The 57,083-nt window shown below is 45.9% G+C and carries 44 protein-coding genes and 1 other RNA gene; 21 read left to right on the forward strand and 24 right to left on the reverse strand.

What is annotated here, in order from left to right; genetic code table 11:
• Positions 1–87: 87 nt before the first annotated feature.
• Complete coding sequence (locus ACX0G9_RS24795) at positions 88–1,251, reverse strand: sigma-54-dependent transcriptional regulator (RefSeq protein ID WP_459067662.1); 1,164 nt, start codon at positions 1,249–1,251, stop codon at positions 88–90.
• Between the two features lie 127 nt (positions 1,252–1,378).
• Here ACX0G9_RS24795 and ACX0G9_RS24800 point away from each other — a divergent pair, with 127 nt between their 5' ends.
• From ACX0G9_RS24800 to ACX0G9_RS24810, 3 genes are all read left to right on the forward strand, one after another.
• Complete coding sequence (locus tag ACX0G9_RS24800) at positions 1,379–1,513, forward strand: hypothetical protein (protein ID WP_459067663.1); 135 nt, start codon at positions 1,379–1,381, stop codon at positions 1,511–1,513.
• Between the two features lie 92 nt (positions 1,514–1,605).
• Complete coding sequence (locus ACX0G9_RS24805; RefSeq protein ID WP_459067704.1) at positions 1,606–2,280, forward strand: DUF4846 domain-containing protein; 675 nt, start codon at positions 1,606–1,608, stop codon at positions 2,278–2,280.
• Between the two features lie 114 nt (positions 2,281–2,394).
• Positions 2,395–2,532, forward strand: coding sequence for a hypothetical protein (locus ACX0G9_RS24810; protein ID WP_459067664.1), 138 nt, complete (start codon positions 2,395–2,397; stop codon positions 2,530–2,532).
• Positions 2,533–2,831: 299 nt separating this feature from the next.
• On the opposite strand, the gene ACX0G9_RS24815 is transcribed toward ACX0G9_RS24810, so the two are convergent.
• The gene (locus ACX0G9_RS24815; protein ID WP_459067665.1) at positions 2,832–3,818 is read right to left on the reverse strand and encodes a pyruvate dehydrogenase complex E1 component subunit beta; all 987 of its coding nucleotides are present in this window, start codon (positions 3,816–3,818) and stop codon (positions 2,832–2,834) included.
• A 242-nt stretch (positions 3,819–4,060) separates the two neighbouring features.
• On the opposite strand from ACX0G9_RS24815, the gene ACX0G9_RS24820 reads away from it, so the two are divergent.
• Positions 4,061–4,495 (forward strand): SRPBCC family protein, encoded by a 435-nt coding sequence (locus tag ACX0G9_RS24820; protein WP_459067666.1) that lies wholly within the window; start codon positions 4,061–4,063, stop codon positions 4,493–4,495.
• A 49-nt stretch (positions 4,496–4,544) separates the two neighbouring features.
• Positions 4,545–5,003, forward strand: a complete 459-nt coding sequence (locus ACX0G9_RS24825; protein ID WP_459067667.1) for a DinB family protein — start codon at positions 4,545–4,547, stop codon at positions 5,001–5,003.
• A 93-nt stretch (positions 5,004–5,096) separates the two neighbouring features.
• Here the strand turns inward: ACX0G9_RS24825 and ACX0G9_RS24830 are convergent, their stop codons facing one another.
• The 7 genes from ACX0G9_RS24830 to ACX0G9_RS24860 form a co-directional block, all read right to left on the reverse strand.
• Complete coding sequence (locus ACX0G9_RS24830) at positions 5,097–7,598, reverse strand: DUF5686 and carboxypeptidase-like regulatory domain-containing protein (protein WP_459067668.1); 2,502 nt, start codon at positions 7,596–7,598, stop codon at positions 5,097–5,099.
• Between the two features lie 169 nt (positions 7,599–7,767).
• Positions 7,768–8,793, reverse strand: a complete 1,026-nt coding sequence (locus tag ACX0G9_RS24835) for an SAM hydrolase/SAM-dependent halogenase family protein (RefSeq protein ID WP_459067669.1) — start codon at positions 8,791–8,793, stop codon at positions 7,768–7,770.
• 117 nt (positions 8,794–8,910) lie between these two features.
• Positions 8,911–9,141, reverse strand: coding sequence for an exodeoxyribonuclease VII small subunit (gene xseB / locus ACX0G9_RS24840; RefSeq protein WP_459067670.1), 231 nt, complete (start codon positions 9,139–9,141; stop codon positions 8,911–8,913).
• Positions 9,134–10,492: an exodeoxyribonuclease VII large subunit gene (xseA, locus tag ACX0G9_RS24845; protein ID WP_459067671.1), complete on the reverse strand. Its 1,359-nt coding sequence runs from the start codon at positions 10,490–10,492 to the stop codon at positions 9,134–9,136. Before xseA ends, xseB begins: the two co-directional genes overlap by 8 nt.
• A gap of 77 nt (positions 10,493–10,569) precedes the next feature.
• Positions 10,570–12,015 (reverse strand): two-component system sensor histidine kinase NtrB, encoded by a 1,446-nt coding sequence (locus tag ACX0G9_RS24850; RefSeq protein WP_459067672.1) that lies wholly within the window; start codon positions 12,013–12,015, stop codon positions 10,570–10,572.
• Positions 12,016–12,050: 35 nt separating this feature from the next.
• Positions 12,051–13,319 carry a response regulator gene (locus ACX0G9_RS24855; protein WP_459067673.1) on the reverse strand — a complete coding sequence of 423 codons (1,269 nt, stop codon included), beginning with the start codon at positions 13,317–13,319 and terminating at the stop codon, positions 12,051–12,053.
• Positions 13,320–13,335: 16 nt separating this feature from the next.
• Positions 13,336–19,266, reverse strand: coding sequence for a HAMP domain-containing protein (locus tag ACX0G9_RS24860; RefSeq protein WP_459067674.1), 5,931 nt, complete (start codon positions 19,264–19,266; stop codon positions 13,336–13,338).
• A gap of 265 nt (positions 19,267–19,531) precedes the next feature.
• Here ACX0G9_RS24860 and ACX0G9_RS24865 point away from each other — a divergent pair, with 265 nt between their 5' ends.
• From ACX0G9_RS24865 to ACX0G9_RS24875, 3 genes are all read left to right on the forward strand, one after another.
• A complete protein-coding gene (locus ACX0G9_RS24865) occupies positions 19,532–19,942 on the forward strand; it encodes a response regulator (protein WP_459067675.1) in 411 nt (136 codons plus the stop codon).
• A gap of 414 nt (positions 19,943–20,356) precedes the next feature.
• Positions 20,357–21,403: a sensor histidine kinase gene (locus ACX0G9_RS24870; RefSeq protein WP_459067676.1), complete on the forward strand. Its 1,047-nt coding sequence runs from the start codon at positions 20,357–20,359 to the stop codon at positions 21,401–21,403.
• A 29-nt stretch (positions 21,404–21,432) separates the two neighbouring features.
• Complete coding sequence (locus ACX0G9_RS24875) at positions 21,433–22,158, forward strand: LytR/AlgR family response regulator transcription factor (RefSeq protein WP_459067677.1); 726 nt, start codon at positions 21,433–21,435, stop codon at positions 22,156–22,158.
• A gap of 13 nt (positions 22,159–22,171) precedes the next feature.
• Here the strand turns inward: ACX0G9_RS24875 and ACX0G9_RS24880 are convergent, their stop codons facing one another.
• Positions 22,172–22,702: a GNAT family N-acetyltransferase gene (locus ACX0G9_RS24880; protein ID WP_459067678.1), complete on the reverse strand. Its 531-nt coding sequence runs from the start codon at positions 22,700–22,702 to the stop codon at positions 22,172–22,174.
• A gap of 45 nt (positions 22,703–22,747) precedes the next feature.
• Positions 22,748–23,656 carry a prohibitin family protein gene (locus ACX0G9_RS24885; protein WP_459067679.1) on the reverse strand — a complete coding sequence of 303 codons (909 nt, stop codon included), beginning with the start codon at positions 23,654–23,656 and terminating at the stop codon, positions 22,748–22,750.
• 189 nt (positions 23,657–23,845) lie between these two features.
• Here ACX0G9_RS24885 and ACX0G9_RS24890 point away from each other — a divergent pair, with 189 nt between their 5' ends.
• Positions 23,846–24,211 (forward strand): SnoaL-like domain-containing protein, encoded by a 366-nt coding sequence (locus ACX0G9_RS24890; RefSeq protein ID WP_459067680.1) that lies wholly within the window; start codon positions 23,846–23,848, stop codon positions 24,209–24,211.
• Positions 24,212–24,229: 18 nt separating this feature from the next.
• On the opposite strand, the gene ACX0G9_RS24895 is transcribed toward ACX0G9_RS24890, so the two are convergent.
• The 4 genes from ACX0G9_RS24895 to ACX0G9_RS24910 all read right to left on the reverse strand — a co-directional run bounded on the left by ACX0G9_RS24895 (position 24,230) and on the right by ACX0G9_RS24910 (position 30,962).
• Positions 24,230–27,277, reverse strand: coding sequence for an efflux RND transporter permease subunit (locus ACX0G9_RS24895; RefSeq protein ID WP_459067681.1), 3,048 nt, complete (start codon positions 27,275–27,277; stop codon positions 24,230–24,232).
• On the reverse strand, positions 27,277–28,314 hold the full coding sequence (locus ACX0G9_RS24900; RefSeq protein WP_459067682.1) for an efflux RND transporter periplasmic adaptor subunit: 1,038 nt from the start codon (positions 28,312–28,314) through the stop codon (positions 27,277–27,279). The genes ACX0G9_RS24895 and ACX0G9_RS24900 overlap by 1 nt, the downstream gene beginning before the upstream one ends.
• Entirely contained in the window at positions 28,311–29,567 is a 1,257-nt protein-coding gene (locus ACX0G9_RS24905; RefSeq protein ID WP_459067683.1) for a TolC family protein, read from the reverse strand. Before ACX0G9_RS24905 ends, ACX0G9_RS24900 begins: the two co-directional genes overlap by 4 nt.
• A gap of 129 nt (positions 29,568–29,696) precedes the next feature.
• Positions 29,697–30,962, reverse strand: coding sequence for a sensor histidine kinase (locus tag ACX0G9_RS24910; protein WP_459067705.1), 1,266 nt, complete (start codon positions 30,960–30,962; stop codon positions 29,697–29,699).
• A gap of 99 nt (positions 30,963–31,061) precedes the next feature.
• Here ACX0G9_RS24910 and ACX0G9_RS24915 point away from each other — a divergent pair, with 99 nt between their 5' ends.
• From ACX0G9_RS24915 to ACX0G9_RS24930, 4 genes are all read left to right on the forward strand, one after another.
• The gene (locus ACX0G9_RS24915; RefSeq protein WP_459067684.1) at positions 31,062–32,951 is read left to right on the forward strand and encodes a 7TM diverse intracellular signaling domain-containing protein; all 1,890 of its coding nucleotides are present in this window, start codon (positions 31,062–31,064) and stop codon (positions 32,949–32,951) included.
• A gap of 377 nt (positions 32,952–33,328) precedes the next feature.
• A complete protein-coding gene (locus tag ACX0G9_RS24920) occupies positions 33,329–35,224 on the forward strand; it encodes a glycoside hydrolase family 2 protein (protein ID WP_459067685.1) in 1,896 nt (631 codons plus the stop codon).
• Positions 35,225–35,253: 29 nt separating this feature from the next.
• Entirely contained in the window at positions 35,254–38,385 is a 3,132-nt protein-coding gene (locus ACX0G9_RS24925; protein WP_459067686.1) for a SusC/RagA family TonB-linked outer membrane protein, read from the forward strand.
• A gap of 18 nt (positions 38,386–38,403) precedes the next feature.
• Positions 38,404–40,086: a RagB/SusD family nutrient uptake outer membrane protein gene (locus ACX0G9_RS24930; protein ID WP_459067687.1), complete on the forward strand. Its 1,683-nt coding sequence runs from the start codon at positions 38,404–38,406 to the stop codon at positions 40,084–40,086.
• Positions 40,087–40,426: 340 nt separating this feature from the next.
• Here ACX0G9_RS24930 and ACX0G9_RS24935 read toward each other — a convergent pair whose 3' ends face one another.
• Positions 40,427–41,101, reverse strand: coding sequence for a response regulator transcription factor (locus ACX0G9_RS24935; protein ID WP_459067688.1), 675 nt, complete (start codon positions 41,099–41,101; stop codon positions 40,427–40,429).
• A 222-nt stretch (positions 41,102–41,323) separates the two neighbouring features.
• Between ACX0G9_RS24935 and ACX0G9_RS24940 the strand changes: the two genes are divergently transcribed.
• The 4 genes from ACX0G9_RS24940 (at position 41,324) to ACX0G9_RS24955 (ending at position 44,197) form a co-directional block, all read left to right on the forward strand.
• The gene (locus ACX0G9_RS24940) at positions 41,324–41,902 is read left to right on the forward strand and encodes a YceD family protein (protein WP_459067689.1); all 579 of its coding nucleotides are present in this window, start codon (positions 41,324–41,326) and stop codon (positions 41,900–41,902) included.
• Between the two features lie 72 nt (positions 41,903–41,974).
• Complete coding sequence (rpmF, locus tag ACX0G9_RS24945; protein ID WP_459067690.1) at positions 41,975–42,166, forward strand: 50S ribosomal protein L32; 192 nt, start codon at positions 41,975–41,977, stop codon at positions 42,164–42,166.
• 40 nt (positions 42,167–42,206) lie between these two features.
• Positions 42,207–43,148, forward strand: coding sequence for a phosphate acyltransferase PlsX (plsX, locus tag ACX0G9_RS24950; RefSeq protein WP_459067691.1), 942 nt, complete (start codon positions 42,207–42,209; stop codon positions 43,146–43,148).
• The gene (locus ACX0G9_RS24955; protein ID WP_459067692.1) at positions 43,145–44,197 is read left to right on the forward strand and encodes a CPBP family intramembrane glutamic endopeptidase; all 1,053 of its coding nucleotides are present in this window, start codon (positions 43,145–43,147) and stop codon (positions 44,195–44,197) included. Before plsX ends, ACX0G9_RS24955 begins: the two co-directional genes overlap by 4 nt.
• A gap of 3 nt (positions 44,198–44,200) precedes the next feature.
• Here ACX0G9_RS24955 and rnpB read toward each other — a convergent pair.
• Positions 44,201–44,640, reverse strand: an RNA gene (gene rnpB / locus ACX0G9_RS24960) — RNase P RNA component class A.
• A gap of 28 nt (positions 44,641–44,668) precedes the next feature.
• On the opposite strand from rnpB, the gene ACX0G9_RS24965 reads away from it, so the two are divergent.
• The 3 genes from ACX0G9_RS24965 to ACX0G9_RS24975 all read left to right on the forward strand — a co-directional run bounded on the left by ACX0G9_RS24965 (position 44,669) and on the right by ACX0G9_RS24975 (position 48,159).
• A complete protein-coding gene (locus ACX0G9_RS24965; RefSeq protein ID WP_459067693.1) occupies positions 44,669–45,694 on the forward strand; it encodes an FAD:protein FMN transferase in 1,026 nt (341 codons plus the stop codon).
• A gap of 130 nt (positions 45,695–45,824) precedes the next feature.
• A complete protein-coding gene (locus tag ACX0G9_RS24970; RefSeq protein WP_459067694.1) occupies positions 45,825–46,802 on the forward strand; it encodes a formylglycine-generating enzyme family protein in 978 nt (325 codons plus the stop codon).
• A gap of 28 nt (positions 46,803–46,830) precedes the next feature.
• Positions 46,831–48,159 carry a Gfo/Idh/MocA family protein gene (locus ACX0G9_RS24975; RefSeq protein WP_459067695.1) on the forward strand — a complete coding sequence of 443 codons (1,329 nt, stop codon included), beginning with the start codon at positions 46,831–46,833 and terminating at the stop codon, positions 48,157–48,159.
• Positions 48,160–48,238: 79 nt separating this feature from the next.
• Here ACX0G9_RS24975 and ACX0G9_RS24980 read toward each other — a convergent pair whose 3' ends face one another.
• The 7 genes from ACX0G9_RS24980 to ACX0G9_RS25010 form a co-directional block, all read right to left on the reverse strand.
• Entirely contained in the window at positions 48,239–49,162 is a 924-nt protein-coding gene (locus tag ACX0G9_RS24980; protein WP_459067696.1) for a hydroxypyruvate isomerase family protein, read from the reverse strand.
• A 166-nt stretch (positions 49,163–49,328) separates the two neighbouring features.
• Entirely contained in the window at positions 49,329–50,369 is a 1,041-nt protein-coding gene (locus ACX0G9_RS24985) for a Smr/MutS family protein (RefSeq protein ID WP_459067697.1), read from the reverse strand.
• Positions 50,370–50,477: 108 nt separating this feature from the next.
• Positions 50,478–52,190, reverse strand: coding sequence for an amino acid permease (locus ACX0G9_RS24990; RefSeq protein WP_459067698.1), 1,713 nt, complete (start codon positions 52,188–52,190; stop codon positions 50,478–50,480).
• 202 nt (positions 52,191–52,392) lie between these two features.
• Positions 52,393–53,292, reverse strand: coding sequence for a hypothetical protein (locus tag ACX0G9_RS24995; protein ID WP_459067699.1), 900 nt, complete (start codon positions 53,290–53,292; stop codon positions 52,393–52,395).
• 62 nt (positions 53,293–53,354) lie between these two features.
• Positions 53,355–53,933: a hypothetical protein gene (locus ACX0G9_RS25000; RefSeq protein WP_459067700.1), complete on the reverse strand. Its 579-nt coding sequence runs from the start codon at positions 53,931–53,933 to the stop codon at positions 53,355–53,357.
• Between the two features lie 281 nt (positions 53,934–54,214).
• Positions 54,215–54,967, reverse strand: coding sequence for a tetratricopeptide repeat protein (locus tag ACX0G9_RS25005; protein ID WP_459067701.1), 753 nt, complete (start codon positions 54,965–54,967; stop codon positions 54,215–54,217).
• Between the two features lie 142 nt (positions 54,968–55,109).
• Complete coding sequence (locus ACX0G9_RS25010) at positions 55,110–55,667, reverse strand: RNA polymerase sigma factor (RefSeq protein WP_459067702.1); 558 nt, start codon at positions 55,665–55,667, stop codon at positions 55,110–55,112.
• Positions 55,668–55,783: 116 nt separating this feature from the next.
• Between ACX0G9_RS25010 and ACX0G9_RS25015 the strand changes: the two genes are divergently transcribed.
• Complete coding sequence (locus ACX0G9_RS25015) at positions 55,784–56,860, forward strand: hypothetical protein (protein WP_459067703.1); 1,077 nt, start codon at positions 55,784–55,786, stop codon at positions 56,858–56,860.
• Positions 56,861–57,083: the final 223 nt, after the last annotated feature.

Below are 57,083 nucleotides of genomic sequence, written 5' to 3' on the forward strand. Positions count from 1 at the left end.
TTTATACTTTACCATACTCTTTTTGGAAGAAAAAGGTACGGCATTTATACGACATTACAAAATAGACTAGACACTAGGGGTTTATTCTTATTTCTTTGGGAGCACATAACTTTCTACATCATCCTTACGAATCGTCTTCCCGGATAAGATGATAAGCCGCTCCACCACATTGCGCAATTCCCGGATATTTCCGGTCCAGTTATGTTTTTGAAGAGCCTGTATTGCCTCTTCTTCTATTGCCTTTTTGGATATTCCATAATCCGCGCAGACATCGGAAAGAAATTTATCCACCAGTAAAGGAATATCGTCATTCCTTTCATTAAGGGAAGGGACATGGATAATGATCACACTTAGCCGGTGATAAAGATCGAGTCTGAAGTTCTTTTCATCTACCTCCTTCAGGAGATCTTTATTGGTGGCAGCGATTACCCGTACATCAACGCTGATGTCCCTGTCGCCCCCTACACGGGTTATCTTCCCTTCCTGCAAGGCACGAAGCACCTTGGCCTGGGCCGAAAGGCTCATATCTCCGATTTCATCCAGGAATAAGGTTCCCCCGTTGGCCTGTTCAAATTTGCCGATCCGTTGTTTGACCGCCGAGGTAAAGGATCCCTTTTCATGTCCGAAAAGCTCGCTTTCGATTAGTTCGCTCGGAATAGCCGCACAGTTAACTTCGACCAGTGCCCCGGCAGCACGGTTGCTTTTTTCATGCACCCAGCGGGCAACCAATTCCTTGCCAACGCCGTTCTCCCCGGTCACCAGAATGCGGGCTTCCGTAGGAGCCACTTTATCGATAGTTTCTTTAATCTTTTGTATGGGTGTGGAAGAGCCTACAATTTCCTGGACCTTGCTAACCCTCCGTTTCAAAACCTTAGTTTCTGCGACCAGCGTTGTCTTATCCATCGCATTACGGATAGTAATCAGCAAACGGTTAAGATCAGGAGGTTTGGAAATATAATCGTATGCACCTTTTTTCACGGCTTCTACAGCCGTTTCGATAGTACCATGGCCCGAAATCATAATAATGGGAATATCCGGGTTGGCCTCTTTGGCTTTTTCCAGGAATTCGATCCCATCCATTTTTGGCATTTTGATATCACAGAGCACTACATCATATTCCTTTTCTTTTACCTTCTTTAAGCCCTCCTCCCCGTCTCCGGCCTCGTCGATTTTGTAGCCTTCGTAAGACAGGATTTCACTCAATGTTTTCCGGATAGCTTTTTCATCGTCTATGATCAATATGTTCGACATGTGCTTTAACAATCTTTTTTATGGAAAAATAACAGATAGGATTCCCAGGGATTCAGCTTCAAATTTAATGATATGCATCGGAACATCAGCTCTCTAACCCTTAAAGGCAGCATAATAATTTGCCTTTTTGGCTGCTCCTGTAATCAACAGGCCCAAACACCTGTTCGGCAACCTGGCCCGGTCGGAATTCGCATTACCCCTGAAAGCCGGAAAAATGGAATACCAGGAAATTCCCGGGACCACCAGGGTAGCCTGGAGGTAAATCCTTTCCCTTCTGTTGGCTCGATCCCCTTACCGGCCGGATATACCAGAGTAGCCGTTGAAAATAATAGTTTTGGCTAGTGGTTACGAACGATCACCCTGAAAAATGACAAAAGGGTTTATTTGTACGACGGATCCCTGAAACAAAACCAGGATGCCCAATTTGCTGTGCTGGATGTTTCGGTAGGCCATACTGATCTGCAGCAATGTGCAGATGCCGTAATGCGTCTCAGGGCTGAATTTCTTTACACCCGAAAGGAATATAAGGATATAGACTTTTTAACGTCTCAGGGAATCCGCCTCAATTTCAGGCACTGGATGGAGGGAGAAAGGTTCAAAATAAAAGACGGCCGGTTGATACCTTACCAGGTTCCCGGCAAGGAGCAGGCGTCATCCGAATATCCCTGTTTTTCTTCCTTTCTTCAAACCGTTTTTTCATACTGCGGGACGCTTTCGCTTGAAAAACAACTGCCTTCTGTCGTCCCTTTCACAAATATCCGGATCGGAGATGTACTGATACGGGGAGGATCCCCTGGCCATGCCATGCTGGTAATTGATATGGCCGAAGATAGGCAGGGTCGGAAAATCTACCTTCTTGCTCAAAGCTATATGCCTGCGCAGGATATACATATCGTTAAAAATGAATATAATAAGGAGATCAGCCCTTGGTATATGGCTACCGATCAGACGAGCATTTATACACCCGAATGGATCTTTTATCCGAATCAACTTCGTACCTGGCCTGAACCGGACAAAAGGCAGGAATAATTCGTATAAATCCTACGTAAAAGTTCCTTGCCGGAGTAATCATCCTGTATTACTTTAGAGTATCCAAATCAAATGAAAAACTGAACTTTTAATAATCCACTAAAATAATCCCTTATGAAGACTGAACTTGAACTTCAGGCCCCCCCTACCGGCAAAATGCTTTTCAAACTGACTATTCTTGGTTGTGTATTAATGGGCAGCGTATATGGCTTCCTCGTGTTATTCAATACAGCCCTGGCCGCTTTGAAATAACAACCGTTGTAAATTTTCAGCCAGTCTGACCGAATCCCGGAGTCTTAAACAGATCCCGGGATTTTTTTTGTGCCCGGGGCTCCCCCATATAAAAGTGTCGCCCCGGGCACAAAAAATCTGAGGCGTCGCGACAAAGGGGGGTACCCCCTTTGTAATTCCCCTGGTGAAGATTTTCCGCTGGTGAAGATTTCTGAGACCGAAGTCCTGTCGCCCCGGGCACAAAAAAAACCCGTTCCGGCATCCGGAACGGGGGACAATTATTCTACTATCATTCCCAAAAAGGGAAATGATTCTTTATTTTACTTTTTCATGTACATCACTTCCTTTACCAGTTTTACTGTTCTGGTAATGTCCGGGATGGCCAGGGCCGCCAGATTAGGAGCATAGTGCATAGGAGCATCAGCAGAGGTGATCCGGCGGATAGGCGCGTCAAGATAATCGAACCCTTCCTTTTGGATACGGTAAGAGATCTCTGAAGATATGGAAGCAAAAGGCCATTGTTCTTCCACGATAACCAGGCGGTTGGTTTTTTTAACACTTTCCAGGATAGTCATCCAATCCAGGGGCCTGATCGTCCTGAGATCGACAACTTCGGCGCTAACTCCTTCCTTTTCCAATTCAGCAGCAGCACCGAGGGCTACTTTCATCATTTTATTGAAAGAAACGATAGTTACATCGGTCCCTTTCCTTTTTACGTCGGCCTTACCTAATTCAATATAGTATTCCTCATCAGGCACTTCACTTTTATCCCCATAAGTGGTTTCCCCTTCCATGAAAATGACGGGGTCTTCTTCATACCGGATCGCTTGTTTCAACAATCCCTTGGCATCATAGCCATTACTGGGAGAAACTACTTTAATACCGGGTATATTGGCATAATAGCTTTCAAAGGCTGTAGAGTGCTGCGCACCTAATTGTCCGGCCGAACCATTAGGTCCCCGGAAAACTATCGGGCAACTGAGTTGACCACCGCTCATGGCCAACATTTTGGAGGCCGTATTTAAGATTTGATCCAGGGCCAGTACCGCAAAGTTAAAGGTCATAAATTCTACTACCGGACGAAGTCCATGCTGAGCAGCCCCTACCGCAACTGCCGCAAAACCTAATTCAGAGATTGGCGTATCAATCACCCGTTTGGGACCAAATTCATCCAGCATTCCCTGGCTGACCTTATAGGCGCCGTTGTATTCTGCCACTTCTTCACCCATTAAAAAAACACGGTCATCGCGACGCATTTCTTCATTCATGGCTTCGCGCAGAGCCTCCCGAAAAGCGATTTGTCTCATTCGTAGTTTATTTGCCGTACCTCAGGGATCCCGATTAAAACTTCCCCTTGGTCCGAAATCAATTAATGACTGTCCTTTGGACAATGGACATGTGGTCCATTTGGTTGTTTGAGTCGCAAAATTATTGGTTGTCAGGGACATTATCAAATCCGGTTAGGTATGCTCCCATATATTATATATCCGCCATCTGAAGGCAATTTTATAACTTTAGTTGACCTTTATTCCAAATTAACCCATTACCCATGCCTAATATCTTACACAGGATACTTATTAAAGCTAAACCGGATAAAGTATTCCGGACCTTCTCCACGATGGATGGCCTCCAGCAATGGTGGACAAAAACCGCCAGTTCCGAAGGCGTCATCCAACCAGGAACGATACTTCTTTTCCGTTTTGGAACCGATGGCACAGAAATGCGGATTACTCACCTGATCCCGGGCAAGCGGGTGGAATGGCAATGCGTCGGAGGCCCGGATGATTGGATCGGTACCCGGTTATTTTTTGATGTTGAACCCCACGGAGACAAAACCATTCTCCATTTCGGGCAAAGGGGCTGGAGGGAAGAGAATGACTTTTTTATGCATTGCAATTCGGTATGGGGATATTTTATGCTGAGTTTAAAAAGCCTTGTGGAAACAGGAAAAGGGACACCTTATCCGGAAGCCATAGAAATTTAATCCTTATCTGGGGTATGCAAATTTTTCTCATACAGGAAAACCGCTTTACATGCAAGCTACCATCAACCACTTGAAACAGATCATCTCCAATTATTCCCGAAGGCTAAAAACACTTCCCGAAGGAGTATATTCCTCCAAACCACATCAGCAGAACTGGAGTAAAAAAGAGATCCTGGGTCACCTTATCGATTCTGCCCAAAATAATATCCGCCGGTTTGTAGTAGCACAATACGAAAACTCACCTACCATATCCTACGATCAGGATAAATGGGTGGAAATTTCCAATTACCAACACGCTCCCATTCAGGACCTGGTAACTTTATGGGTCCTTCTTAACAAACATATCTGCAGAATTTGGGCGCATATGTCACCTGAAGCAGCACAACGGATCTGTCACACCCCTGGCCCCGAAACACGTTCCATCGAATGGCTGGCGGCGGATTATTGTGCACATTTGTTACATCACCTTCACCAGATCCTTGATCTGGATCCGATTACTTATCCTTAGGCTGATGGTTAGCCGGTATTTGAGGGTCAGGCGGTATCTGATAGTTAGCCGGTAGCTGATAGTTGGCCAGTAGCTGATGGTTTTGCCGGCATTTTAGAATTGAAAATGAAAACTTCCGAATACACCAAAGGGCGCAGTAGAATTTTTGATATTGGGTATGGCTTTCTGAGGTGGGGCAAATCGCCAGACAAGATCCACCCGGAAATATTTGAATAGGTTGTCGATCCCTGTCCCTGCTTCCACATATCCATTGCCATTTAAAGACCGGAACCGATAGTTGGCGAAATCCTGCAAATTGATAACCTTATTTTCTTTTGATAGGGTTCCCCAAACAGCCTTGACGTTCCAGAATTGGCGCATATTCGTCTTGCGCATAAAAGGAAGCAGGTTCAATAGCTTTTTTTCAAAATTGTGCTCCAGTTCAAACCCTGCATAACGATCGCTAATATATTCAAACCGGTTCATCAGGTTGAATGAATTTTTACTGTAATAATAGATCTCATTGCCTGGATGGATTTCCAGCAACATAAAGGGCAATGGATCGCCAAAGATTTCCCCGCCATATACCCGGTAGTTTATTTTCCCCCACCTGGGAATCCTGAATTCCTGGGCGACCGACATATTGACTTTGTGATATTGATAGTTACTTTCCCATAGGTTCGGCAGGCCCATATAAAAACCAGCTTCCAGAACTGGGTAACTTCCATTCAACCGAAAATCCTTCCGGCGCGTACGGATTACTTTCTCACCCGGTGCATAACGGAGTTTGAGTCCCAATTCACTATTCAGGATAGCATTATCCTGGTTATTGGAGATCATTTTTTTAGGAGGTAGCGGATTGAAGGTTTCATAATTGGTCCTCGAGTAAGAAACCTGTGCTGAAAATTTATTTATCCATTCTTTTTTTACAGCAATCCTTATTTCATCTTCCAGCAGGAATTTCTGACGGATCCCTGGCCTGCGTATTAACTGGCTGAACATATTATCAGTAGTCATATCCTCCCCATTGTTCCGCGCCCGGCCATTGTTAAGATCATGCGTATAAGAAATATGGGTGCTATAACCACTTTTGAGGCCGAATTTATAATCCACTTCCGCTTTACCCTTTAAAGCCTTGTCACCGAATCCATAAGCCAGGTAGCCATGCAGCCAGATCAGCTCATTGAATTTTTTCGTGGTGGCCAGGTCAAATCGTATCCGGAATTTTTCCAGTTGATTGCCACTGATCCATTTAAACCAGGGCCCTATCTCGACCATCCCCAATTGTTTTCTGCCATCCACAATGAACTGGGCCGTGTTAACGTATTTCTTAAAAAGCGGCATACTTTTCAACGTGTCGATCATCTTATATACATGTGCCTCATTGACCGTTAATGGCTCAGCCCGGTGCGCCTGCCAATAACCCGAATCCTGCACGAGAGCGCTATCCCTGATAACCACCTTCTCTCCCTGGCTGTTTTTTTGCAGGGTATCTTCAATGGATGGCTCGTTGATCCGTACCTTGTTGTACAGGCTTGTTTTCCTGGCAATAAACGACAAATGATCTTTTTTGAAAAAGGATAATTCCGTTACGAATTTATCTTTGGAAAATACCCAAACGCTATCATTTTGCCTAGCAAACTCCTGTACGATACTCAGCCGGTTTACGTAGTTTATATTGGCTGTTGCAGAAATGTTGAGCGAGATCTTTTTAATAGCCCAGGTCTGTTGATGGACCCAGCAATCGCCGGAAAAAGTATTTTCACCTTCCCTTTGGGGAGAAAAATAAAGATGCAGATAACGTTGACCGGAAATATATTGGGTATCCAGTCCTTTATAATTATAATAGCGATCCCCTACAGCACTTAAAGGGCTGATAAACTCCTTTCCGAACAAGGTCATATAGTTTTCGTAAGGATTTATCCGCTGGCTAAGACCGCCCATAAACTGCAAAATCGATTCATTTTTAATTCCGTTGGCCTGCATGGCCTTGATTTCCTCCCTTTCCCGGAATGGATGTTGGGAAAAATAACAATCTGAGATGGATTCGGTTATAAAAACAGGTAAAAAGGGGCTGTCTTCCGAGAGGCTGTCGATATTGTCCAATATAAATCCAAAGGGTCTGAGTAATTTGAATTTTTCAAATTTTTGGCGGTTGATATTGTCAATATCTATCTCCAGTTTATTATATAACTCATATGCATAACTCTCTGCTTTATACGGATTATTTACTTTCTTATTGGCTACGATCTTCCGCCACCAGAAAAGTCCTTTGTTATATTTTGACCGCACGATGACCTCGCCTGGATTTTTGGCATTTTCAAGGAATACCGTTAAGGATAAACTATCCCTTGAAACGGGTATGGGAATCACCTGCGTCTCAAATCCCACCGAGCTTACCAGTAGACTATCCTTCCCCGGTTGATTCGCAATGATCCGGAAATTACCTGCGCTATCGGATACCATACCGAAGCCACCCTTTTTCCAGGAAATACTGGCAAAAGAGACCTTTTCCTTGGTAAACCGGTTTATAACCGTACCCCTGATAACTAGGTGCTGGCCATAAGTAATTCTTCCAAAACAAAGGATAAGAATAAACAAGGCAAAAATGCGCATATAAGGTCTTCCACAAGAAGACCTTATAGGGGGAAAAGGGTTGGTGTTTTTAGGACGCATCTGATCTGTAAAGATATCTTTTGGATCAATAACGTTGCGTTAACGGGGAATTAATTATTTTATTTGTATGGAACCAGCATTAAGGGGCTTATTGGTAAAGAACTGGCATTCAGGGGCGGGATCCCTTTGTTACTTCCACACTCCATTCATTTCCGCTCCCTATATGCCAGGCTTCGGCAAAATTCCCTTCGTTCAGGGCAAAGGATAACTGTAATAAACTGTTGAGATAGCTTAATGGCTTGCCTTTGGCCACTGCGCCAAAAGTCTGGCTGTAGGGTAAATCACCCTGGTATACTTTCTTTTTGTTGTGTAAGATTACGATATGAAGATTGTCTCCATATTGAGGATTTATCTGTTTCAGCAATTCTCCGTCTATATTGGTCCAGACATTCCCAAATTGAATATCCAGAATGGAGATGGTACCTTTTATCAGGTTTCCTTCCCATATGGCTTTCTGATAAGGTATGTTTACTACCTGTTTGGGTAATTCCGGGCCTACCTGTTCATAAGTGATCGCACCGGAAGCAAGCCTCGCTCCTGTATAAGCATATACGTCACGACCGTGAAAAGTATATGATTTTTGGGAGTCCTTCCTCCGGTTCACGGCTTCATCTATTTCCCTCACCCCTGCAATCCCAAGGGATTCTGCAATAAGGGTGAGTGTACCGTTGTCGGGAGTAACGATAAACTGACCGGTATTGGTTTTTAACACCACCGATTTCCTGCTTGTGCCCACTCCCGGATCTACCACCGAAACGAATACGGTACCGGCAGGCCAATAAGGTACGGTTTGCAGCAAACGATAAGCGGCTTCCCAAATATTATAAGCCGGTATTTCATGTGTCAGATCATATAATTTTAAATCGGGGGATACACCCATCGCCACTCCTTTCATAGCCGAGACCGCACCGTCTTTGAGACCGAAATCCGACTGAAAGACAAGTATCCTGTTCTGGGCAAATGAACCAGCGGTCAGCATTAGACTCAGGATCAATCCTGCCAAAACCGGACCTATACGTTTTCGCATACTTTTTCCCATACTTTTTTCCATGCTTGTTTCCATGCTTGTTTCCATGCTTGTTTCCATGCTTGTTTCCATGCTTGTTCCTATGCCTTTTCTCCTGCTTTTTCTCATGATCCGTATTTTTTTACCAGGGGGCGTTGATGTATTCCTGCAGCAGGCAATCCCGAAGCAGAAGATAAATATAAGAAAAATCCCTGGGCACTTCTGCTCAATTCTGCTCACTTCTTGTCACTCTTCATCCTGGCCCTCAATGGCTCCTTCGGTAGATTCCAGCTCTTTTAACACCTTATTTATATCACCTTCGGTTGCAGAAAGCTTATTCTTACAGATTTTAATTAATAAAGCCGCACGTTTCACTTTCTCGGATAACAAGTCCACGGATATTTCTCCATTTTCGATTTCCGACACAATGGCCTGAAGTTCTTCAAACGCCTCGGTATAATTTGGCTTGTTACTCATATTGTTGTTTTTGGTTGCCTTCCTCCTGCTCAGGGGTCCCGCTCAGTATGCTGACCAGGCTCCCCCCCGAAAAGACCGTTTTAAGAAGATCTCCTTCCCGGAGGTCAGCTGCGTCCTTAATAAGCCTGCTGTCTTTAAACGTAATGGTATACCCTCTTTTTAAAACCTTTTCCGGATTCAGCAGATCAATCGTCTTTTCCATATGGAAGAGCTCCCTGTTCTCTCTTGTAAAAAAATAGGCCGTCTGGTCGGCCATTTTCATTTTAAGCTGCACAACTACCTGCCTGTACTCATTGATCAGATTAAAGGATGCATGGCTTAATGACCTGGCCATTTCCCTGATTTGATGCCCCCGGTTTATCAGCATGGAGCCTGTCACTGACCTGAAATAACGAACACTGTGCACCAGTTGTTTTTTTTCTTCCTTCAGGATTCTTCGGGATCTGTCCGTAACTAATTCCTTTGCCTGCTGAACCGGAACGGAGAAATCATGGAATTTTTGCAACAGATAATCGGCTAAAGCAGTTGGTGTAATTGCATTTTTAAAAGCGATCATTTCCGCTACGGTCTCATTAGTAGAATGTCCTATTCCTGTAATTACCGGAATAGGAAATAATGCCATCTCCTTAGCCAGTCCATAATCATTGTAACAGGTCAATCCCACTTCCCCTCCCCCACCACGAATAACCGCCACCGCATCAAAATGATGGATCACTTTTTTAATCCGACGCAGTTGATGGATGATGGATCCTGCAGATCTTTCCCCCTGCAGAATAGCAGGGAATAACATATGGAAAAAAGTATACTCCCATTTATTCCCTGTCAGAATATTCATAAAATCCGAATAGCCTTTACTGGTTTCTACGGAAATGATGGCGATCCTTTTGGGAAGCAGGGGCATTTTCAACAGGCGGTTGGCATCATAAATGCCTTCATTTTTCATCTTATCGATGGTTTCCTGCTTCTCCCTTTCCAATTCCCCTAATGAGTAACTGGGATCGATATCCATTATCCTCAATCGAAGACCATATACAGGATCGTAGGCTATCTTTGCATAAAAAAGAATATTAATCCCGTTCTTCAGAGGCTCCTTGAGGGTCTTTAAAAACAGGTCATTTATTCTCCGGAAATCATCTTTCCAAAGATTGGCGCTGATCTCTGCAATTATTTTACCGTCCTTTTTTTCCAGGAGTTCGGGAAAACAATGACCTGAAGGAGGATGAGGATTGAGCTTATTCATTTCGGCCTTTATCCAATAGGCATCCTTATACCTTTCGGAAAGGGTTTTTTGAATACTCCTGGTTACTTCCAATAGGGAGAATATCGTTCTATCGTTAATTTTTTCAGCCATTTTTTCTTTTAATCCTGCACGCAGTTATCAACTATTCCGCCTGGAAGGGGTCAACTATTCCTCCTGGAAGGGATCAACTATTCCGCCTGGCCGAAGGCCAATATAAAACTTGTTCCTTCTCCATCCTGGGAATTTACATCGATGGAAGCACGGTGGGATTGCAGGATATTCCAGGTCGCAGCCAGGCCCAAACCAAATCCATTGGTCTTGGACGTAAAATAGGGTTCGAATATCCGGGAAAGGTTCTCTTCCGGGATCCCCGCTCCATTATCAGTAATAAACAACTTATAATAGGGTAATTCTTCCTTTACAGCAATCGTTATCTTTCCCGATTCTTTGGGAACCGCTTCAATGGCATTTATTATGATATTCAGAAAGGCTATCTTCATTTTTTCGATATCCGCCATCACATAAGCCGGGCCTTCCGGATATTGCAACTCCAATTTTATTCCTTTCAGGGAGATCCTGTCAGATGCCGCTTCCAGGGTTCTGTCTATAAGTGCCTGCAAGGTTGTTCTCTGCAGTGAAATCTCCGCAGGCCTGGACAGATCCAGTAATTCAGAAATTAGCCCGTCGATCCGTCCACAATTACGGGCGATAATGTCCAGGTAGATATTTGCATCTTCTCCGATGGCTTCCGGTTTGAGCTGTTCAACGGATAAGTTGATATTCGTCAGGGGATTTCTGACCTCATGTGCCAATGTTCTGAGTAAAGTAGCTGTCGACCTTAATTTCTCGATCTGAAAGGTGGCTCTTTCGATTCTTTTGAGACTGGTAATATCATGAATTATTCCCTGAATAAATGTCTCCCCATTGGATTGGACCTGCCGGGACATGGATAGGATGCAATTCTTTTTTTCTTTATTCCGCGTGAATAACTCTACTTCCTCATCTTCTATTTCTCCCTGTTTCAACAATTTTTCCGCGATAAGGGCAACCGCATCTTTACGCGCAAACAAATTTAAAAGACTCATTTTTCCCAATTCCAGTCTGCTGTATTTAAATAGTTCGCAGGTTGCATTATTGGCATCCAGGAAAACCAGTTTGTCATCAGCCAGAAAAACGGCGTCTTTGGATCGTTCAAAGATATTCCTGAATTTGCGTTCATTTGTTTTTAGCGCACGTATATAATTGCTTCTTTCCAGGGAATAACGGATGCATCGTTCCAGTTTCTCGGTGTTGATCTCTGATTTAACCAGGTAATCCACTGCGCCCATAGTCATAGCCTGGATATCCAATTCTCTTCTGCCCGTTCCCGTCAGCAATACCAAGGGCTCTTCGCAACCCAGATTCATGGCATCTCTTAATAAATCCAGGCCTGTCCTTTCTCCCAACAGGTAATCCACGAAATAAAGATCATAACGGGCATGACTGATATGATCCAGCGCCTCTTCATATTTAAAACACCAGTCGATATGGAACTCTTTTTCAGGAATATCCTTAATACAGGACCGGATGATCAAAAAATCATCCTCATCGTCCTCTATGATCAATATACGCGTTGGTTGCGTGGCAGAAAGCATATTCGCTGTGTTATAGGTTATTGATTTTCTCAGGGTTATTGATTTTCTTCCGCTTTTTGATTTTCTTCCGCTTTTAAAGGTAAGGAAACAATAAATACCGCCCCTTCACCCGGTCTTCCTCTTGCCGATATAAATCCCCTATGTTTTTCTACGATCCTTTTACAAAGCGCAAGACCGATCCCAGTCCCTTCGTATTCTGCATTACTATGAAGTCTGCGGAACATATCAAACAACTGTCCGGCATATTTCTGGTCAAATCCGATGCCATTATCCTCTATATAAATCCTGCAATATTTGGCTTCCGGCTCTTTACCCTGCTGTGGGTCGCTGGTGCTGCTGATTTCGGCCCGGATACGTATGACCGGAGTTCTTCCTTTTTGGCTGTATTTTAACGAATTTCCGATCAGGTTGGAAAACAGAGGGCCCATCAATACTCCATTTACCCATAATACCGGTATTTTTTCTATGACAACCTCAGCCTGTTTCTCCCTGATTAGCCCATCCATTTCGGAAAGGATTTCCTCCAACAATTCATCCATGTTCACTTCTTCAAAACTGTCCTTTTCGCTGGATATCTTGGAAAATTTCAGGATATCATTGATCAGGTCCTGCATCCGTTTGGAAACCTGTTGTATACGTGACAGATATAATTGACCATCTTTGTCCAGGCCTTCCTGGTGGTTCAGTAAAAGCCGGTCACTAAACATTCTGATCTTGCGCAAAGGAGCCTGCAAATCATGGGAAGCCATAAACGCAAACAGATCCAGATCCTTATTGGCCGTTTCCAAACGGGCAATGTTTTCCAGTAATTGATGATTCAGCTCCGTAATTTTTTCCTCAAATGCCTTTCGCTCCTGGATTTCCTTTTCCAGGCTTTTATTGATGGCCACCAGTTTCTGCTCCTGCGCCAGCAAACGATGATTTTTCCGGTAAAGATCTACGAAAACGGCAACTTTTGCCCGCAGCAAGTCAGGATTTACGGGTTTATAAATATAGTCGACGGCTCCGGCCTTATACCCTTTAAAGATATTCTCTTCTCCATAATGGTTGGCCGTAATAAAAATTATGGGGATATGTCTCAGCCTTTCCCGTTCATAGATCAGGGAAGCCGTCTCAAATCCATTTAGATTGGGCATCTGCACATCCATCAGTATGAGGGCAAAATCCAGATCCGAAAGCAATATTTTTAAGACCTCCCTGCCGGAACTGGCTTTGACAATGCGGTAACCATCCGGCTCCAGCACGCTTTCCATCGAAAGCAGGTTATCGTCACGATCATCAACCAGTAAGATTTTTGGGTCCATGAACTTGTTTAAAATTTTATTTATAGAACCAGACCCGCATTAATGACAGCAACTGGTCGATTTTTAAAGGCTTTGTGATATAATCGGAAGCCCCCGCCTCGATACATTTCTGCCGGTCACCCTTCATGGCTTTGGCCGTTACCGCGATGATCGGTAAGGTACTGTTTTTATGCTCCCGTCTGATCTTTTGGGTAGTCTCATACCCATCCATTTCCGGCATCATGATATCCATTAATATCATATCGATCCGCTGTTTGTCATCGTTGATGATATTGATGGCATCCTTTCCGCTTTCCGCCGTAATCACGTTCATATTATATCGTTCAAAAACCGTAGTCAGGGCAAAAAGATTACGGACATCGTCATCCACACAAAGTATGTTCTTTCCGGTCAGGATATCGTCTTTCATCCGGATATTTTCAATAACCTTCCTTTTCTCCGGAGCCAGTTCTTTGTGGTTGATATGCAATTGTAATACCGTCTCTTCCAACAGGTGTTCCAGGGAGTTCACTCCTTTCAGCAGGATGGTATTGGAGCTTTGGTTTAAATGAAGCAGCTCTTTTTTATCAAAGTCTTTTGCAGAATATACGATTACCGGTGTCAGTTTTTTCTTGTTTTCGCTAACCCGTTTAACCAGCTCGATCCCGGATATATCCGGAAGGGTATAATCCAGGATGATGCAATCGAATTCTTTTAAATTGGTTTCCTGAAGAGCCTTTTTACCGGTAGCCGCAATGGTGACTTCCACATTATCACTTCGTAGCATCCGGGTGATCTGGGAAGAGTCCATTTCATTGTCTTCCACTACCAGTATTTTCAGGGCTTCCTTTTTGTCAAAGGAAAGGATATCTGTAAAAAGCTCGTCGAGAGCCTCTGTCGCCAAAGGTTTGAGCAGAAAGCTGCGGGCGCCCCGTTTAAGGGCCAGCGCCCTGTTCTCTTCACCGGAGATAAGATGGATCGGGATATGCCGGTAATTGAGATCGTTCCTGAGCAGGTCCAGGACTTTCCATCCACTGGTATCGGGTAACCGTACGTCCAGGGTGATAGCAATGGGGGTGAACCGGTTGATAAAATCGAATACTTCGATGTAATTGGTGGCTACGATGGCCTTCATCCCATGTAGATGCGCCTTTTCTATGATGATCTTCCCAAAACGAAGATCATCCTCCACCACTAATACTATTTTATCATTAAGCTGAATGGAAGCACGGTCATCCCCTGCATCGTTGATCATTTCGCTGACAATAGTCAAAGAAGAAGAATCTATCCCCTCGTTGGTTACCCGTAGGGAATTCAATAAGGTATCGATCTCTCCGCTGTCCTCGCTCAATTGCAATTGCCGGTAAGAATGCAGACTACCGGTTGTTTCCCTGGACAGGTTGCCGCTGACATAATCCATTGGCAGGAATAAAGTAAAGGTACTTCCCAGGGAAGGAGAACTTTCCAGTTCGATAGTTCCGCCCAATAATTCCGCCAATCCACGGCTGATGGACAATCCAAGACCGGTACCTCCGTATTTGCGGCTGGTGGATCCTTCCGCCTGCTGAAAGGCTTCGAAGATGATGTTTTGTTTTTCCTGGGGTATTCCGATCCCTGTATCGCTAATGGCAAACGCGGCCACTCTTCCTGCACGGTCAAGTGTGGAATTAGTTCCTTGTTTCCAGTTTTTGTCCGCTTCATAGATCCTGAGTTTCACCTCTCCTTTCTCTGTGAACTTAAAGGAATTGGACAACAGGTTCTTCAGGATCTGATTAAGACGCTGCAAGTCTGTTTCCAGCGTTTGAGGAAGACTGGGATCCGTTTCGATGGTAAAACGAAGATGCCTGGCCTCCGAAATGGGTTTGAAGGTGGTTTCCACAAAAGAGGCAATCTCCCCGAAACGGACCGGAGAAAAGTTGGTGGTGATAAAGCCTGACTCGATTTTGGAAAGATCCAGAATATCATTGATCAGCTGGATCAGGTCATCTCCGCAGGAATGAATGGTCTTGGCATACCGGATCTGTTTGTCGGAAAGATTACCTTCCGCATTTTCATACAACTGCTGGGCAAGAATGAGGAGGCTATTCAAAGGCGTCCTTAGTTCATGGGACATATTGGCTAAAAATTCCGATTTGTATTTAGAGGTAAGCGTCAGCTGCTCGGCTTTTTCTTCCAGCGATTTCCTGGCTTCCTCCACTTCCTTGTTCTTTGCCTCTACCTCGTTCTTCTGTTTGACCAGTAAAAGAGCTTTATCCTGGAGTTCATCATTGGTCCTTCGCAGTTCTTCCTGCTGGATTTTCAGCTCACCGGCCAGGGATTGGGACTGGGCCAGTAATTCTTCCGTCCGGGTATTGGCCTCGATAGTATTCAGTACGATCCCCAGGCTTTCCGTCAGCTGGCTGAGAAAATCCAGATGTGTTTCGCTGAAGGCATCCAGGGAGGCCAGTTCGATAACGGCTTTTACCTTGTTCTCGAATAATACGGGAAGGATGATAAGATTGGCAGGCTTGGCTCTTCCCAAACCGGAACTGATCTTTATATAATTGGAAGGGACATTGGAGAGGATGATCCGCTCCTTTTCAAAGGCTACCTGCCCAACCAATCCTTCTCCAATGGAAAATTGGGTAGGAATATTTTTTTCCGACCGGTATCCGTAGGCCGAGAAAAGATTCAGTTTTACATGTTGGGTTTCCTCATCCTGGTTCAGGATATAAAAAGCTCCATAATGGGCCGTAACAACCTGGGCGAGTTCGGAAAGGATACGCTGCGTCACCGTCCTGAGATCTTTCTGTCCCTGAAGCATCTGCGTAAATTTGGCCAGGTTGGATTTCAGCCAGTCCTGTTCCTGGTTACGCAAGGTTGTTTCCTTCAAATTGGCGATCATCTGATTGATGGTATCCTTCAGCGCTTCCACTTCTCCTTTGGCCTCCACCCGGATGGTCCGGGTAAGATCCCCCTTCGTTACGGCGGAAGCTACTTCAGAGATAGATCGCACCTGGGTGGTGAGGTTTTGTGCCAGCTGATTCACATTCTCTGTAAGGTTCTTCCAAATTCCTGAAGCGCCCGGAACGCTGGCCTGACCGCCCAGTCTTCCTTCCACCCCTACCTCTCGGGCCACGGTGGTCACCTGGTCTGCAAACAAGGCAAGCGTATCGATCATTTCATTAATGGTATCCGTCAATTGGGCCACCTCGCCCCTTGACACAATGGATAATTTTTGTTTGAGGTTCCCTGTTGCCACTGCCGTTACCACCTTGGCGATTCCTCTTACCTGGTTGGTCAGGTTGGAGGCCATCATGTTCACACTATCCGTAAGATCTTTCCAGGTTCCGGCCACTCCCCGGACTTCGGCTTGCCCGCCTAATTTTCCTTCGGTGCCCACTTCTCTCGCCACACGGGTAACTTCGAAGGCAAAGGAGTTCAATTGCTCCACCATCGTATTGATCGTATTCTTCAGATCGAGGATCTCGCCTTTAACATCGATCGCCACTGTTTTGGAAAGATCACCGCTGGCTACGGCCTTGGTCACTTCTGCTATATTACGCACCTGTGCCGTCAGATTACCCGTCATTTGGTTCACCGAGTCGGTAAGATCCTTCCAGGTACCGGCTACCCCCGGTACAAAGGCCTGTCCCCCTAATTTTCCATCCGTACCCACTTCACGCGCCACACGGGTTACTTCAGAGGCAAAGGCCCGTAATTGATCCACCATCGTATTAAGGGTTTCTTTCAACTGAAGGATTTCCCCTCTAACGTCCACAGTGATCTTTTTGGACATGTCCCCGTTTGCCACCGCGATGGCGACTTCGGCGATATTTCGCACCTGAGCGGTCAGGTTACCCGCCATCTGGTTAACAGAATCTGTTAAATCTTTCCAGGTACCGGCCACTCCGGGTACGAAGGCCTGTCCTCCCAATTTGCCCTCTGTCCCTACTTCACGGGCCACACGCGTGACTTCAGAAGCAAATCCCCGTAACCGGTCTACCAGCGTATTGATCGTATTCTTTAATTCCAGGATCTCTCCCTGTACGTCAACGGTGATCTTCCTCGACAGGTCACCGTTAGCCACTGCAGTGGTTACTTCCGCAATATTGCGCACCTGCGAGGTCAGGTTACTGGCCATTTTATTAACAGAATCCGAAAGATCTTTCCAGGTCCCTCCTACGCCCGGGACGTCTGCCTGGCCTCCCAATTTTCCTTCCGATCCCACTTCGCGGGCCACACGCGTCACTTCCGATCCAAAGGAGTTCAACTGATCCACCATCGTATTGATCGTATTCTTTAATTCCAGGATCTCCCCTTTTACATCCACGGTAATTTTCCTGGACAAATCTCCTTTGGCAACCGCTGTTGTTACCTCGGCAATATTGCGCACCTGACCGGTCAGGTTACTGGCCATCCCGTTCACCGAATCCGTCAGGTCTTTCCAGACTCCTCCTACCCCTTCAACAGCAGCCTGCCCTCCCAGCTTACCTTCAGAACCCACCTCCCGGGCTACCCTTGTCACTTCAGATGCAAATCCCCTAAGCTGGTCAACCATCGTATTGATCGTATTCTTTAACTCCAGGATCTCTCCTTTTACATCCACATCGATCTTACGGGACAAATCGCCCGTTGCCACCGCTGTTGTCACTTCGGCGATATTTCGTACCTGCGAGGTCAGGTTGCTGGCCATCTTATTGACGGAATCCGTCAGATCTTTCCAGGTACCGCCTACACCGGGTACATCGGCCTGCCCTCCCAGTTTTCCTTCCGAGCCCACCTCACGGGCTACCCTCGTTACCTCCGAGGAGAAAGAGTTCAACTGATCCACCATCGTATTGATCGTATTCTTTAACTCCAGGATCTCTCCTTTTACATCCACGGTGATCTTTCGGGAAAGATCACCTTTGGCCACTGCTGTCGTCACCTCCGCAATATTACGCACCTGTCCGGTCAGGTTACTGGCCATCCCGTTCACCGAGTCCGTGAGATCTTTCCAGGTTCCCCCTACTCCTTTTACATGCGCCTGTCCGCCCAACCTTCCTTCCGTTCCTACCTCGAGGGCCACCCTGGTTACTTCTGAGGAGAAAGAGTTGAGCTGATCTACCATCGTATTGATCGTATTCTTCAATTCGAGGATCTCTCCTTTTACGTCCACCGTGATCTTTTTGGACAGATCCCCTTTGGCTACGGCGGTTGTTACTTCCGCAATATTGCGGACCTGGGCGGTCAGATTGCTCCCCATTCTGTTCACACTATCGGTAAGGTCTTTCCAAACCCCCGCTACCCCTTTTACTTTAGCCTGGCCACCGAGTTTCCCTTCCGATCCTACTTCCAGGGCCACGCGGGTAACTTCCATGGAAAACAGATTAAGCTGTTTGACCATGTCGTTAACCTCTTTGGCGATCCGGGAAAATTCTCCCTGCAAGGTATGACCGCCAATCTCCAGGGGCATTTCCTGGGAAAGGTTTCCTTTTGCCACCGAGCTGATCACATGCGCGATCTCGATGGTCGGATGAACAAGATCGGAGATCAGGGTATTAAGCGAATCTACGCCCATGCTCCACGAACCTTTGGCATTGGGAACCTCGATACGCTGGGTAAGTTTACCTTGTTTACCAATCGTATTGCCCGCTTTGGTAAACTGTTTCATCATTTCTTCGTTTAAAGAAATGATCTCATTGAGCGTATCAAATACCTTTCCCGTTATCCCTACTTCATCGACAGGCATGCGGACGGAAAAGTTCCCGTTTCGTACTTCCAGTAATACCCTGAGCAGCTCTTTATTATTCAACAGAGTTTCCTGTTGTATTGAATCCGGATAGCCCTTTGCATCCAATACCCTTTTTGTTCCCGGAATTTTTTCTGTTTCGGGAGATGGTTTCCCTTTCCGTTTATTTGCCTTTCCCCCTTCTGCCTCTTTTTCCTTCGCCACATTTCCGGTTCGCTTAACCATCCCATTTTTAACAACTTTAATAGCTCCCATAGTAACTAGTTAATTTTAACTATTTTATTAATCAGTTTGACCTGGCTGGCAACAATAATATATGGATAATACCTGGATCACCCCAAAACGAAACACAATTGGCAAGGTTATAGCATAGTATGTTATTCGGAAAATCACCTGTTTTGCGGGCTTTCTGAATAATGATGGCATTAAGGTATTATTTTTCGGCATTAAATTAATATTTTTAAAGTCCTTAAAGAAACAACAGCCTGGTTTTATTATCGTTTTGCTTAATCTTCCTTTTATGAAAAGTCCTACTCAGCACCTTATTTACATTGTTGACGATGATCCGGATGACCGGCAGATCATCCTGGATGCTTTTTTAGAGAACAGCCCCCAGATTGATTATGTCTTCATCGAGAATGCAGAAACCTTGCTGGAAACATTGTATTCCGAAGATTCCGAGCATCCGGCCCTGATCTTATTGGATTTGAACATGCCAGGCATGTTAGGGCTTCAGGCGCTCAAAGAAATCCGAAGTAACAAAAAATTCGGACAGATCCCGGTTGTCGTCCTTACTACGTCTATGCTTGACCAGGATCGTAGAACATCCTACGAATTAGGTGCCAGTTGTTTTATCAGGAAGCCGGATTCCTTCAGCGAACTGGTGGACATCACGAAATCCATAGTAAAACTCTGGCTTCATGAAAATTAAATTTTTCTGAGGCGATCCTTTAGCAAACCGGAAAATTTTAACAAAAACAAAAAGTGTGGAATTTTTTCTACACTTTTTGTTTAACATATATCCTCTCATACTATCCGCCAAGCACTCCAATTCAGCCTGCTGATCATCCAGCCGTTGATCATCACTTTATAATTTTTTTATATTTAAAGTTTGTTTTTTTCCGCTTCTCTTGTCCATTCACCCTTCTCTTGTCCATTCACCCTTCGGGAAATGCTATAGGTCAAAGAAATTTTCCTATAGCCAACCCTTGCTATAATTTTAGCCAGTATTAGTTTTGGGTTTCCCTTAGGGATTTCCTGTGGGTGTCCCATGCAAATATCCCATCCTTTGGAGGGTGAAGCCTGAAAGAATCATATATCGTAACTTTCACCAACAAGGAAGAAAATGAAACAATTCTGGAAATATTTTTTCCCGCCTATATACGGAACGATTGTATACTTCACAATCCGGCTGCTTTTGGATTCTGTAACGGGGATGAAGTTCTGGCACCGCGATTGGAAACTCACCACTTCGGAATTGTCGGTTAGCATGCTGGTCAGTTATCTTTTTGTGTACGTTTTTGGAAGGTTGTTCCGTCATTTTGATCAGCGATGGACGCGGGATTTCAGTTATAACCGGCTGGCCAAAGAGCTGGGCATGGTGTTCATCGTCAATTTCATCTTCCAGAATTCGCTGCTGACCCCGTTTGTCGCGCTGACGGATGATGGCCTGCAATGGTATGACCTGGTAGATATCAATACAATCCCCTTATTATATGCACTTATCTATTATGGTCTTGTTCGCAGCGCTACTTTTTTAAAGGCTTATGTCGCCGAAAAGATCCAATTGGAGAAGATCACCAATGACAAATTGCAGACAGAATTGAAGTTCCTCAAGGCTCAGTATCATCCCCATTTTTTGTTCAACGCCCTCAATACTATTTATTTTCAGATGGATGAGGATGTAGCGGAAGCAAAAAAAAGCGTGGAAAAGTTTTCCGAATTACTGCGCTATCAGTTATATGACCAGCAGCAGACCGTTCCCGTAAGCCAGGAGGTTCGTTATTTACAAAATTTTATCCAACTGCAGGAAATACGCTCTTCAGAAAAACTGCAATTATCCGTTCATTTTGACGATAAACTGAATGGGCAACAGGTTTATCCTTTGCTCCTGCTTCCACTCGTTGAAAACGCTTTTAAATATGTCGGAGGAGATTACTGGATAAATATCCAGGCGATACTCGAAGGTCCCGATCTTCGGTTTTCGGTTACCAATGCTATTCCCAGGGAAGTGCATTCTACAAGACCGGGAGGGATCGGCCTGGAAAACCTGCAAAGACGATTACAATTATTGTACCCCGAAAAGCATACCTTTTGTATTAAAAAGACAGAAGACAAATTTGAAGCGGAGCTGTGGTTACTGGGTCTGAAACACGTAACGATGGCCGGATAAATGAACATGGACTATTTAAATTTCTCCCAATGAGCGAAAAGACGCCTTCCCGGATCAAATGTGTCATCACCGATGACGAGCCCTTTGCCCGCAAAGGTTTACAAGGATATGTCGAACAGATCGATTTCCTGGATCTTATAGGTGTTTGTGAGAACGCCCTTGAACTTAATTCCCTTTTAAAAAAGGAAAAGGTCGATCTGTTATTCCTGGATATCGAAATGCCGTACGTGACAGGCATCGATTTCCTTAAAAATATTTCTAATCCTCCCAGGGTCATTTTTACTACGGCTTATGAGAAATACGCGGTTCAGGGGTTCGATCTGGAAGTCCTGGATTATTTATTGAAACCGATCTCCTTTGAACGATTCCTGAAGGCTGCCAATAAGGCCTTCGATTTTTTCAAGCTCCAGCAGGTTCCGGAAAGAAGCCAGGATCATATTTTTGTAAAAGCGGAGAATAAGCTGGAGAAGATCCAGTTTGCAGATATCCTTTTTATAGAAGCGCTCGAAAATTATGTGGCCATTTATACACAGGATAAAAAAATCATCACCCACCTGACCCTCCGGATGCTGCAGGAAAAATTGCCCGTCAGTTCCTTTCTTCAACCCCATAAATCTTACCTGGCAGCGATTGATAAGATTAATTCCATCGAAGGGAATATTTTGCACATCCTCCAATACCAGGTTCCTATCAGTAAATACCAAAAAGAAGAGGTGATGGAAAAGATCGTGAACAGGAATCTGTTGAAAAGATAGTATTGGACAGGAGCTACACTTTCCTTTTCATCCACCAGTCCGTTTGAGGATCATGGCCTACCAGAAAGATATGTTCTCCGAAATGCTCAAATCCCCATTTTGTATAAAAGGTGATGGCTCTTTGGTTTTTTTCCCAAACGCCTAACCAAACCCATTCTTTCCCTTTTGTTCTGGCCGTATCCAGGCATGCCTGCATGAGCGCCTTGCCAACTCCTTTGCCGATGGCATGGTGTTCGGAATAGATCTGTACGATTTCGATCGCCCGGGCATCTTCCAGACCGGAAGGAGGAGTCGTTTCCCGAAGAGAGGCAAAGCCAACCAATTCCTCCCCCCAATAAGCCAGCAGAAAGGTACGACCCGCCGATCCCACCTCCGCCATTTGGCGTTCCCGGGGGAATTGTACGTTTAGAAAAATATCCATATTCTCCCTGGTATTCTGTGCGGCAAAACTGTCGAAAAATGTTCTCCGGCTAATATCCGCAATGATCTCCGCATCTTTTTTTTCCGCTATCCTGATCAGAATGGTTGGTTCCTTGTTTTCCATTTGAGCCTGGTTAAAACAGTTACTGGTTAAAACGGTTAAAGGCTATTATTGGCCCTTTGCATCCAGAATGACCGGTGTGCCTGCCTTGCCCATGATGATCACTTTGGCATTGGGTGATTTGGCAACTTCCAGCTGGGCTTTGATACTCTCGTATTGTAATTGCCGGTCCGTCAGGCTTTCACTGATGATATGCTGATAATCGGCGATGCCCTGAGCCTCTACCCTTTTTCGTTCAGCCTCCTGTTTTTCCTTTTGCAGAACGAATTGCATTTTCTGAGCATCCTGCTCGGCAGAGATTTTTTGTTCGATGCTGGTTTTTACGGCCTGAGGAAGGGTAATATTACGGATTAACAATTGCTCCAGCAATAACCCTCTGTGCAAAAAATCGGTTTCGATGCTCTTAAAGATCCGTGCCTGAAATTCATCCCGCTTGGTGGAGTAAAGAGAGACCGCATCGTAGTATACTGCATTGTCCCTGATTTTCGTCCTGGTAAGGGGACGCACGATCTTATCGGTATAATCGATACCCGTCTCGCGGAGAATATTGGGCGCATCGGCAGGAATAACCTTATAGAGTACCGTAAGATCGATAACTACTTCCAGCCCATCGGCACTCAATACCCGGATGGCATCGTCGCCTTCTTTCGTGCCTTCATTATGGACGGCACTCATCGTATAGTTTTGTGTCTTGATATCCAGGCGCTTTATATCTACCAACGGGCTGACCACATGCAGGCCGCTGGAAAGGGTATTGCTTTGTACATTCCCGAACAGAACCTGGATGCCGACTTCCCCGGTGCCGATCTGAACAAAACAAGCGGTCACCAAACCAAGGACCAACAGGACTAAACCTCCGATCCGGAGATACAATGCATAAGGGGACAAAGAAGATTCACGGCGGCTTACCAGAAGGCCGGTGATGAAAAAAAGCAAGCCAAAGATTAGCAGGGTCATAAAGATTTTATTTAAAATGGATTATCCGGGTAAAAGGTATGAACAATTGCCCTTAAAATCAATAATCTGATTTTTCACCTGTAAACGAACCTCCAACCTGAGATTGTCGCATTTTTACAAGTGTTTGACCGGTGCTTACGGTAATTTTGAAAACCCGCTACAATTGGGCAGGATGAAAAAACTATAGTTATGGAAGTAATGGAAACAGAACTTATTGCAGAAAAACTGATAGATCTTTGCAGAAAAGGACAATTCCTGCAGGCTCAACATGAATTTTACGATACGAATATCGTGAGCATCGACCCCGACGGATCCCGTACCATTGGCGCTGCCAGTATGCATGCCAAAGAACAAAGGTTCCTGCATCATCTGGAAAGGATTTATAGTATATGTTATACCAAACCGATGATTGCGGGCAATTTTTTTACCACCGTTCTGAGCATGGAGATCGAAACAAAAAAAGGAGGATACCTGGAGTTTTCGGAAATATGCGTTTACCAGGTAGCCGGGGGCAAGATCGTTTTTGAACAATTTTTCCGGGATTTATCAGCTTAGAGAAACAGCGGGGATACATCAGCCTAGAGAAACAGCGCTTTCCTTTTTCCTGTATAACAATCGCAACAGGGAGGGAAGTACGATGAGTAGTAAGGGTAAGGCCATGATAAACCCTCCGATAACGGCAATGGCGAGGGGCTGATGTAACCGCGCACCGGTTCCGACCCCAAGGGCCAAAGGAAGCAGGGCAATAATAGCCCCCAGGGCAGTCATCAGTTTGGGACGCAGCCGGGTCGATATGGCATAGATGACCGCCTCGTCCACTGTTTTGGTGAGCAGGGAATCCCTGAATTGTAAATACGTAAAGATGGCATTCTCGCCAATGATACCCACGATCATGATCAGCCCGGTATAGCTGCCTACGTTTAAGGGAGTCTGTGTGAGGTATAATGCCAGGTAACTGCCGGATATACCCAGAACGGCAACCAGCAGGATCACGAGGGCAATTTTAAATTCCCGGTATAAAAACAGGATGACGCCAAAGACGAGTAAACTGGCGGTGATCAGGATCGTCAGTAATTCCCCGAAGGATTGCTGCTGACTGGCATAAGCTCCTCCATATTCAATATGGTATCCCAGCGGTAATACTACTTTTGTCCCTATCTCCTTTTGGATATCCCTGATTACACTTCCCAGATCTCTGTTGTCGAGGCGGGAGGTGACGACTCCCATAGCCTGCAGATTTTCCCGTTGTACTTCGGCATCTCCGGCCTTAACCGTGACCGAAGCCAGATCGCTGATGGGTTTGAGTTTGCCATTCGGCAAAAAGACGGGCAGCTTCTGCATTCCTTCCACACTCAGCGACCGGCTGCCGGGATAGACCATACGGATATTCGTCAATTGTTCTTTCTCAGGCAAGGTTCCGACTATATTTCCCTCCAGGGAGGTTTGAATCTGAAACTGCAGATTGGCAGGCGTCAGACCGAACTGGGCCAGGTGGATAAAGTCGGGCTCCACGCTGAGCGAGGGCCCCGCAATGACAATTCCATTAAAAACATCGGCGGTTCCCTTTACCGAAGAGGTAGCCTCAGCGACCTGTTTGGAAAGCCGGTGAAGGGTGGCCGCATCGTCACCAAAAATCTTGATCTCCACCGGTTGCACCGCTGTCATCAGGTCTCCCAGCATATCGGTGATAATTTGCCCGAAATCAATCCGCAAACCCGGCTGCGTAGCCTCGACCTGTTTGCGGATATCGCCGATCACTTCCTCAGTAGTTTTTGTCCGGTCCTTTTTTAACTGTATCAGGTAATCGCCTCTGTTAGGTTCGGTAATGAAGAAGCCCATTTCCGTTCCTGTACGCCTCGAGTACGCTTCTACTTCAGGCACTTTTACGATGATTTTTTCCACTTCCCGCAACATCCGGTCGGTCTCTTCCAGGGATGTTCCGGGAGGAGAATTATAATCTAAAACCACACTGCCTTCGTCCATTTCCGGAAGAAAGCCGGTTTGCAGTTTAGGCAGGATAAACCAGATCATTCCGGCCAGGAGAGCCATAAAAACAAGGCTGATAACAGGCCGGCGGATAAAAAAGGCGACCCATCGTTGATTTTTGACATTGTGGGGTTTTTCTGCAACGGTATTTTTTGATGATTTTCTTTTTTTTGTCAACAGGAGGTAAATTACGGGCAAGCCTAACCAGGTGACAAAAAAGGAGCAGACCAGCGTTATGATCATCGTATTGGTCAATACCTTAAAATAAGCTCCAGCCACTCCGCTCATCAGGACAAAAGGCACAAAGATGACGATGGTGCTGATGGAAGAACCCAGCATGGCGGGAAAAAGATAGCCAATCGCTTTTTTCAATAGACTGGTGGTAGGTTCTCCCGGATGCTCCTCATGCGTCCGGTGGATCTGCTCCACAACTACAATTGCGTCATCTATGATCAGACCGATGGCTGCTGCGATAGCGCCAAGGGTCATGATATTGAAGGTATACCCGATAGCATATAAGACCAAAAGGGTCAGACATAAGGTGACCGGTATGGTGATCAGAATGGTTGCACTTGCCTTAAAGGACCGGAGGAAAAGGACAGCCACTATAATAGCCAGGGCAAGACCTATCCAAAGACTGTCGGTAACGCTTTTGACGGAGGAATTGACAAAATCTGCCTGGATATAATAGGGAGCGATGCGCACGCCCTTGGGTAGTATTGATCTGAGACTGTTCACCTTATTTTCCATAGCCTTGGAAAGGTCGACCAGGTTGGAATTGGGTTGTTTGATAACGGCGATCAGTATCGCCTCTTTGCTATTGGCATTGATACGGGTATATTCCACCGCTTCCTTCACCTCGACCCGGGCGATATCTTTCAGCAGGATGACTCTTTTTCCGGTATTCCGGATCACCATATTCCCAATTTCTTCCTTATTGTGTACGGTCGCATCGGTGACGGTCAGATAGAGATACCGGTAATCGGATAAATAGCCATTCGATCTGACAAACCCCGTTTGAGCAATGGCTGTAGAAAGCATGTCCGGGGTGATGGAAAGGGTACTCATCTTCTGCGCGTCCAGGGAGAGCCAGTACTCTTTTGTTTTACCACCGATCACCCGGATCTCCGAAACGCCGCTAACCTGGGAAAGAAAGGGTTTGATGGTATAATTGGCCAGCATCTTTAAATCGATGGGGCTTTGATTGGGGTTCTCCAGGGTATACCCTATCACCGGAATGATCGAAGGATTCATTTTCTCCACCGTGATCTGGGTTTCCGGAGGCAGGATGTTCCTGATCTCATTGATCTTTGACTCTATCCGTTGCTGGCTGAGATCGATATTGGCATTCCAGTCCATGAAAGCGGATATCTCACAACTGCCCCGGCTGGTGGTACTTCGGACATATTGAAGATCGGGCACCTGTTTGATGGCATTTTCCAGCGGCCTGGTGACGGTGACCATCATTTTATTTACCGGCTGCAAACCGGCATCGGCAATGATCTTTATCTTGGGAAAGGTTACATCCGGAAAAAGAGATGTCCGTAATTTACTATAAGCAAACATTCCCCCCAGGATGATCATCACCAGGGTTACGGTCAACGGATTTTTATAGGCAACAAAAAAGTTTTTCACTATAAAGCCCCCTCTATTTTTACTTTGGCCGTATCCGGCAATCCATAATTACCGGTCAGCAATATCCGGTCGGAGGATAAAAAGACGGGAGACAATATTTCTACTCTGCCCCGGGTTTCCATGCCTTTTTTTATGTTGGTTTTTACAGCGGTGGTGCTATCGGTCATCTTCATCACCCAAAAGTTACTTTCTGTTTCATCGGTCAGGATCGCCGCCTTCGGCAGGGATTGCGTCTTTTCCCGGACCACCTTGAGAATCCTGACTTTGGCCACCAGATTCTCCGGTATTGCCTGGGTTGTATTGACCCGGATCATCACGTTTTGTGTTTGGGAAACCGAATCGACCGTTGGCATCACCGCGCCCAGTGCCCCCTTCAACTTTTGCCCGTCCGGCAGGGTCAGTTCCACTTCTTTTTTATTCAGGACATAGGGTCTTAATTCGTAAGGAAGATCCAGCAGGAAAACAAAGCTGTTCCGGTCACTGATGACGGCCAGTTGTTCTCCATCCTGTACATAGTCGCCCGACTGGTGATTAAGCTGGGTTATATAACCATGCTGGCCCGCCAGGATCCGGTTAAGCCCGGAGAATTTCAGGGTGGAATCCAACAGCGTGATGGAATTGCCGATACTTTGCGCCTCCTTGGTCTTCAGGGTGAATAAAGCCTGCCCGGCATCAACATATTTACCGGGGTATACATTCGCTGTTTGCAGATATCCATTGGCATTGGCCTTTACATAACTTTTTTGAAGAAAGGCAGACACGGCATTTAATTCGATGGAGTCGCTCAGCGATTCCTGGCTGACCGTCGTAACCGTGACTGGGGTAGCCCCTGAGGAGGCTTCGGATGCGGCTTCGGTTTCCGATCCTTTGGAGCCGGCAGCCGGTCCGGAAGAATTTCCGGATCCCTGTCCGCAGGAAGACAAAACGGCAATAAACGATCCAAGGATCAACCGGTTTTTAAAAAGGATGGGAAGCCCCTTTAAAAGGCTGGTCAACTTTATCCGGCATTTGAAATATATAGAGCGGTCTTCGTTCATCTGTTCCAATAGTTAAGTTGATTGATGATCTGCAAACGGGTGATCTTGTTCTGGGTAAGCAGGTTTTTTGCGTTCAGATAATTGTTAAGGGCCAATATATAATCCGCTATCCGGGCATCCCCCGTTCCCATCAGTTTACCATTTATGGTGATCAGGGTTTCGGCATATTTTACCTGTTCGTTGATCATGCCGATCAGTCCTTCGGTTGCCTGTAATTGTTGGGACAACTGGGCGATCTGCTGATGATACTGGCGGTTAAAAAAGTCTTTATACCCGGTGCGGGTCCGTTCGGCCACGTCCAGTTTGCCGTATTGCAGTTTGCGCTGATGGCCATCATAAATGGGAACGACCAGAGACACACCCAAACTAACTCCAAAATTCTTGTAGGCCTGATAGGCCAGGGTCGAGGAATAACCGCCATCTGCAAATAGATTGACCTTTGGTTTATAACCGAAATCGATCAGGGACCTGCTATTCCGTAGCTTGAGGCTATCAATCTGGTACTGGCGAAAGAATACCGAACCCTTGATCTCCGGTAAGGATGATAATTGAACGGATGGCTCCCCGAGCACAGCTGCCGAAGTATCGGTTATTCCGCTCAGATAGTTCAGGGTGCCAAAATCATTCTGATATTGGATCTGCCATTGCCCGACCGATAAGGCCAGTTGTTTGAGCGTAACCAGGAAGGCAAGGTAGTCGGTCTGACGGTAAACATTTTTTTCCGTGAGATCTTTCAACAAGGTCTCTTCTTTTTTTAATAAGCCGTATACCTCGCGGTTGAAGGTCAGTTGCTGCAAATCTCCATAAGCGGTAATGTATTGGGTCGTCACCGTTTTTTTAAGCTCCTGCTCCGTGATTTTAGCCGCATTGGTAATCCCAGAATTTTGCAGTTGTATCGTTTCGAACTGCGCATCAAGACGTTTTCTTCCCACCAGGGCTTGATTAATCCCGACCAGGGTGCTGAAGTTCCCTCCGTTACTGATGGCATTGTCATATCCCCATCCCTTGATAGATGGCGCATAGGTATTCATGCTGGTGCCGGTTACCTGGGGACGGTAGCCCGCACGAATGATCTGGCTGTCTGCCCGGTTTGTTTCCACCTGTCCCTGATAATCTTTTAAAAGGGGGCTATTCTGCAAGGCGGTTTGCAGATAAGTATCCAGGGTGGCCTGGGGAAAAACCGAAAAGGCCCGTATACAGATTATGGATAAAAGAAGGTATTTATATAGCTGTTTATTTTTATGTTTGAACATTTGCGGATTTTTACGGATTCATTCCCTGTTCTTCCGGATTAGGGAACAGCCGTATATTAAGGAACAAAACTATTTCCCTATTTTGGTGAAATTCTGAAGAAGGAAATCAGGCAAAGCGGAGGTTTATTATCAGGGAAAATGTATGGTGATGGTATGAAAACCGTTCGGGTAGGCATAAGAAAGGGTAAAACCATAGTTATCACAGATCTGTTTGACAATGGCCAGCCCCAGGCCTGTTCCCTGAGAATGGGCACCCTTGGTAAACCTGTCAAATAAAGAATCGGCATCGAGTTGAAGGTCCGGGCCGGTATTGCCGATCTGTAATTTGTCTTCTTCCAGCAGGATTTCCAGGCGCCCTCCTTCCAGATTATGCCGGATGGCATTACCCAGCAAATTGTTCAGCAGGATATCGGCCAGATAGGTATTCATCTGCGGACAGACCTTATTCATATGGGTATGAACGGTTATTTTCCGGTTCCCGATCAGGTCTTCCAGTTGACTCAATTTCGACTCAATCAGGAGACAAAGGTCTACCTGATCGGAATGCGTGAATTGATTGTTCTCGATCTTGGTCAATAAAAGCAAGGATTGATTGAGCTTACTCAAACGTCCAACGGCATCGTACATGGCCTGTAACTGACGAAGATGTTTTTCAGACAGGCCGGGATCCTGGATCATCAGATCCAGTTTGGAATTGATAATAGCAAGCGGCGTTTGCATCTCATGTGAGGCATTGTCCGCAAAATTCTTCAGGATCTCGTAATCTTTGAGGATCTTTTGGGTCATTTGTTCCACGGCCCGGTCCAGGTTCTTAAATTCCTCGATATCGGTGTCCTGTCCCGCAGGCGGATGGCGACTGGACAGATTAAATTGCCGGATCCCTTCCAGCGTATGGTAAAAGGGCTGCCAGATTCGCCGGAGCAATAACCGGTTCCCCAAAAACAGGGTTCCCAGCAAAAGCAGGATCATTCCGGCCGTAACCAGCATGATCAATTCCAGGAGATCTTCTGTTTCCGTTTCGGATTCGCCTACAGAAACGGTATATAGGTGCCCGCCGGCTGTTACGGAAAATAATAACTGGCGAAAAGGACGATCTTCATGATGACGGCGATCAGGATGTTTTTTGTCCGGGTAGCTGGTATGGATGAATTTACGTTGGACAGGAGCCGTGGCTGGCGCAAAACGGATCTGTTGGTCCCTGTAATTGGCCGGCGCAGGCATCTGGTCTTTCGTCCTTACAAAATCGAGGATTTCCTCTTCTTCGATCTTCAGTGTATTATCCAATTGATTGATCAGTACCGAACGGATGATCAGGTAATAACCTATGCTGCCAACCAACAACGCTAAAATGCTGGCGATGATGTTGACGCGGCCATATTTTGTAAAAAGTTTCAGGAGATATACTTATATTTCAAGGGATAAATCTATGAATCGTTCCTGACTTTAACCAAAATGCCTGTTTTGCCGATGCCTTTCCGGAGAAAATACCTTCTTTTGACGTTTGTCCTCTTATTTTTATTTCACTGCTTTTCTTATGCTCAAAAAGCCGTCAACCTGGACAACCGTTACAATCAACATATTTTTTCCTATAATGAGATTGACTATTTTGAAGACCCGGATGGCAGATTTACGATCGACAGCATAAGCAGCCCCCATTTTACCGGATTTCAACAAGAGCGGGTCTTTATCCCCAAAAATTATCATGCCGCCAGTACCTATTGGTACCGTATAAAAATACGGAATGATCAGCCGGTAACCAGTTCGAATGGGGAACCTGCCCAAAAAAGCTGGGTATTGGAATTTTATGATAATACGATCGATCATATTTCTTTTTATGCTCCGGACGGAAAAAACGGCTTTTCGGTATCTCATTACGGAGCAGGCCAGCCTTTTGCCCAAAGATGGTTCCAGCATAAAAACGTGGCGATTCCTTTAAAGGACCAAACTTCCGGCGAACTGGTCTATTATTTCTCTATCCGATCCCAGCAACCTTCCAATATCATGGTGGTCTTAAAACCGGTCAACTGGTTTATTCAGTATGGGTTGAAAGAATATCTCTTCTCCGGCATTTTCTATGGCATGATCCTGATTTTCTGCCTGTATAACATGGTCATGTTCTTTGCCTTCCGCCAAAAACAATATCTGTACTACATCATGTATAATCTTAGTATAGGTATTTTTGAAATGAGTTCCAATGGGTTCGCCTTCCAGTATCTTTGGCCCAATGCCCCAGCCTGGAATGAAATAGCCTTTGGGGTGGCCCTGTATTCGGCAAGTGTTTTTTCTTTATTATTTACCCGGGAATTCCTTTCCCTCCAAAAAAAGGCCCCCTTACTTAATTCCGTATTGGTAGGAATTATCGGATTAAGGACTGCTTTTTTCCTCATTTGCCTTTTCATTAACCGTTATTGGTTCATTTATAAATTTATTGATGCGATTCCCCTGCTGGTCGCTTTTTATGCCGGTTGGCATATTCTCCGCAAAGGTTATTACCCGGCAAGATTTTTCGTCGCCGGTTATTCTTTTCTTTTATTGGGATTCCTGATCAGGGCTTTCAAAACACTGGCTTCCATTAATCTGCCCTTTGGTCCGCTTAATTTTTACAGCCTTAGTTTCTGTTTTCTGATGGAAATGCTATTTGTTTCCTTCGCTATTGGAGATAAAGTCAAATGGTTGAGAAAGAAAAAGGAAATGGTTCAAAAAAGGATGATGGAGGAAATGAGGCTCAATCAGGAACTAAAGGATAATTTAAATAAGGAACTGGAAACCCAGGTTGCGCAGCGGACCAGGGAGGTATTGGAAAAGTCCGGCGTGATCGAACAACAAAACGAAGAATTACTTTCCGTAAATGATCTTTTAAAACAGCAATCCGAAGAAATCCTAAGAATGAACCAGATCCTGGACCGGGATAATAAAGTGTTGCAGGTGGATATAAAAAAAGTCACCCAGGCCAGGGTAATGTCTGCAGAAATGGATTTTGAAGAATTCGTCCGGATCTATCCGGATGACCAGGCCTGTTGTAAATTTCTGGCGGAATTAAAATGGGATAAGGAATTTTCCTGCCGGAAATGTTCCCATTCCCAGTTTTTTAATGGTCATCTTCCTTATAGCCGCAGGTGTTCTAAATGTTCTTATGAAGAATCGGCCACCACCCATACGCTTTTCCATAATGCCCATATACCCCTCAATAAAGCCTTTTATATGGCTTATATGGTTTATTCCACCAAGGGGAAAATTTCCTCCTATAAACTGTCCGATATCCTGTCCATCCGCCAAAGTACCTGCTGGTCCTATTCCGGAAAAGTAAAAAAACTGATGGAGACCCGGAAAAAAGAGCTCCGAAATGCCGGGGAAAAAGGGTGGAGCAAACTGGTTATAGAATAAATAAAAAAATAATTATTCCGCAGTAAAGCGTATTATCCCCTCATCCGGAAAAGCTGTAAACGGCTCTTGTTTTTATTGGTTATCAATGAAAACGAGGGCCGTTTTTTATGGTGTTCAACCGTATTAAAAACATCATAAATCATTGTAAATCAATATTTTATGGTAAAATTAATTTGGATTTTAGCAAAAAATCGAAATATCTTTACCGTAACGGTTCTGTGAGTGGAGCCGGTGTAACCATTCAAAACTGCATTTACTACCGAAAGCTGCTTTGTTACAATGATTAAAATCCTGCTTTGTTTCGGGGCAGCTTTCAGTAAATGCATAAATATGGTTTCTCTGCAACGATGCTTTAACAAACCATAAATTTTCCTGCCGTGAATTGGAGGTTTCTCTTTTTTTTACCCGTTTTTTTTATCTGCCTGGCCCCTGCGATCCTTCTGAAGGCTCAATCCAAAAATGATTTATCCAGGAACGATGCCTCCCGACACGATCCATTTAAGCCGGATACGACCATCCCTCTTATTGCCAACCCCGGTGCCCGGCATTCCCTGAGCCTGGATGGACCATGGCAATACCTGATCGACCCTTATGAAACGGGGTTTTACGATTACCGGTACCAGGAACGCAGTCCAGGTGACCCCGAAGCCTATTGGAATTCCGATATCCCCAAAAACAAAACCGACCGAAAAGAGCACGGATTTATTGACAAATATACCCTGACCGTTCCCGGGGATTGGAATGCCCAGGATCCTAAATTCCTGTATTATGAGGGCACCGTCTGGTATAAACGGTCATTCGATTATCAAAAGGCAGATCCATCCGGTAGCCTGGTCCTGTATTTCGGGGCGGTCAATTATAAAGCAGATGTTTACCTTAATGGCAGAAAATTAGGGGTGCATAAAGGCGGTTTTACCCCCTTCAATTTTGCGGTTCCCGACTCCGTTATAAAACCCACAGGGAATTTTTTGGTCGTCAAGGTGAATAACAAACGTTATGCAGACGAGATCCCTACCTTAAATACCGATTGGTGGAATTATGGGGGTATTACCCGGGAAGTAAAATTGATAGAATTACCTGGCTCCTCTCCGATCCTCGACTATTCGCTACAATTAAAAACAGTAACCGAAGTGGAAGGCTGGGTGAGCCTCAAACAGGGAAAAGAGAATGAACTGATCACGGTAGAAATACCCGACTTGAAAATAAAACAATCCTTTCCTATAAAACAGGATACCGCTCATCTTCATCTGACCTTACCCTCCTTTCAATCCTGGTCGCCGGAAAATCCTAAATGTTACACGGTTATCATTTCAGGAAAAACCGATCGCGTGGAAGAAAAGATTGGTTTTCGTACCATCCGGGTTCAGGGAAAAAAGATCCTGTTAAATGGGAAGCCTGTTTTTCTTCGGGGGATTTCCATTCATGAGGAAATCGCCGGTGAAAAAAGAAGAGCGCATAGCCGGGAGGATGCCATCCGGTTATTGAGTGAGGCCAAAGAACTCGGTTGTAATATGGTCCGGCTTGCCCATTACCCGCATAACGAACAGATGGTCCGTGTAGCCGATTCGCTGGGATTGCTGGTTTGGTCCGAGATCCCCGTTTACTGGACGATCGACTTTTCCAGTAAGGCGGTTCTGGATAAAGCGAAAACTCAATTGGACGAAATGATCACCCGCGACCGGAACAGGGCCAGCGTGATCATCTGGTCGGTAGGTAATGAAACGCCCGTTAGCCCTCCCCGGACCGAATTCCTGCGGACCTTATTACAAAATGCCCGGGCCATGGATCCCACCCGCCTGGTATCGGCAGCCCTGGAAGTGAATTATCTTTCGTCGACCAATACCCGGCAGGTCGATGATCCTCTCGGACAATATGTCGACCTGGTCGCTTTTAATGAATACCTGGGCTGGTATGGAGGCAGCCCGGAAGCCTGCCGCACCGCCGTTTGGACGACGAAGTACGATAAGCCGGTCTTTATAAGCGAGACAGGAGCTGAAGCAGTGGCCGGCTTTCATGCCGATTCCCTCACGTTATGGAGCGAGGAATTCCAGGAATGGTATTACCAGGAACAGGTAAACATGCTGAAAAGAATGCCGGATAATTTTGCCGGTATCTCGCCCTGGATCCTTTCTGATTTTCGCTCCCCCAGACGGAATAACCCTGTTTACCAGGACGGCTGGAATAAAAAAGGATTGATCGATCCGGAAGGAAAAAAGAAGAAAGCCTTTTTTGTATTGAAGAAATATTATGAAGAAATGAAAACTGCTTATTGAAATTATTTTATCACTTAAACGAAGCTGCTATGCGAACCCAACTAACCTGCTTCCCTACCATTGCGGCAGGGAGTTATGCTTTACGCGAATTTCCTTTTCGGAAAAAACACGCTGAATTTCCTTTGCGGACTTTCTACTACAAATTTCCTTTGCGGACATTTTTCCTGCTATGTATGCTGACATTTTTTGCCGGCAATCACTTATCCTTTGCCCAAGACAAAAGAACCATCAGCGGCATTGTCCGTAACAAACAGGATAATGCACCCCTGCGCGGCGTCACCCTTTCGCCGGGTGGAGCGGCGAAAGCAGGCGCTACTACCGATTCGCTGGGCTTTTTCAGAATTGATCTTCCAGCGGGTACTCCTTACCTTACCCTTTCCAGTATCGGTATGGAAACCCTGACCTATTCCCTTAAAGGAATTTCCGGCAATTCCGGCCCTTTAAGCATATTTATGATACCGTTCGCCCAATCGCTGAACGATGTGGTCGTCGTCGGATATGGAACCCAGAAAAAATCGGATGTTACCGGATCTGTTACCAGTGTACCGAAGGACAGGCTTTCCAGGATCCCCGTGACGAATGTTTTACAGGCTTTGGAAGGTTCGGTTGCCGGTTTTACCCTCGCGCAAACTTCGGCAGCGCCCGGGAGTACCGCCACCCAACAGGTCAGGGGGCTTAATTCCATCACCGCCAGTACGACTCCGCTTATCGTGCTGGACGGCGTTCCTTTCCCGGGATCCACCAATGATATCAGTCCGGGTACGATCGAATCGATCGAAGTGTTGAAGGATGCCTCGGCTACCGCTATTTATGGTACCCGGGGGTCCAGCGGGGTAATTCTCATTACGACCAAACGGGGGCTTACCGGTAAACCCGTCATCGGTTATAATGGCTTTGCCGGTATCGAATCCATGGCTCATAGAATGAAACCTATGAACGGCACTGAATTTAAAGGCAAGAATGTAACCTGGAACCAGCAGACCGGTGGTAACAATACGAATATCAATTCCGATTCCGTCGTTAATGCTTTTGAGATCCCCAATCGCAGGGCCGGCAAGACTACCGATTGGCTGGACCAGATCTCCAGGCAGGGTTATATCCAATCCCATAATCTCAATTTTTCCGGGGGAACCAGGGACCTCAAATATTTTGTGAACGGGGAATATACCAAGGACAACGGGCTATTAAAAGGTTATCAATTCACCCGGGTCAGTCTCCGTTCCAATCTAAATGCTAACCTGACCGACTGGCTGGCTGTCGGGACCAGTATCTTTTACACCAATAATAATACAGATGGAGGCCATGTGGATCTTACCCTGGCCGGTCAAATGAGTCCTTACGGGCAACCCTTCAATGCAGATGGCTCTTATGCCATTTTCCCCATGTATGGTAACACGTTATACACCAATCCCCTGCTGGGGCTTTATAAATCAACCGTCAACCGGAGCAATAATCTCACGGGTACGGGTTATATCGATATAACCCCCAAATTTCTTCCCGGTCTGAAGTACCGGGTGAACGGGAGTTATACGTACCTACCGAGCCGGATGGATACGTATGCAGGCAGGAATGCCAACGATAACCAGGGTACCGCCATCGTATATGCGGGGGAAAGCACCAGCTGGATACTGGAGAATATTTTAAGTTATGCGCGCGATCTCGGCAAACATCATTTCGATCTGACGGCCCTTTACAGTTCCCAAAAAACAACTTCCTTTAATTCGAGCATTACGGCAAAAGGATTTATCAATGACGGGCTGGGGTTCAATAATACCAATGCCGCTACGACACAGATCACCAATACCAATTTCTCCACGGACAATACGGCCTTTCCCCCCCTGACTCCTTCCAGCAGTTTGTTATCCCAAATGGGAAGGCTTAATTATTCTTATGCCGGTAAATATTTACTGACAGCCACGATAAGAAGAGATGGTTATTCTGCTTTTGGCGCTATGACGGATAAATATGGTTCCTTTCCTTCCATCGCGCTGGGGTGGAACATCCATCGGGAATCCTTCATGAACAATATCTCCTTTATCAACCTGTTGAAACTCCGCGTTTCGCGGGGAACTACCGGAAATTCCGCCATCAATCCGTTTCAAACCCAAACGACCCAGAGTGTCCTGCAATATGTATATAATAACCAAACCGCCACAGGGCTTACTGCCAGCAACCTGGGCAACCCGTCCCTGAAATGGGAAAGCACTACCGGAACGAATGTCGGGATCGATTTTGCCATTTTTAACAGCCGGATCTCGGGTTCCATCGAAGGGTACCAAACCAAAACAAGTAATCTTTTATTAAGCCGGCAATTGCCGATCATGACCGGTTATCTGACTATACTTCAGAACATCGGGAAACTGGAGAATAAAGGCATCGATATTACCCTGAATACCGTGAATGTAAAGACCAGAAATTTCAGCTGGCAGACCACCCTTGTCTTTTCCACTTACCGGAATAAATTGCTGCAATTGTATGGCGACAGCAAAGATGATATCGGGAACTCCTGGTTCCTCGGCAAATCCCTGGGTGCCTTATATACCTACAAATTATTGGGGGTATGGCAACAGGGAGAAGATCATTCGGCTATCGATCCTTCCGCAAAGCCCGGTTACCTGAAGTTTGCCGACCTGGATAAAAGCCAGACGATAACGGCCGGTGGTGACCGTACGATCGTCGGATATACCAACCCTAGCTGGACAGGGGGAATGACCAACACGTTCACTTATAAAAGTCTGAGCCTCCGCATTTTTATCCAGACCTCCCAGGGCGCTATGAAGATGAACCAAATCTATGATAATGCCGATCAATCCGGGGCCATTAATTTACCGGAAGACGTTGGTTACTGGACAGCTGACAACAAAAGCAATACCCGGCCCTCGCTGGCTTATACGAATCCCTATAATTACGCCTATCCTTCCAAGGCGGGTTTTACCCGGCTGAAGGATATTACGCTGAATTATAATCTTCCGCAGGATCTGGCTGCGCGATATGGCTTTGGGAATGTTTCGGTATATGTAAGCGGCAGGAATATCCATACCTGGACTCCCTGGCTGGGATGGGACCCGGAGACGGCCTATAAATCCTTACCCTTTGGCACCTATAACAATTACCCCCAGGTGGCTTCTTATGTAGTAGGTCTGAACTTTTCTCTTAAATAATCTAATAATCGTTTAGCCATGAAATATACATTATTCTTTGCTTTCCGTTTCTTCTTTGTTTCCCGTTTTTTTCCGGGCTTCTGTATTTTTCTGAGTATTTGTTTTATGACGGGAAGTTGCAAAAAGAGTTTTCTGGACGAAAAACTTCAGGGCAGTTATGCACCCCAGAACACCCTTTCCGATTCCCTCGGTTTCGAGGCCAATATTGCCGGCCTTCAAAACAAGATAAGGGCTCAATATACCTCGGATAATGACCAGGGTTTGCTGGGTGCCATGTATAATGGAACCGATATGGTCATTAACGGACAGACGACCAGCGCCATGTTCCCTTACGTGAACAACGAGAACATGAATGCGAGTGATTTTTCCGCCAATTTCTACTGGACCTGGGCCTACCAGACCCTCAATAACGCCAATGTGGTCATTGCCGCCTCCCAGGATCCCACGGTTACCAAAACTTCTGCAGCCAATAAAGCCTATGTAGGCGCAGAAGCCATGTTCTACCGGGCATGGATCTATAATTTCCTCGTTACTTTATGGGGGCCAGTTCCACTGGTAACGCAACCCATCCAAACGGTAAAGGTGGATTTTACCCGTTCTTCTGTCGATAGTGTCAATGCCCTGATCGTGCAGGACCTTACGAGTGCAATTGCCATCCTTCCCCAGGCCGGCAGTGTGAGAAAAGAAGGAAGACCCAGTATCGGCATGTGTCAGCAATTACTGGCGGAAGTCTACCTGCGTATGAATAAACCTGACCTGGCCCAGGTGCAATGTCAGAATGTGATCAGCGGCGGAGCCTATTCCCTGATCAATTCAAGGTATGGCGTCAAGGCTTCCCTGCCCGGAGATTATTACAGCGATATGTTCCTGGTAGGCAATCAGCGGCGCAGCCAGGGGAATAAGGAAGCTATCTGGATCATAGAGGAAGATGTCAATACACCGGGGGGAGCCACAACCACGGGCGTCAATCCTTCAGAGGATCAACACCGGCGTATGTGGATTCCCTATTATGCGGGGATCACCAATATGCTGATCTGCGATTCCCTGGGAGGCAGGGGTATCGGTCGTTTCCGCCTGAGCAACTGGATCCTCTATAATCTCTATGACTCCGCCGATATGCGAAATTCCTCTTATAGTATCCGGCGAATCCTTCGATTCAACGATCCTTCCAAACCAAAATACGGTCAGCAGCTGACCAATCTTGACGGAGATACGGTCTGGCATATCGCTCCCTATACCACCAAGTGGAACAATTTTAACCCGGCTGACGTAAATGGGTACAGCACCTTTAAAGATCAACCCATGATGCGTCTCGGTGAAACCTATTTGCTGCTGGCAGAAGCGCAGTTCGATCAGGGCGACCTGCCCGGCGCAGCCGCAAGTATCAACGTGCTGCGGGCAAGGGCATTTTCCGATTATCCGGCACATGGACAGGTTCAGGCCTCGGATATCACACTCGACTTTATCCTGGACGAACGCGCCCGGGAATTGGTGGCCGAAGAGAACCGGAGAATGACCCTGGTCAGAACAGGGACCCTGGTGGAAAGGGTACAGAATTATTTGAATGCCTATAACACCGCCACCGGGCAACAAGTAACAGGAGTATCAAATTTGACTCAGCGAAAAGGACTCTTGCCGATCCCCCAGACCGCTATTGATCTGAATAAGGGGGCGGTACTTTCGCAAAACCCTGGTTTTTGAGTTCATAGTGCTGGCATTTAAAATTTGCCGCAGTTCGAACTAAATGCTTTTTGCCTGCGAAATAGCCGATTGAGCCCAATGTATTTGCCGGTAAGGGACCGGCTCCTATAGCCCCCTCAATTTCAATTAGCCTCTCACTTTCGCCCTGGCGGGGAGAGGGGCTTAACTTTTTGAGGAAGCAGATAAAATAAATTATTGATAATCACTTAAAGTGTTACTTTAAATTAAATTTAAAGTAATAGTTAAAATAAATTTCACAATTATTTATAAACCAATTAGTTAATTAATATTTTAAAAAATAATTATTTAATGCAAATTTAATAGTGAATAACCAGGTACTCTACACAGAGAACTTATAACCCATCCCGTATACTGATTGAAGATAGTCGCCACAGCCAGCTTCGATGAGTTTGCGACGAAGATTTTTTATGTGGGTGTAGATAAAATCGTAGTTATCCGCCCCCTCCATTTCATCGCCCCAAAGATGTTCGGCGATAGCATTTTTGGAGACGACGCGTCCTTTGTTATAGGCAAAATATAGAAGTAATTGATATTCTTTGCGGGTCAGGTCTACCGGCTGACCATTGATGACAGTAGTCTTGGCCAGGGTATCGATCAGCAGGTCTCCCAAATGGATCTGATTATTACCTGCTGAGTTCTTCCGGCGGATGATCGCCGTTACCCTGGCGCTTAATTCCGACAGATGAAAAGGTTTGGGAAGATAGTCATCCGCTCCGAGTTGAAGACCAGCCACCTTGTCTTCCAGGGAATTTCGGGCCGATATGATCAATACTCCATCCGATTTATGGTTGTTTTTGAGCTCCTTTAACAAATCCAGACCGTTGCCGTCCCGTAAATTGATATCCAGCAAGATGCAATCATATTCAAATTGCTCTGTTTTTTCCAGTGCGATGCGATAGCTATCAGCCAGATCACAGGTAAAATTTTCCTGTTTCAGGTAACTCAGGATGCTTTCGGCCAAGGTTTTTTCGTCCTCAACAATAAGTAATTTCATCTTATTTCTCCTTAATTTTCAATCTCTTACAACCATTTACCTAAACCGGGTTGAACCATCCTTTTCCCCGCATTCCCAAAACCTGTAAGGAGATCAGGATCACCAAGCGGATTTTTCCACATACTGTCGTCAAATGTGTAAACTTTTCCTGGCTGAAAACCCGCATGGCTCTAATTTATTAATAATTTATCCATACCTTTGCAAGCTCTTTAAAAAGCACTCATGAGCAGCCGAAGGGAATTTGAAATAGCGTTTGTGGGTTTAAAGCCTGGTATTCATGAGTTTAGTTATCGGATAACCGATAAGTTCTTTGAGGAATACCAGCAACAGGATTTCCGCCATTGCGAAGCGAATGTAAAGCTGTTTTTAGATAAAAAGCACGGTTTTATGCTCCTGAAATTCGAAGTGGGCGGGAAGATCGAAACCGGTTGTGACCGGTGCGGTAATATGATGCCCCTTGAGCTTTGGGATGAATTCAATATACTGGTTAAACTGGTAGAGGAACCGGATCTGATGAATCAACAGGAAGAGGACCCGGATGTATATTATATATCCAAAGGAGAAAGCCACCTGCATTTGTCAGATTGGATCTATGAATTTATCAACCTGAGCATCCCGATGCAGCGCATGTGCAGGGTGGAAGATATTGGAGGACCGAATTGTAACAAAGAAGTCCTCGAAATGCTGAAGAAACTCAACCAGGAAAAAGAAAAACCTGAGAACCCTTTATGGAAAGGGTTGGAAAAGATAAAAGGACTTGACCCTTTACCTCCAAAAGAAGAGGAATTGGGTAAGAATTAAAGAAGTTAGCCAAGTATTGTTTTAAGAATTGAAGTAAGAATATATTGTAAGGTTTTTTAAAATTGATGTGATATGCCAAATCCCAAACGGAGACATTCCCAGCAGCGTAGTGCTAAAAGAAGAACGCATTACAAAGCCGAGAAAGTTACTTTAAGTAAAGACAGCACTACAGGTGAAATTCATGTACGCCACCGTGCCCATGTGAGCGAAGGTAAATTGTACTACAAGGGACTAGTCGTTACGGAGAATTCTCCCATTAAGTAAGTAGACAGGTTAGATTGGTCTTCATTTTAGTTTGCCTTTAATGAATATTGGCTTAGACATGATGGGAGGCGATTTTTCACCGCTGGAAGCGGTGAAAGGCGCACAATTATATCTGAATGGATCTTCGGTCCCTGTTACTTTATTCCTGGTGGGTGATGAGCAACAGCTCCATCCCCTCCTTCAGGAGTATGATCTTCCCCCGGAAAGGGTAAAGGTTGTTCATGCCCCTCAGGTAATCGGGATGAACGAACATCCGACCAAGGCATTAAAGGAAAAACAACAATCCTCCATTGCCATCGGTTTTCATCTGTTATCCACCGGTAAAATGGATGCCTTTATCAGCGCAGGCAATACGGGCGCCATGCTGGTCGGAGCGCTTTACAGCCTCAAACCTATTGAAGGAATTCACAGACCCACCATTTCCACCATTATCCCCAAAGAAAATGGCGGGACTGGTGTACTGTTGGATGTCGGTTTGAATGCCGACTGTAAACCGGAAAATCTGAATCAGTTCGCCATCCTTGGATCACTCTATGCCAAGCACATTCTGGGCATCGATCAACCCAGGGTCGGATTGATCAATATCGGGGAAGAGGAAGGAAAAGGAAATATCCTGGCCCAGGCCACCTACCCCCTGCTGAAAGAAAATTCCCAGATCCATTTCATCGGCAATATTGAAGGGCGGGACCTTTTGCTCGATAAGGCCGATGTAATGGTCTGCGAGGGTTTTACCGGGAACATTATCCTGAAAATGGCAGAATCTTTATTCGGGATTACACAGGATAAAAAGATTAAACACGAATATTTCGACCGGTTCGATTTTGAGAATTATGGCGGTACGCCCCTGCTTGGTGTGACCAAACCAGTGATCATTGGCCACGGTATTTCCCACGCCCGGTCATTCTCGAATATGATTATCCTCGCTGAAAAAATGATCGCCACAGATCTTTTAGGTAAGATGAAGGAGAGCTTTGTGTTATGAGTCCGGCGAAAGGAAACTCCCTGACTTCCTTTGTCTCTTATCTGAAAACATATATCCGTCATACCTCGCTGAAAAATGTCGGATTTACCCTGCTTTTTGTCTCCCTGCTCATTACCCTGAATTATACGATCGGTATCGAACGAAGGATAAGGGATTTACAACCCTGGCCACTCTCCCTGCTGGGTTTTTTCTTTTTTTATGGGTTTGTCTTTTTTTTTACCTGGGCTATTCAATTTTCAATTAGCCGCCCGAAAGATCTTTCAGCTGACGCAAACCTGGCAGATGGTCCATCTGTTGGAACAGGGTTGTTCAAAAGAAAAAACTTCCTGCTCCTTTTACTATTGGGGCCACTGTATTTTTCCTTCAAAATGATCCACTGGGATCTTTCCATTTTTCTACCTTCTACCGGGCAATATCCCTGGAGCAGGTATGCCCAGGTTGTCCTGCAGTTACCGTTCAAACTACTGCTTTTAGGATTAGTCCTTTATGGCTGTTGGTTGATCGACAGCGGCCCCCGCTCAGAAATGGATCAGCAAACAGAAATGGATCGACAAATGGGAAAGGGCCCGTTTTCCTTTTATGGCCTGACCGTGAAGAATTTTCGGGCAAGGCCCTATCTGCTCATCCTGCTTTGCCTGGTGCCGCTCATCGCTCTTGCCTCTACCCAACCGGATTTCCTCCATACCTATCCTAAACTAAGAAATGTCGATTTTGTAGGCGGCTATTCTAAACTGTTATGGCCCTGGCAACTGGGTTATGAACTTTCTTATGGTCTGGATTTTGTATCGATCGAACTTTTTTTCCGCGGTTTCCTGGTGATCGCTCTGGCCCGCTATGCCGGCCAGTATGCCATCCTTCCCATGGCCGCCTTTTATTGTTCGATCCATTTTGGCAAACCCCTGGGAGAATGTATCTCCTCTTTTTTCGGAGGGCTGGCCCTTGGAGTGATTGCCTGGCGTACCCGTTCCATCCTGGGCGGATTGATCGTCCATCTTGGCCTGGCCTGGCTTATGGAAGTCGGGGGATATATCGGGAATCTATACTTTTAAAAAAAATACTACCAACCTGTAAGCCGGATCCTGTGTTCCTGCAACGGGTGCAGGATGGTCATCATTTATCTGGCCCCTGTATTACTACAAGGATCTAGCTGCCTACCCTTCCCGATACCATCCATAGGATGTTAGTGAACGGACCGCACACCTGCCAAAAGCGGAATTTTCATTCCGCCCTTTGTCAATCGGAATATACGTGGCATTTCAGCATGCAAGGTTTACCCGCTCCGGCAATTACTCACCGCAGCCGTAGGCTCTTACCCTACGTTTTCATCCTCACCGCCTTCCGGTAAAAGAAGGGGCAGTTATTTTCTGTGGCACTATCTGTTGCCCCGGTCTGCACCGGAACACCCGGCTCTTAACCGGTGCATTGTCCTTCGCTGTCCGGACTTTCCTCCCTTCAGTCAAAAAGACTGTAGAGCGATGACCCGGTTGGTAGCGATGTAAAGGTATATCTTTGCCGGCATTATGACGGGAAGTAACCTGCCCTTATTGCCGTTCCTCTTATCAGTGCTGATCGCCGGAAATGCACGCAGTCAAAAAAAATATGTTTTTGAACGGCCGGAAATGGGATCGCCCTTTACGATTTCCCTATATGGTCCCGATTCTCCGACCGATTCCTTGCGTGTTACGGAAGCCGCAGCTGCAGCCTTCCGTAAATCAGATAGCCTGAATGGCATTTTGAGTGATTACCTGGACAGCAGCGAGATCAACCGCCTGAGTGCCACCAGCGGACAAGGCCGGTACGTGATGGTTTCCGCCCCGCTTTTCGACATTATTCAACGCGCTCAAACAGCAGCCCGCTTAAGTAAAGGCAGCTATGATATTACCATCGGCCCCGTCGTACAATTATGGCGTAAAAGCCGCAAAACACAGCTATTTCCTGATGTCGTTGCTCTTCGTGGTGCCCTTGACAGAACTGGTTATCCATATCTGCATCTGGATACTTCTGCCCATTCGGTTTGGCTGGAAAAGACCGGGATGAAATTGGATGTTGGAGGCCTGGGAAAAGGTTTTGTCGCGCAGGCTGCCCTGGATCTTCTCCGGCAATACGGCTTTCCCTGTGCCATGGTAAACGCCGGTGGAAAGATCGTAACGGGTCAGGCACCGCCGGGTAAAACAGGATGGACGATCGGCATTAACGCCCCCGGAGAAAAAGAAAGGATCCTACCTCTTTTTTTATCGCTGGCGGGCTATTCCGTGGCGACGTCTGGTGATATTTACCAATATGTGGAGTTCGGGGGAAAACGTTATTCGCATATTGTAAATCCCAAAACAGGTATCGGTCTTACCCGGCGACGAAATGTCACCGCCATTGCCGGAGATGGCACCACAGCCGACTGGCTGGCAACCGCCTGCAGTATTCTCTCTTTAAGACAATCCTTCCGCCTGATCAGACAATTTCCCGGCGCGGCCTTATATGTCACGGAAATTAAGAACGGGAAATTATTTCAGAAAAATTCCAATAATTTTAGAAGTTATCTAATAAAATAATGTAGTGCTGACATTTGTTCGCGCTGACCCCTGCTCCTAACCTATTTTTAATTATATTGCTTCTGATTGTTCCCTTATCGTTTTCAGGATTATTGCTTCAACCAGATATTTCAAACCGATGTGTAGACCAATGACCCGTTGCCTGTCAGCCCTGCCCTTTTGTTTCTTAGTTCTATCCGTGTTTGCGCAACCTTCGGTTTCGTCAGCAACAACCAATGTCTTCTTCGGAGTTTTTGAACAATCGATCCCCCACTCCGCTATTTCCTTTACGATGGTCCCTATTCCCGGTGGTTCTTTTGTCATGGGCAGTCCGGAAACAGAAAAAGGGCGCCGCCCCGATGAAGGTCCTGCCGAAAAGGTCACGGTCGATTCTTTCTGGATGGAAGAACATGAGGTGACTTATGAAGAGTATATTCAATTCCAGGATGAGGCCCAGGATTCCCAGCCAATACCGGATGGTATTACCCGCCCCAGTCCTCCTTATATAGATTTTACTTTGGGCATGGGCAAGACAGGTGGTTTTCCCGCCAATAGTATGAGCCAGTATGCAGCCATCATGTATTGCAAATGGCTGTACAAAAAAACAGGGATCTTTTATCGTCTGCCTACGGAAGCAGAATGGGAATACGCCTGTCGGGCAGGTTCGTCCACCGCGTATCCCAAAGCTATAACAGAGGGAACGCTTCAGGAGTATGCCTGGTTCAAAAATAACAGCGACAATAAATACCGCCCCGTTAAAAAATTAAAACCAAATGCCTGGGGCCTTTATGATATGTTGGGTAATGTGTCGGAATGGACCCTCGACCAATATGCCGCCGATTATTTTACCCGGATCAAAAACAATCCTGCCAATCCTTCGCTGACCCCGGTTACGAAATATCCCCTGACCCTGCGCGGGGGAAGTTTCCGCGATGAGCCGTCCGCTTTACGCAGCGCCGCACGCCTCGCCTCTGAAAAAAAATGGAATGCCCGCGATCCCCAGATACCCAGAAGTAAATGGTGGAATACGGATGCTCCCTTTATTGGTTTTCGGGTGGTAAAACCACTGAAACAACCCGATGCTGCGGCAGCGGATCTTTTTTTCACGCAATTTTTATCACTTAAATAAACACTTTTCATTTTAAATTGCTGTTATTATGAATCCAAAACAATCTTCACAAGATCAAAGCAGAAGAGATTTTGTAAAAAAATCTTCCCTACTGGCAGGTAGTGTATTGGCTGCCCCTTTCCTTTCCCGGGCCAATTATTTTTCCGGCGCCGATCCCGTTATTAAAATCGCCCTGATCGGCTGCGGCGGACGGGGCACAGGTGCTGCAGTGCAGGCACTAAGTACCAAACAGAATGTTCAGCTGGTAGCCATGGCCGATGCCTTTAAAGACCGTTTGGACGACAGTTATAAAAATATTCAGGAAGCCCTGGAGGATAAAAAGAACAGGGTACAGGTAAAAGAGGAAAACAAATTTGTCGGTTTTGACGGCTACAAAAAGGCGATGGCCCTGGCCGATGTGGTGATCCTGACCACTCCTCCCGGTTTTCGCCCCATCCATTTTGAAGAGGCCGTCAATCAGGGCAAACAGATCTTTATGGAAAAGCCGGTAGCTACGGATCCGGCCGGTATTCAACGTGTCCTGGCTGCTGCAGAGAAAGCAAAAGCTAAAAAACTAAACGTAGTGGTCGGTCTGCAGCGCCGTTATCAGAACTCTTACCGGGAGCTGATCAAACGCGTTCATGACGGCGCCATCGGGGATATCGTTTCGGCAAATGCCTGGTGGAATAATGACGGGGTTTGGGTCCATCCCCGCCAGCCGGGATGGACGGAAATGGAATACCAGATGCGTAACTGGTATTATTTTGTCTGGTTATGCGGCGATCATATTACCGAACAGCATATCCATAATCTCGATGTTATCAACTGGGCGCTGGAAGGCTACCCCGTAACAGCCCAGGGAATGGGGGGACGCGAGGTAAGAACAGGGAAGGATTACGGACAGATCTTCGACCATCATTATGTCGAGTTCCATTATGGCAACGGAGCCATACTGAATAGCCAGTGCCGTCATCAGAAAGGTACGGCCAGCAAGGTCGATGAATTACTGATCGGTACCAAGGGCAAGGTCTATTGCGATGAGGCCCGCATCACGGATCCAAAAGGTAAGCTGATCTATCAGTTCGATAAAACAAAAGAGAACCAACCCTATCAGACAGAACATGATGAGTTGTTCGAAGCTATAGCTAAAGGCGAGTATAAATTCTGGGATGCCGAAAGGGGCGCTAAAAGTACGATGACTTCCCTTTTAGGCAGAATGGCCACTTATTCCGGTCAGGAAGTGGATTGGGATAAAGCCATTAATTCAGGGTTGAATATCATGCCGGCCAGTTATGATTTTAATGCCACGCCTCCGGTGTTACCCGATGCAAACGGTTTTTATCCCGTTGCCATTCCCGGGGTCACGAAGGCTTTTTAGGTGGTTTATGAGATGGGAGATGGAATAAAAAAAGCGGTCTTTCCAGGAAAGACCGCTTTTTTTATTATAAGGGCTTCAATTATAGAAAGCTATCGCTGTCCCTGTAGGCTTTTATCAGGGCTGTTTCTCCGTCTTTCCCCGGCAGAGAAATACCATGTTCCATACCCAAGATGCCGCGGTATCCTTTATTATAAATATGTTTGAAAATATTCTTGTAATCCATTTCTCCCGTCGTAGGTTCGTTTCGGCCCGGGTTGTTGCCGATCTGGAAATAGGCGATTTCACTATACGTAAGATCGATATTGTGGATCAGGTCTCCTTCATTGCGCTGCATGTGGTACATGTCGAATAAAATTTTGCAGGAAGGGCTGTTGACCGCCTTACAAATGGCATAGGTCTGATCGGAGTTACGCAGAAACAGATCCGGCGTATCACTAAGCGGTTCAAGGACCATGACGATTCCGTGGGGTTCCAATATGGCTGCTCCCTTTCTCAGGGCTTCGATGATATTTCCCGTCTGGATACCCATGGGAAGATCCCTATCGAAATCACCCGGAACAACGGTGGTTAGTTTCGCATTGCAGCGTTTGGCTACTTCTACCGCCTGTCGACAGCCTTTCAGGAATATTTCGAGATTTTCCGGCTTATTGCTCGCGATGGTATTGGCCCCGTTCCCTCCTTTATCTAAAACAAAAACGCCCATCGACATGCCCAGTTTGGCCAGGGCGTCCCCGATCTTTTTCTGCTGTTCGACAGGTCTTCCGGACATGCCGTTGTCTTCAATGGCACGGAACCCCTGATCATAGGCAAACTTAATCTGATCGATAAAATCGTTTCCGGCTGAATTGCGGAACATGCCGTCGTGTGTCCCATAATTCAGATTAAAAGGCTTCGTGGCGGAGGTTGAGCCTTTGTGCCGATCCGAAGCCGCTGTGGCAGCGCCAGCCGTTAACAGGGAAGCTCCGGCGAGTAATGAGTTTTGTAAAAATTTCTTTCGTTGCATGGGTTATTGAAGGTTGTTTGGAGAATGTTTTACAGAACTAATCTACGCGGTTTTTTTCTATAAAAAAAACGTCTCTTCTACATTTATTAACCACGAAAGCGGGGAACCCTGCCAAAAATCGGGTTAATTGTCACCTGATTTGTTTTAGCCGGCCGGAATTAGCTGGTTAGTATTGAAAGAAAATCTCGGTTGCGCCATAACCATACCGGGGATCATAACGATTGATAAAGGATTTGACTCCTTTTTTCATACGGAGGATCTCATGAACTTCATCACGGAGCCGGCCACTTCCTAATCCATGTATCGCAACCATAGTGGGGAGGTGATGGGCCATGGCCAGGTCCAGGTATTTTTCAAAGGTCTGCAGCTGGATGGCGAGGATCTCCAGGTTATCCAGGGCGGACCATTTCTCCACCAGTTTTTCGATATGCAGATCCAATTCGGACCGGGCGGGTTCCAGGTGTTTGCGTGCCTGTGAGGCCTCATAGATCCTGAAACCGGATCCCGTCAACAAACTGGTATTGATGACGGGTTCTTCTTCCAGCCGGTCCGGATAAGTCTCGAACAGTTTGTAGGAAAAGGTGGACTCGCCTTTCTTTTTTATTTCCTCGATCCTGCTGAATACTTGTTTGGCCTTCAGCTTCAGAGAGGTCTCAAAATGTTCGGCCTTTCCCTTGTCTGGATTGGTCAGGGAAAATTCAACGGCAAAAAGCGGGTTGTCATTCAGATTGGCAAAAGGAATGTCATGCAGGTAAAAATCCTGGAAGGGATAAGCCTGGTTGTCCAGATCAAAGTCGCTTTCCCCCAAATAATTGAGATGATAGGAGAACTGATAACCGGCAGGCGTATTATTGACCAGGTGAACTTTTAGCCTGTCTACGACATCATCCCCGAATTCATCGCTCTCAAAGACGGGCAGGAAGGTAAGCCATACCCCACCCGTCAGTTTGGACAGCCTTTCCTTTTTCTGGTTGGGAGAGGGTTTTTCCCGGGGAATCTGATCGATATAGGTCTTCTGCTTTTTCTCGGGAAAAAGTTTTTTCTCCGAGAATTGTTTGAAGTAGGGGAAATCCAACTGATCGGTGTAAGCCGGGAATTTCACTCCCCGCACGTTTATCAGGACCATTTTATCATTAATGATCTCTAATACCTCGCCTTCGTCATTGGAATGCTGAACGACTACCTTATCTCCTACCTGAAATTTCATACTGCAAATTTACAGGATTGCAGGCCCATTTTCTGCTGCTTTCTGAAAATTCAGGAAACCGGGCTTCTGACATTCTCTTGTCCTGGAGATTTCTGTTCTGAAGACCTCTTAGGGAGTGGATGTGCCGGTTGGCGGAATGAGGGGACGGGAACCAGCCAATTTACTTCTCCGGTATCCATAAAGAAAGTAGATGGTCAGCCCAAAACCCATCCAGGCAAAAAAGACCACCCAGCTTTTGGGGGGGATCTCGATCATCAGATAAAGACAACAAAGTACGCCCAATACCGGGATTACCGAGTAGTTGCGAATAAAGCTGAGTATGGCAATGATGATGGCGGCGATAACAAAGAAGAGAAACAGGATCTCTTCATATCCCTCCGCGCTGATGTTTTTAATGGAGCCCGACACCCTATCCCTGGATAAGATAAGAAAAAGGGCAACCAGGATACCAATTATGAATTTGCCGTTAAGGTAAGGGATCTGGAATTTACCAGCCTGCTTTTTCAGTGCAGGCAGATAAAGTACCCCCCCACAAACCAGCACAAAGGCAAATAAGGTTCCGATACTGGTCAGGTCTGTCATCAGCTTATCATCCACCAGCAATACCGGGATCCCTACCAGAAATCCCGTCACCAGGGTGGCAAAGGCGGGAGTCCGGAAACGGGGGCTCAGTTTGCTGAATCGTTTAGGCAAAAGGCCATCCCGGCTCATGCTCATCCAGATACGGGGTTGCCCTATCTGGAAGACCAGTAATACACTGGTAGAAGCGATCACCGCAGTAATCGATATGATAAACCCGATCTTGTGCATGTTGATCCGATCGAAGACATAGGCCAGGGGATCCGTAACTCCATTAAATTCTTTATAGTTGACCAATCCGGTGATGACCAGTGCCGTGACGATGTAGATTATCGTACAGATCACCAGGGAGTAAATCATACCCTTGGGCAAATCTTTTTGCGGGTTACTGCACTCCTCAGCCGTCGTGGATATGGCGTCAAAACCGATATACGCAAAGAATACCGAGGACACACTTTTGAGTACACCTCCCATCCCCTCTGGTAAAAAAGGAGTCCAGTTGGAAGTGGTACCCGTCGAAAATATGATCCAGAAACCCACGATCGCGATAAAGATCAAAACCACGATCTTTAAACCCACCATAAAATTGGCGCTTTTACGACTTTCATTGATCCCGATATAAGCGAGAATGGTGATCAATCCAACGATGATGAAGGCCGGAAGATTGATGATGAATTTAAAGCCCAACAAGTCCGGAGCATTCATATAGATCAGGTCTTTGACCGGTTTGCCGGCCTCCAGGGCCGCGGTATAGTTCATTTTCGCCGTCTGGTAGCCGATGGTCAGCCATTCAGGCAGGTTGACACCAAAGGCCTTGAGGATATTATTGAAATAAGCGCTCCAGGAGATGGCGACCACGACATTCCCAATAGCGTATTCCAGGATCAGGGCCCAACCGATGATCCAGGCTATCATCTCTCCGAAGGTTACATAAGAATAGGTATAGGCGCTCCCGGATACCGGTACGCGGGAGGCAAATTCGGCATAACAAAGGGCAGTAAATCCACAGGTGACTGCTGTGATCATAAACAGAAAGATCACCCCGGGACCTCCATGGAAAGCGGCTGTGCCAATAGTGGAAAAAATCCCCGCCCCGATAACGGCTGCAACCCCCATAAGCGTAAGGTCCCTCACCCCTAATACTTTTTTCATGCCATCCGCACCATGGCCGTCCCCCAATCCGCATTCAGCATCGCTTATGATCTTAGCCAGGGATTTTTTACGGAACAATGAATTGGACATGAACGGTTAGGTTTTTTTATGTTTGTTGTAGGGCAGATTTTTCTCTGGGACTTATATTAAGGCGGTAAATTAGGGAAATTTGATTAATTTCTTTCCAAGATCCCTTTTAGAAGCCGTTTTTACCCATTTATCCGCCCCCTTACCGGCCTTTATCCATAAATATCCCAATCATAATTTTTGGGTACAGGGCCTTAACTTTTGTTCACAAGGTGAATTTGAGGGTAGTCGTAATATAAAACAGATTTGTGCCCCTTTCAGAAACCCCCGATTGCCCTGCTGCAGTTAGCATATGCTGAGGCAATATATAAGCAGGAGTAAGGATCAGGTTGATTTTTTTATACCCATACACGATAGGCATACTGAATTCATAAGCCAGCACATTAAACTCCTGGCTGTTCTTAGTGAAGGAGTCCATCCCGACCGGGAATAGCAATAAATTCTTTTGCTGGTAATACGTTTGGCTGAAATGCTGTGTACCGGAATAGATATAAGCAGAAGGGTCGAGAACGATCACATCCTTGCCGCATAGTACGCCCGGTATCCGGATGATATGATCCAGGCCGACCTGCAAGCCAAAATCAGTCTTATCACTAAGTTTGGCATCCGCTCCAACGGTAATATTCATTATTTTATTCAAATTGGTGATATTGGCCGTAACAACTTCCTTCACGGCAGATTGGATAAGATCCGTATTTGCCTGATAGAAATATTTGGAAGCAGAAAGACTGCCTGCCCAATTGCCCTTTTTATTTTTAAAATTATACCCCCCTTCGACCAGCGTTGCTGCGTACTGGGTTTGGAGATCGTTATGAATAAAGACAAAGGTTGCATTCAGGAATAAACCATTCCTGAATGAAAAACCGGCAAACGGATATAGCCCCTTGCTTTTAAAACTGTCCACCCGCCCATAATAATTCATGGCTGAATGATAGGTTACCCCGATGATAAAATGGCCTTTTTCCTGCTCCAGGGAGGAGTCCTTACCCTTTCCTCCCGCAAGACTGTTGGCCACGACAGAGTCTTCCTCCTGTGCAAAAGCAGGTTGGTGTCCGAGTAAGAACAGTGCAGCAAGCAGGAAGAGGATATATTTGAAGGATTGCATAACGGTAGATTAATCGTTTAGCAGCGGCCGCCGGTAAGCGACCGCTGCAGTTTTATAGGGATTTAATGACTTGCGGCGCTTGCACTGCTTTTTATCCGGGTGTCGGCTTCGGCCTTTACCTGGGTATCAGAGGCTCTTTTCACGGCTGATTCACCGGTGGAAACGGCCTTATCGGAACTATTCTTTACCTGAGTCCTTGCCTGGCTTGTAACCTTTTGAACCGTCTTCTCATCAGCCTTCACATTCCCTTCCGGGTTCAACTGTCCATTTGCATTCACCTGACCATTTGTGGTCACCTGACCATTTGCGTTCCCGTGATCATTCGCGTTCGCATGATCATTTGCAGCGGCTTGGAGTTCGGTCGTCCCGGCTGCGAAATGGTTGACGTCGGAATTCACCCCGCCTTGCACGGTGGAAGAAGTTGAATTCACGGTTTGGTGGACGGTTGTCTTTCCCATGGTGGTCGTAGTCCTGGCCATGGAAGTGGTGGCCCTCAAGGCGTTGTTTATTCCGGGGCTATTTACACTGGCAACGGAGCTTACCCTGGTGATGCTTGTTGCTCCGAGACTGATCTGGGCAAAGCAATGACCGGAAGCTGTCAAAGAAGCTCCTGCGATCAAACAGATGGCGATAATTTTCATAACTCTTGTTTTAATTGTTAAAAAATGAAAGATGAATAGATACTTTAAATATTGGTTCCTTTAAGTATATATAAACCGGCCGTAGATTTTGTTACCCCTTATTCTCCTGTTTTTAGAGAATGATTTTTTTGAGAAGATATTTTGAGAAGATATTTTGAGAAGATATTTTGGGAAGGTTCTTTTGGGGAGTTATTTTTTGGGGAACCGGTGAATAGATAGCTAGTAAAAGCAAAACCCGCTACTGCAGCGGGTCTTATATTTATGAGGGACAGAGATGGTCCTTATTCCAATTCTTTTTTTAATTGTTTTGCCTTGTCAGAAACAGGTGTGTCTTCCGGGATCCTTTTTAACCATTCCAAAGCGGCCGGCTTATTTTTCTGCCCGGCATAACTAATAGCCATATAAAAGGCTGCCTCATATTGTAAAGCGGAACCTCCGTCATATACCTTTTCCAGATCCCTTCTCGCCGCATCCGCCGCTCCGGTATGCCATTGGGTCACACCCCTGTAAAACAAAGCCAGCTGGCTGCTGCTATCTTCTTTTACAGCCCGATCCAGCAAGGGAAGGGCCCGGTCAAATTGCTGCTTATTGAAAAATTCCGATGCCTGTTGTAATAGCGAATCCGTATTCCCCCCCCGTTCCGTAGTACTGATCATGTCCGTATGTCCAAGCTTTTCCAGAAAACCTTCCCGGTTTGATGGCCAAAGCATAACCACGGCTATGATCACAGCCGCGGCAGCTGCCATCCCCGTAAAATATTTCCGGAATGGAACGACCTTCGGACTGGCCTCCACAGATGGAGCAGATGGAGCAAAATATTTCTTATTCATCTCCCGCAACGTACCCAGCAAAGCATCCCCTTTAGGATCATGCGGCAACCGCTCCTGCAAGGCAGCTTTCAATTGACGGTAAAGATCAATCTCACCCGCCAGGGAAGCATCCTTCACCAGGTCTTCCTCTATTTGCTGTTTTTCCTCCGGTGACAACTCATTGTCTACGTACCGGATAATTGTTTCTTTATCGTAAGTTGCCATATCGGATATTTTCTACGCTCTTTATTTATTTTATGTGCACCAGTACTATTTGTGCGCCTGTTTTATGCTCTGTTTGCCAGATTTATATTTTGTGCGCCTGCCTTATATTTTGTTCTTCTGCCTTAAATATTATGCGCCTGCTTTATATTTTTTGCTCTTGTATATAGGATAATAAGGTTGCCATACATTCCGATTTCTTTTTACGCAGATAACCATACGTAACGCCAAGGGTAGCGGCAATTTTCTCCTGTTTTTCCCCTGTAAGGTGTAATCTTATTATTTCCCGGCATTTTTCGCCCAGCCGCTCAAATTCCCGGAAAAACAAGCGGACCTTTCCCTCCTCCATCTCCAGGTTTTCGGCCAGGGCAAAAACATCTTCTCCATAATCATATAAATCATCTGTGGATTTTGTTACCGGGCTATGCTCCTTTTTCTTTAGTGCATTCAACCATTTTCTTTTGCAAATAAGTAATAGGAAGGGTTCAAAGGGGCAGGTTAGCTGTAGTCCTTTATATTTCGCCTGGTTATAGATATCTATTAAAGACTCCTGGAAGATATCCGCGGCATCCTCTTCAGAGCCCCGTCGCTGCAGAATGTGGAATTTAATTCGGGGGGCAAAAAGCCGGTAAATTTCGTCAACTACCTGAGTATCATTTCTTAATAGCCCTTCTAGGTATCGCTGATCGGGGTGAATCATCATCCGGGGGAAGCTTTTTGGCGAATATCCAAAAAAAAGCCGGAAAAGAGGGGTAACAAAAGCAGGACATCGGTGATTTACTTAGGAAAGGCTTCATTTTTAAATTAAAAACACGGTATATGAAAAATTTATCCCTAAAATCACTGGCTTTTTTCACCGCTTCGGCTTTAAGTATTATGTCCTGCAAAAAAAATGGTTCCGTCGAACAGAACAACAATAATAATAACCAGGACGGAAAGATTATGACCGCCTTCCTGCAGAGTCATGGGCCCCAATTTGAAACGTTCACAGTGGATGCATCCGCCGGAGCTGAAATCACCTCCTCAAAGGGTATTAAATACACCATTCCTGCCGGCGTTTTCGTCACCTCCGCGGGAGCTGCCGTAACAGGGTCCGTTACCGTTGCCGTTAAAGAGATCAACTCTCCCAGCGATATGATCCTGGGTGATAAACCTACCCTTACCAGTGACGGTCGTATGCTGGTATCCTACGGCGAATTTTTTGTCAGGGTTTCCCAGAACAACCAGGAGCTCTTGTTAAAAAAGGATAGTGTTCTGAAAGTACAGGTACCCGCCAAACCGAATGGGCAGGAAGTTCCGATGTGGGGTGGAGATTCTGCTGCCACGGTGACCTTATCCGGTTACGATTACCTGAACACCCCTATTACGATTTCCATTCAGACGGCTCTTCGCAAAGGGATTGCCTGGAATCAGCTCCCATCCAGTTATGCCTTCTTCAATGGTACGAATGGAACCCTCAATTTCAGACTGGATAGCCTCGTCAAATGGAGAAATTGCGATGCGATCCAAAGTAATTCCGGGACTAAAACGACCGTTCTGGGGTATTTCAACAGTCATTATAACAGCGAGACTTCGACCAATTATATGGCAGATCAGCCAACTATGCTGTATTTCAAACCCCATAATCAGAATACGCTGATCAAATTTTACGATATCATCCTGAATGCAACGGGCACCAACCAGGGATTTATCAGTTACCAGGCTTCCATTCCTGTCGGTATGCAGGGTACCTTCCTGGCCATGAGCACCCAAAACGGGAAATTCTATGCCGACATGAAGGACGTAACGATTGCTTCACCCGCAGGCAGCAATAATTATACAACCCTGAGTTTTGATCCCCAGGAGGTTTCCGAGAGCGCCATGGTCAATCTGATCCTGCAAATGAATACGAAATAATTTGGCCAGGCAGGGGTTTTGCGTAATAATAAGCCGGCACAATTCGCCGGCTTATTTCCCGTTAAAGGGCTATTTTAGTAGCTTAGCCCTTTAACAGGAAATCGTTAAAAATGGGACTTCGTCCGATTGACCCGTGGTCAATCTTGTTCCCGTTAAAGGGCTATTTTAGTAGCTTAGCCCTTTAACAGGAAATCGTTAAAAATGGGACTTCGTCCGATTGACC

Source organism: Flavitalea flava (assembly GCF_054461575.1).

Excerpts from the sequence above, each read along its gene's own strand:
- ACX0G9_RS25000 (WP_459067700.1), bottom strand. The coding sequence starts at position 53,933 with ATGAAAATTATCGCCATCTGTTTGATCGCAGGAGCTTCTTTGACAGCT.
- ACX0G9_RS24970 (WP_459067694.1), top strand. The coding sequence starts at position 45,825 with ATGACCCGTTGCCTGTCAGCCCTGCCCTTTTGTTTCTTAGTTCTATCC.
- rpmF (WP_459067690.1), top strand. The coding sequence starts at position 41,975 with ATGCCAAATCCCAAACGGAGACATTCCCAGCAGCGTAGTGCTAAAAGA.
- ACX0G9_RS24815 (WP_459067665.1), bottom strand. The coding sequence starts at position 3,818 with ATGAGACAAATCGCTTTTCGGGAGGCTCTGCGCGAAGCCATGAATGAA.
- ACX0G9_RS24855 (WP_459067673.1), bottom strand. The coding sequence starts at position 13,319 with ATGGACCCAAAAATCTTACTGGTTGATGATCGTGACGATAACCTGCTT.
- plsX (WP_459067691.1), top strand. The coding sequence starts at position 42,207 with ATGAATATTGGCTTAGACATGATGGGAGGCGATTTTTCACCGCTGGAA.
- ACX0G9_RS24875 (WP_459067677.1), top strand. The coding sequence starts at position 21,433 with ATGAGCGAAAAGACGCCTTCCCGGATCAAATGTGTCATCACCGATGAC.
- ACX0G9_RS24900 (WP_459067682.1), bottom strand. The coding sequence starts at position 28,314 with ATGAACGAAGACCGCTCTATATATTTCAAATGCCGGATAAAGTTGACC.
- ACX0G9_RS24830 (WP_459067668.1), bottom strand. The coding sequence starts at position 7,598 with ATGCGCATTTTTGCCTTGTTTATTCTTATCCTTTGTTTTGGAAGAATT.
- ACX0G9_RS25005 (WP_459067701.1), bottom strand. The coding sequence starts at position 54,967 with ATGGCAACTTACGATAAAGAAACAATTATCCGGTACGTAGACAATGAG.
- ACX0G9_RS24975 (WP_459067695.1), top strand. The coding sequence starts at position 46,831 with ATGAATCCAAAACAATCTTCACAAGATCAAAGCAGAAGAGATTTTGTA.
- ACX0G9_RS24810 (WP_459067664.1), top strand. The coding sequence starts at position 2,395 with ATGAAGACTGAACTTGAACTTCAGGCCCCCCCTACCGGCAAAATGCTT.
- xseA (WP_459067671.1), bottom strand. The coding sequence starts at position 10,492 with ATGGCTGAAAAAATTAACGATAGAACGATATTCTCCCTATTGGAAGTA.
- ACX0G9_RS24865 (WP_459067675.1), top strand. The coding sequence starts at position 19,532 with ATGAAAAGTCCTACTCAGCACCTTATTTACATTGTTGACGATGATCCG.
- ACX0G9_RS24955 (WP_459067692.1), top strand. The coding sequence starts at position 43,145 with ATGAGTCCGGCGAAAGGAAACTCCCTGACTTCCTTTGTCTCTTATCTG.
- ACX0G9_RS24905 (WP_459067683.1), bottom strand. The coding sequence starts at position 29,567 with ATGTTCAAACATAAAAATAAACAGCTATATAAATACCTTCTTTTATCC.
- ACX0G9_RS24990 (WP_459067698.1), bottom strand. The coding sequence starts at position 52,190 with ATGTCCAATTCATTGTTCCGTAAAAAATCCCTGGCTAAGATCATAAGC.
- ACX0G9_RS24820 (WP_459067666.1), top strand. The coding sequence starts at position 4,061 with ATGCCTAATATCTTACACAGGATACTTATTAAAGCTAAACCGGATAAA.
- ACX0G9_RS24985 (WP_459067697.1), bottom strand. The coding sequence starts at position 50,369 with ATGAAATTTCAGGTAGGAGATAAGGTAGTCGTTCAGCATTCCAATGAC.
- ACX0G9_RS24795 (WP_459067662.1), bottom strand. The coding sequence starts at position 1,251 with ATGTCGAACATATTGATCATAGACGATGAAAAAGCTATCCGGAAAACA.
- ACX0G9_RS24980 (WP_459067696.1), bottom strand. The coding sequence starts at position 49,162 with ATGCAACGAAAGAAATTTTTACAAAACTCATTACTCGCCGGAGCTTCC.
- ACX0G9_RS24885 (WP_459067679.1), bottom strand. The coding sequence starts at position 23,656 with ATGACCCTGCTAATCTTTGGCTTGCTTTTTTTCATCACCGGCCTTCTG.
- ACX0G9_RS24965 (WP_459067693.1), top strand. The coding sequence starts at position 44,669 with ATGACGGGAAGTAACCTGCCCTTATTGCCGTTCCTCTTATCAGTGCTG.
- ACX0G9_RS24825 (WP_459067667.1), top strand. The coding sequence starts at position 4,545 with ATGCAAGCTACCATCAACCACTTGAAACAGATCATCTCCAATTATTCC.
- ACX0G9_RS24860 (WP_459067674.1), bottom strand. The coding sequence starts at position 19,266 with ATGGGAGCTATTAAAGTTGTTAAAAATGGGATGGTTAAGCGAACCGGA.
- ACX0G9_RS24890 (WP_459067680.1), top strand. The coding sequence starts at position 23,846 with ATGGAAGTAATGGAAACAGAACTTATTGCAGAAAAACTGATAGATCTT.
- ACX0G9_RS25010 (WP_459067702.1), bottom strand. The coding sequence starts at position 55,667 with ATGATGATTCACCCCGATCAGCGATACCTAGAAGGGCTATTAAGAAAT.
- ACX0G9_RS24925 (WP_459067686.1), top strand. The coding sequence starts at position 35,254 with ATGCGAACCCAACTAACCTGCTTCCCTACCATTGCGGCAGGGAGTTAT.
- xseB (WP_459067670.1), bottom strand. The coding sequence starts at position 9,141 with ATGAGTAACAAGCCAAATTATACCGAGGCGTTTGAAGAACTTCAGGCC.
- ACX0G9_RS24930 (WP_459067687.1), top strand. The coding sequence starts at position 38,404 with ATGAAATATACATTATTCTTTGCTTTCCGTTTCTTCTTTGTTTCCCGT.
- ACX0G9_RS24995 (WP_459067699.1), bottom strand. The coding sequence starts at position 53,292 with ATGCAATCCTTCAAATATATCCTCTTCCTGCTTGCTGCACTGTTCTTA.
- ACX0G9_RS25015 (WP_459067703.1), top strand. The coding sequence starts at position 55,784 with ATGAAAAATTTATCCCTAAAATCACTGGCTTTTTTCACCGCTTCGGCT.
- ACX0G9_RS24940 (WP_459067689.1), top strand. The coding sequence starts at position 41,324 with ATGAGCAGCCGAAGGGAATTTGAAATAGCGTTTGTGGGTTTAAAGCCT.
- ACX0G9_RS24850 (WP_459067672.1), bottom strand. The coding sequence starts at position 12,015 with ATGCTTTCTGCCACGCAACCAACGCGTATATTGATCATAGAGGACGAT.
- ACX0G9_RS24880 (WP_459067678.1), bottom strand. The coding sequence starts at position 22,702 with ATGGAAAACAAGGAACCAACCATTCTGATCAGGATAGCGGAAAAAAAA.
- ACX0G9_RS24835 (WP_459067669.1), bottom strand. The coding sequence starts at position 8,793 with ATGAGAAAAAGCAGGAGAAAAGGCATAGGAACAAGCATGGAAACAAGC.
- ACX0G9_RS24870 (WP_459067676.1), top strand. The coding sequence starts at position 20,357 with ATGAAACAATTCTGGAAATATTTTTTCCCGCCTATATACGGAACGATT.
- ACX0G9_RS24935 (WP_459067688.1), bottom strand. The coding sequence starts at position 41,101 with ATGAAATTACTTATTGTTGAGGACGAAAAAACCTTGGCCGAAAGCATC.